The following is a 57671-nucleotide window of genomic DNA, read 5'->3' on the forward strand; positions in this document are numbered from 1 at the left end:
CTGCCCAGCAACGATGACGACGAGTGGGACTTCACCACCCGCACATCTGCCGGCGAGAGCCTGCAAAGCCATTTGCTCTGGCAGCTGAACCTGGCACCGATGTCCGATACCGATCGCCTGATCGCCGTGACCCTGATCGATTGCATCAACAACCAGGGCTACCTGGACGAGACCCTTGAGGAGATCCTCGAGGCGTTCGACCCGGAACTGGACATCGAACTGGACGAAATCGAAGCCGTCCTGCACCGCATCCAGCAATTCGAGCCGGCCGGCATCGGCGCCCGCAACCTCAGCGAGTGCCTGCTGCTGCAACTGCGCCAATTGCCGGCCAAGACGCCTTGGCTGAGCGAAGCGCAGCGCCTGGTCACCGACTACATCGACCTGCTGGGCAGCCGCGACTACAGCCAGCTGATGCGCCGCATGAAGCTCAAGGAAGATGACCTGCGCCAGATCATCGAGCTGGTGCAGAGCCTCAACCCACGCCCGGGCTCGCAGATCGAGTCCAGCGAAGCCGAATATGTCGTGCCCGACGTGATTGTGCGCAAGGACAACGAACGCTGGCTGGTGGAGCTGAACCAGGAATCGGTGCCGCGCCTGCGGGTCAATCCGCAATACGCAGGTTTTGTGCGCCGCGCCGACACCAGCGCTGATAACACCTTCATGCGTAACCAACTGCAGGAAGCCCGCTGGTTCATCAAGAGCCTGCAAAGCCGCAACGAAACCCTGATGAAAGTCGCCACCCAGATCGTCGAGCACCAGCGCGGCTTCCTGGAATACGGCGATGAAGCGATGAAGCCGCTGGTATTGCACGACATCGCCGAGGCGGTGGGCATGCACGAATCAACTATTTCCCGGGTGACCACGCAAAAATTCATGCATACCCCACGGGGTATTTATGAGCTGAAATACTTTTTCTCCAGCCACGTCAGCACCTCCGAAGGCGGCGAATGCTCGTCCACGGCGATCCGCGCGATCATCAAAAAACTGGTTGCCGCGGAAAATCAGAAAAAGCCGTTGAGTGACAGCAAGATCGCTGGTTTACTGGAGGCACAAGGCATTCAGGTCGCCCGTCGAACCGTCGCCAAGTACCGCGAGTCCCTTGGGATCGCGCCTTCCAGCGAGCGTAAACGTTTGATGTGACGGGCGGGCCATAGCGTTCCAGTGGCGGGTATTCCTACCCGCCGCTTTATGCACTGGCAACGAAGGAGAAGCTGTATGCAAGTCAACATCAGTGGACACCATGTAGAAGTCACCCCTCCATTGCGCGAATACGTCGAGCTGAAGCTGAAGAAGCTTGAGGGCCATTTCGACAAGATCACCAACGTGCAGGTCATCATGAAGGTCGACAAGCTTCAGCAGAAAATCGAAGCGACACTTCAGATACCCGGTGGCGAAGTGGTCGCCAATGCCGAACATGAAGACATGTATGCATCAATCGACTTGCTCACAGACAAGCTTGACCGCCAACTTAAAAAGCATAAGGAAAAGCAGCAGAGCCTTCTTCAAGGCACTGGCCGCTAACACTCCCCACCCATGATCCGACTTGAAACCATCCTGACCCCCGGCCGTTCCCTCGTGAACGTGCCGGGCGGCAGTAAAAAGCGCGCCCTCGAACAAATTGCCAACCTGATCGGCCGCGAAGTGCCCGAACTGGATACGCAAGCTGTGTACGAGGCCCTGATCGCCCGTGAAAAGCTCGGCTCCACCGGCTTTGGCAACGGCATCGCCATTCCTCACTGCCGCCTGCAAGGCTGTGAGTCTCCAGTCAGCGCCCTGCTGCACCTGGACGCCCCTATCGATTTCGACGCCATCGACGGCGCGCCGGTCGACCTGCTGTTCGTACTGCTGGTCCCGCAAGCTGCCACCGATGCGCACCTGGAGCTGCTTCGGCAGATCGCCAGCATGCTCGACCGCAAGGACGTACGCGACAAACTGCGTAGTGCCTCAAGCAATGAGGCGCTCTACCAGGTTGTCCTGGATGAACAAAACGGGCATTAATCATGCGTTTGATCATCGTCAGCGGCCGTTCCGGCTCAGGTAAAAGCACGGCCCTCAATGTTCTTGAGGACAACGGCTTCTATTGCATCGACAACCTGCCCGCCGGCCTGCTACCGGAACTGGCGGAACGCGCGCTGATTCATACCGAGCTGGCGCAACCGCTGGTCGCCGTGTCGATCGACGCCCGCAACCTGCCCAGCCACCTCACACGCTTTCCTGAACTGCTCGAAGAAGTGCGGGCCAAGCATATCCATTGCGATGTGCTGTACCTGGACGCCGACGAAGAGACCCTGCTCAAGCGCTTCTCCGAAACCCGTCGCCGCCACCCGTTGAGTAGCCCTCATCGTTCCCTGGCCGAAGCCATCGAGGACGAGACCAAACTGCTGGGGCCGATCATTGACCTGGCCGACCTCAAGATCAACACCACCAGCCTGAACCTGTATCAACTGCGGGATGCGATCAAGCTGCGCCTGCTGAACCAGCCGGAGCCAGGCACGGCGTTCCTTGTCGAGTCGTTCGGTTTCAAGCGCGGCATGCCGGTAGATGCCGACCTGGTGTTCGATGTGCGCTGCCTGCCCAACCCGTACTGGAAGCCGGAACTGCGGGATCAGTCGGGGCTGGACCAACCTGTGGCCGAGTACCTGGCGGCGCAACCGGATGTCGAGGAAATGTACCAGGACATCTCCAGCTACCTGCTCAAATGGCTGCCGCGTTTTGCGGCCAGCAATCGGGCTTATGTCACCATCGCCATTGGCTGCACCGGCGGCCACCACCGATCCGTCTACCTGACCGAACGCCTGGGCAAGGTGCTGCAACAAACCCTCAAGAACGTCCAGGTTCGCCACCGCGACCTCAGCTGAAAGGAACACCCCCGCGATGCCCGCTCTGGAAATTGAAATCATCAACAAGCTGGGCCTGCACGCCCGGGCCTCGGCCAAGTTCGTCGGCGTCGCCGGGCAGTTCCCTTGCCAGATCCGCGCCGGGCGTACCCCGGAATCCATGGTCGACGGCAAAAGCATCATGGCCATGATGATGCTGGCTGCGGGCAAGGGCACGAAGATTCATTTGAAGACCGAAGGCGAGCAAGAGCAGGAAGCGATGGATGCCCTGGTAGCGTTGATCAATAATTTCTTTGATGAGGGCGAGTAGGTAATCGCCCCTCCCCTGCGTCAGTTGGACAGCAGTTTGCCGTTGAACAGAATCTTCAACGTCTTGACCGTCAGTACGGCCAGGGCGATCGTCAGGAAAGCCAGGATCAGATAGGCAATCGCTTCCAGGATCACGCCTCCTTTGGCATCGGCATATTTCAACGCAGCGTTGCTCAATGCCGCAATCGGAAAGCTGATTGCCCACCAGGCAGGAGAAAAAGGCGCGGCCTGACGGAATACTTTGAATGCCAGCACCCCAAACAGGAACAGGCCAAAGTAGAAGAGCACGCTGGCAAAGTAGTCGACGCTGCCAAAGAAGTTGGTGTAAGCCAGAAAGCCGACTTCAAAGGGGGCGATAAGTATCATCAGCGAAGGTGTCATACCTTTGGCCATCACCGGCTCGTGAACCAGACGTGAAAAAATTCGCGTGAAGAACACCAGCGCAATCACACTCCCTACCGCCATCGCGAACAGATTGAACTCGTATGCCCACGCCATGGGCATGTGGGCACCTGTCACCGCGATGTCGAGCGCCGCCACCCCCGGGATCAGCCAGGCAGGCACCGCATATTGCGACTCCTGATTACCGGACAACAGTCGCGAGAGCACAATTGCCGCCAGGATCATGGTCAGCAGGCTACCCAACATCCAAAGCCCCTGGCTGATCAGGGTGCTAGCTGAACCTACGACTGCCGACAGCAGCAGCAACGCGATCGTCACCGTGCCAAAGAAATTTCCTGATATCGGGTGATTGAACTCGGCTTTGACCGCCGCAGGGTATTTAACCCATTTGGTGAGATACCCCGCCACCAGTGCGATAAACACCAGAATGGCAAACCCACCAATGACCGCTCCGATCATTTGCGCGTAAGCCACATATTCACTGGCGGACTGCCAGGCCAGGCTCAGGCCGGCCAACCCCATCACGGCGCCAAACAAATTGATGGGAAGATTCTTGATGGACCCCGACCGCTCGCTCGATTCAACAGCGAAGGGGGGAAGTGGCGCGTTACAGATGCTCATGCGGGTCTCCGGTTGACGATAAAGCACGTAACGGACAGTGTCGCCTACCTCCCCTCTGTCCTATAGTGTCGCTTAACGACGATTTCAGCCATTTCCACTACGGAGACCGACACCATGCGAATTGCCCTCCTGGCGTTTCCCCGTGTGCAAATGCTGGATGTCGTGGGCCCTGCCGATGTGTTCGCTGAAGCGGCCAGGCAATTGGGTAATTCCCGTGCATACAGGATCTCGGTCATCGGTACCGTCGCCGGGCAGATCAAGGGAACCAATGGGCTTCGCCTGGCCACGGATGACTCCATCGAGACGTTCAAGGGGGCTATCGATACGCTGCTGATCGCTGGAAGCCCCAGCGTGAATGACGTGGCACACGACGCCCACCTGCGGGACTGGGTGTGCTACCAGGCCACGCGCGTGCGGCGGATAGGCTCGGTTTGCAGTGGCGCTTTTGTGCTGGGGGCTGCTGGCTTGCTGGTCGGGCGACGCGTCACCACGCACTGGAATTCCAGTGCATTGCTGGCCAGGCAATACCCCGATGCCGTGGTCGAACCGGACAGCATTTTTATCCGCGACGGTAACCTGTACACCTCCGCCGGTGTGACGGCCGGTATGGATCTGGCGCTCGCGTTAGTCGAGGAGGACCACGGCCGGGATTTGGCGCTCAGTGTGGCCAGGGAGATGGTGATGTACTTCAAACGGCCGGGCGGCCAGTCACAGTTCAGCGCCCAACTGGCGGCACAGACCGCAGAGCGCACGAACATTCGCCAGATACAGACCTATATCGTCGACAACCTGGCCGCAGACCTGAGCGTGGCATTGCTGGCCCAACGCGCTGACATGAGCGAACGCAACTTTGCCCGGGTATTCAAGGCCGAGGGTGGATTCACCCCTGCCGAGTTCGTGGAGCTGGCACGTATCGACCAGGCACGGCGGCTGATCGAAGGCTCGAATGTCTCGCTCAAACGCCTGGCCGATCAGGTCGGCTATGCCAATGTTGATGGGTTCCGGCGCGCCTTCGTTCGCCGCCTGGGCGTTACCCCCAGCGACTACCGCAAGCGCTTCTTGTAGAAGCGCGACAGCCTCAGCCCAACGCCGTATCCATCACCATCATCAAGCAAAACCCGATACACAGCCCCAGGCTGGCGAGCTTGTCATGGCCATTGCGCCGCGACTCGGGAATGACTTCGTGAGTCACCACCAGCAGCATGGCCCCGGCCGCCAGCGCCAGCCCCAGCGGCAACAGCACCTGAGCCAGGCTCACCAGCCAGGCACACAGCACCGCAAACACCGGCTCCACCAGCCCTGACGCCGCGCCGATCAGGAACGCCTTGACCCGCGACATCCCTGCCCCGGCCAGCACCAACGCAATCACCAGTCCCTCCGGCACATCCTGCAAGGCAATACCCATGGCGAGGCTGTCGGCATCCGGCATGCCGCCGCCTGCCGAGACACCCACGGCCATGCCTTCGGGAATGTTGTGGGCAATGATGGCGAACACAAACAGCCAGATACGCGGCGGTATCACCGGATGATCCGGACTGCCCACCAGCATTTCCGGGCTCGCGCCGGAGACCTTGCGATCCACCAGATACAGCCCGAACGCGCCCAGCATGATGCCGAAACTGATCAATCCACTGGCAGCCCATGGCGTCAGCCCCAGGCTTTGGGCAGCCGCAATACCCGGCACGATCAGCGAAAACGCCGTAGCGGCCAACATCACCCCGGCACCGAAGCCGAGCAGCGTGTCGCTCACCGCCAATGGCATCCGGCGGATCACCAGTACCGGCACGGCACCCAGGGCGGTGCCGAGCGCGCAGATGGCCCCGCCCTGCAAGGCACGCAGGATGCGCGGTTCCAGGTCAAGCCAGGCCAGCCCTTGGGCCACCAGCAATGCAGTTCCTGCCAATAGCAGCAGCGAGCCAAACGCATAACGAAACATTCGCACGCTGCTGATCGCCAGTGTTTCAGTGCCCATAGTCGGCCTTAGATCTTGTTATAGAGGAGTTTCAGCCCAGCGCAGCCTGGTAGCGGCCGGCAACTTCCGGCCAGTTGATGACGCTGTAGAACGCATTGATGTATTCCGGACGACGGTTCTGGTACAGCAGGTAATAAGCGTGTTCCCAGACGTCCAGGCCGAGGATTGGCGTATTGCCGTTCATCAACGGGCTGTCCTGGTTGCCGCTGCTTTCCACCACCAGGGTCTTTTGCGGCGTCACGCTCAACCACGCCCAGCCGCTGCCGAAACGGGTCAAGGCAGCTTTGGTGAAGGCCTCTTTGAAGGCGTCGAAACCGCCCAACTGCTCGTCGATGGCGTCACCCAGCGCGCCGTCTGGCTTGCCGCCGCCCTTGGGCGACATGACAGCCCAGAACAACGAGTGGTTGGCGTGGCCGCCGCCCTGGTTGATCACCGCCGCCCGGAGTTTTTCCGGCAGTTGCTGGACGCTGGACACCAGTTTCTCCACCGGCCAAGCGGCAAACTCGGTGCCTTCGACGGCTGCGTTGAGGTTGTTGATGTAGGTCTGGTGGTGCTTGGTGTAATGGATCTCCATGGTTTGTGCGTCGATATGCGGTTCAAGGGCATCGTAGGCGTAAGGCAAGGCCGGCAAGGTGTAGGACATATCAATGAGCTCCATAAAAAGGGCTGTTGCGGGTCGACGCATCCGATGGCGCCACGTTGCTGCCCAGCAGGCGGTGGGTACGTGGGTACTCACCGTGATCGCTGATGAAATTCAGCAGTTCGACGTAGGTCTTGCTGCTCTGACGCAGGGCCGCTTCCCGCAATAGCGGGTTAAGACGGGTGTCTTGCATGGTCTGCAACAGGCGCTGGTGAATGGCGCAGAGGTATTCCGCGCTTTCTTCCGGCTGGTTCAGGCGCAAGTGCAGGTCGGCCAGGTTGTGATGGGAAATGACGCAAGCCGCCACCGCTTCGTCGGCATCCGCCCAGCGCTCAAACAACACTTGAGCCAGGGCCAGGGCTTGCAGGTAGGCCTCGCGGGCATCTACCAGCTCGCCCGCCATAAAGCAGCGATTGGCCCGTTCGATCGTGCGTTTCCAGTGCTCCATGGTGAGCCTCCAAAGCAGGGTCGGTGATTACACGCCGCCGGCCGTGAGCTTTTCCGGATCCAGCAGGATTTCCAGTTGGCTGCGGGGCAAGTCGGTATGTTCGAGCGCCACATCAATCACCGGACGGCCTTGTTGATAGGCCTTCTTGGCGATTTCGGCGGCCTTTTGGTAACCGATGATCGGGTTGAGTGCGGTCACCAGGATCGGATTGCGCGACAGCGCTTCCTTGAGCTTGGCTTCGTTGACCTTGAAGCTGGCGATGGCCTTGTCGGCCAGCAGTCGGCTGGAGTTGGCCAGCAACTCCAGGCTGCCGAGCAGGTTCTGGGCAATGATCGGCAGCATCACGTTGAGTTCGAAGTTGCCGGACTGGCCGGCGATGGTAATCACCGTGTCGTTGCCGATGACTTGTGCGGCAACCATGGCGGTGGCTTCCGGGATCACCGGGTTGACCTTGCCGGGCATGATCGAAGAGCCCGGCTGCAGGCCTTCCAGCTCGATTTCACCAAGGCCCGCCAATGGGCCGGAGTTCATCCAGCGCAGGTCGTTGGCGATTTTCATCAGGGACACGGCGGTGGTCTTGAGCTGCCCGGAGACCGCGACGGCCGTGTCCTGGGAGCCGATCAGCGCGAACAGGTTCTTGCCTGGGGTGAACTGGACGTGGGTCAGGCTGCTCAGTTGCTGGCTGAAGCGCGCTGCAAACTCCGGATGCGCATTGATCCCGGTGCCGACTGCAGTGCCACCCTGGGCCAGCGCCTGCAAACTCGGCAGCAGGTCTTGCAGATGACCGATATTGGCCTTGAGCTGCTGCGCCCAGCCATTGAGCACCTGGCTCATGCGCACCGGCATGGCGTCCATCAGATGCGTCCGACCGGTCTTGACGAAACGGTGCACCTCCTCGGCCTTGTGCTCGATCACCTGGACCAGGTGCAGCAGCGCCGGCAGGGTCTGTTCGTGCAGCACCAGTGCCGCGCTGACGTGAATGGTGGTGGGGATGATGTCATTGCTGCTCTGGCCGCAGTTGACGTGATCGTTAGGGTTGACCGGCTCGCCCAGCAAGCGGCTGGCGAGGGTCGCAATCACTTCGTTGGCGTTCATGTTGGAGCTGGTGCCGGAACCGGTCTGGAAGATATCCACCGGGAAATGCTGCATGAAATCGCCTTCCAGCAAGCCTTGGGCGGCATCAACGATGGCCTTGCCCTGGGCTTCGCTCAGTTGTTTCAGCTCGACGTTGGCTTTAGCGGCGGCAGCCTTGGCCAGGATCAACGCACGAATGAACTGCGCCGGCATGCGCTGGTGGCTGATGGGAAAGTTGTTCACCGCACGCTGGGTTTGTGCGCCATACAGAGCCTCGGCGGGCACTTGCAGTTCGCCCATGCTGTCGCGTTCGATACGGGTGTTACTCATCGGAAGATCCTTGCACCAGGTCAGAAACAGAAATGGAAGGCAGCAATTCGCAGGTCGCCAATTGCCAGGCAAAGGTCTGCCAGCGCTTGAGGCGGCAGGCACAGTGGGAAAGTTTTTCCAGGTCGCGCAACGGGCGCCAGGCCTGGTCCAGGCACATGGACCGCCAGTGCCAGGGCAAGGCGATGTCGGAGGCGGTGTCCAGCAGCAGGCGGAATGAGGTTTCGCCGATGGTCCACGGGTGGGTCGCAGTGCAACAGGCGAGGTACCGGCCTTCGGCCAGATAATGTTCGATCAGGCGGGGCTCGTCGGGAGCAAGGCCGCAACGAATCTGACGACTCATCCAACGCCAGCTTTCCAGGTAGGGATCCTCATGCAGGACAGAACTCATGATCCACACTCATTCGGTAATGATATTTATTATTAAATGATATTGAGAATCAAAACAAGAGCCTGAGGAAATCACTCGGAATTCCAGGCACAAAAAAAGGCGCGCCACCCAATGGGTGGCGCGCCTTCTTTATGGCGCCTGTCGGCGGGTTAGCTGCCGGCGACGGTCATCTTTTCGATCAACACCGAACCGGTGCGGATGTTGCTGCGCAGTTCCAGGTCATTACCCACCGCGACAATCTGCTTGAACATGTCACGCATGTTGCCCGCGATGGTCACTTCCTGCACGGCGAACTGGATTTCGCCGTTTTCCACCCAGAAACCCGCCGCACCACGGGAGTAATCACCCGTGACCATATTCAGGCCATGGCCCATCAACTCGGTGACCAGCAAGCCACGGCCCATGCGCCGCAACAGCGCCGCCTGGTCTTCATCGCCATGGGTGATGAACAGGTTGTGTACGCCACCGGAGTTGGCGGTGCTTGGCAGGCCGAGTTTGCGACCGGCGTAGGTGCCCAGCACATAGGACACCAGCTCACCGTTCTCGACGAACGGCTTGGCATAGGTGGCCAGGCCATCACCGTCAAACGACGAACTGCCCATGGCGCGCATCAGGTGCGGGCGCTCATCGATGGTCAGCCATTCCGGGAACAGCTTCTGGCCAATCGCGCCTTCCAGGAACGACGACTTGCGGTACAGGTTGCCGCCGGAAATCGCCCCAAGGAAACTGCCGAACAAACCACCGGCCAGTTCCGCCGAGAACAACACCGGCACTTCACAGGTAGGCACCGGGCGCGCGCCCAGGCGGCTGGCAGCACGCTGCGCGGCACGCTGGCCGATGAGTACCGGGTCCATCAGCAATTCGCCCTGGCGGTTCACGTCGTACCAGTAATCACGCTGCATCTGGCCGTTGGCTTCGGCGATCATCACGCAGCTCAGGCTGTGACGCGTCGAGGCATAACCGCCGATAAAACCGTGGCTGTTGCCGTATACGCGGCAACCCTGATGAGTACTCAAGGTGGTGCCATCGGCGTTCTTGATCCGGCTGTCGGCATCGAATGCCGCCGCTTCACAGGTCAGTGCCTGTTCAATAGCCTGTTCCGGGGTGATGTCCCAGGCATGGAACAGGTCAAAATCCTTCAAGTCCCGAGCCATCAGGGCTGCATCAGCCAGGCCGGAGCTTTCATCTTCGGAGGTGTGCTTGGCAATCGCCAGCGCTGCAGCAACGGTTTCGCGAATCGCTTCCGGGCCGCTGGCAGAAGTGCTGGCCGAGCCCTTGCGCTGGCCCACGTACAAGGTGATGCCAAACCCCTGGTCGCGGTTGAATTCGACGGTTTCCACTTCCCGCTGGCGCACCGATGTCGACAACCCCTGCTCCAGGGACACCGCCACTTCACAGGCACTGGCCCCCTGGCGCTTGGCCTCGGCAATGATCTGCTCGACTTGTTCCTGCAGTGCCGGTAACGCTTGCGGACCGACGCTTTGGGCTGCACTCATGGTTTTCTCCACTCAAATTCTGCTTTCGGTTAAGGCCTTCTAGCGACCGGGCCGGACAAGCGGCCCCCGACTGGTTATCATGGCGGCGTTTCTTTGCGGACTGCCACCATGGTTGATTCTTACGACGACTCCCTCGATGGGGAGAAAAGCAAATCTCAGGTCAAACGCGAGCTGCATGCTCTGGTTGACCTCGGCGAGCGCCTTACAACACTCAAGCCTGACTTGTGTGCAAAACTGCCATTGACCGACGCCCTGCGCCGGGCTCTGAACGATGCGCCCAAGCACACCGCGAATATCGCGCGTAAACGGCACCTCATGTTCATCGGCAAACTGATGCGCGACCAGGACACTGACGCCATTCTGACGTTGCTCGATCAACTCGATGCCTCCACTCGCCAGTACAACGAGCGCTTCCATAACCTGGAACGCTGGCGTGATCGCCTGATCGCTGGCGATGACGCGGTACTGGAGAAGTTCGTCATCGAGTACCCGGATGCCGATCGCCAACAATTGCGCTCCCTGATCCGTCAGGCCCAGCACGAACTGGCGCAAAGCAAGCCACCGGCCTCCAGCCGAAAAATCTTCAAATACATCCGTGAGCTGGACGATAGTCAACGCGGCCTGCGCTGACCCTCTTCCCCGGGTGGCGGCCTTCGCCACCCGAAGCTCCCGTTCTTACGACCCCGTGCCTCCCACGGTGATCGCATCGATTTTCAAGGTTGGCTGGCCGACACCCACCGGCACCGACTGACCATCCTTGCCGCACGTCCCCACACCGCTGTCCAGCGACAGGTCGTTACCGACCATCGACACCTTGCTCATGGCTTCCGGGCCGTTGCCAATCAACGTTGCACCCTTGACCGGCGCGGTGATCTTGCCGTCTTCGATCAAATACGCCTCGCTGGTGGAGAACACGAACTTGCCGCTGGTGATGTCCACCTGCCCACCACCGAGGTTGGCGCAGTAGATGCCGCGTTTCACCGAGGCGATGATTTCGGCCGGATCGCTTTCGCCGCCGAGCATGTAGGTGTTGGTCATGCGCGGCATCGGCAGGTGCGCGTAGGACTCGCGACGACCGTTACCGGTGCGGGCCACGCCCATCAGGCGCGCGTTGAGCTTGTCTTGCATGTAGCCCTTGAGCACACCGTTTTCGATCAGCGTGGTGCACTCGGTCGGGGTGCCTTCGTCATCGACGCTCAACGAACCGCGACGCCCGGCCAGGGTACCGTCATCGACGATGGTGCAGAGCCTGGACGCAACCATCTCGCCCATGCGCCCGCTGTAGGCGGAACTGCCCTTGCGGTTGAAATCACCTTCCAGGCCGTGGCCCACCGCTTCATGCAGCAGCACGCCGGACCAGCCAGAGCCCAATACCACCGGCAACGTACCTGCCGGGGCCGGAATTGCTTCCAGATTGACCAGGGCCTGGCGCAACGCTTCACGGGCATACCCCATGGCGCGGTCTTCGGTGAGGAAATAACGGTAGTCGGTACGCCCACCGCCGCCATGGCCACCGCGCTCGCGACGGCCATTCTGTTCGACGATCACGCTGACATTGAAGCGCACCAGCGGCCGCACATCCGCCGCCAGGCCGCCATCGGTGGAGGCCACGAGGATGCGTTCCCACACCCCGGCCATGCTTACGGTGACTTGCTGGATACGCGGATCCAGGGCGCGGGTCGCCGCGTCCACACGCTTGAGCAGCTCGACCTTTTCGGCGCGGCTGATCACTTCCAATGGGTTATCCGGGGCATACAGCTGGGCCACGTCCTGGGTGCTGAACGCCTGCACCGTGCCGTTTTGCCCGGCACGGGAGATCGAACGCGCTGCGCGAGCCGCCAGCCCCAGGGCTTCCAGGGTGATGGCGTTGCTGTAGGCAAAGCCGGTTTTTTCACCGGACTGCGCACGCACACCCACGCCTTGGTCGAGGTTGAAGCTGCCTTCCTTGACGATCCCGTCTTCCAGGGCCCAGGACTCGGAAATCTGCCCCTGGAAATACAGGTCGGCCGCGTCGATGCCTGGCCCGGCCAGATCGCCGAGGACCGTTTGTAAGCTTTCGATGGTCACGCCACCAGGCGCCAGGAGGTGTTCACTGACTGAGGACAACAACTCGCTCATAGGTTTGGCCTTAAATTCATCGTTCTGAAGCAGGTCGCTGTGCGCCCTGCGAGAAAAAGCGCCGGTGGCCCGCCACCGGCATACGCGTCCGTATCGACGCCTGTTCGCTGCTATCGCGTTCGGCCAACAACACCGCCTCGCCTTGATCCTGTTGTGCCAGCACGCGCCCCCATGGGTCGATGATCGCTGCATGCCCGAAGGTTTCCCTGGGCCCCGGATGCACGCCACCCTGGGCGGCCGCCAGCAGGTAGCACTGGGTCTCGATGGCACGCGCACGGATCAGCACATCCCAGTGCGCGGCGCCGGTTACCGCTGTAAAGGCCGAGGGCGCGGTGATCAACTCGGCACCCGCAGCGCGCAATTCGCTGTATAGCTCCGGGAAGCGCAAGTCGTAACACACCGTCAGCCCCAGGCGGCCGACCGGCGTATCCGCGACGACCACCTGGCTACCATGAGCATAGTCATCGGATTCACGATAACGACCCCGGGCATCGGCCACATCGACATCGAACAGGTGCAGCTTGTCGTAGCGGGCAACGATTTCGCCCTGATCATCGATCAGCAGCGAGCAGGCATTGGACTTGGCGTTCGGCTGATCCTTTGGGGGCAGCGGCAAAGTGCCGGCCACTATCCATAAGGTGAGGTCGCGGGCGGTCTGTTTCAACCATGGCAGGATCGGACCTTCGCCCAAGGCCTCGGCGCGACCGATATCGGCCACATCGCGACGGCCCATGGCGGCGAAGTTTTCCGGGAGTACCGCAAGCCTTGCACCGCCCGCCGCCGCTTGCTCCAGCAGGCGCCGGGCCTGGGCCAGGTTGGCCAGCACATCGCTTTGGCTGACCATTTGAATTACCGCAAAGGACATGGGCCCACACTCCAGAAAAGGCATGCGGCCATGCTACTCCACAGGTACTCAGTTTGGCTTTTCAAATGGCTTGTCGAAGGTGATTTTCGGGTCCTTCCACGGGCCTTCTACCTTGTACTGCACGCTGGCGAAACGCGAAACACGGTCGCCAATCAGCTTGTCGATCAGGAACAGCGCCCCGCCAATGGCCGGGGCGCCGACGATCAAAGCAGCAATCGGCAGGTTGTTGGTGACCGGCAGCGTCACCAGCAACTTGGCATCGACGCGGTCTGCCACCAGGTCCAGGGTGCCGTTGATCTCCAGGTTACTCGACGGGCCGGTCATGGTGATCGGCTCACGGGTTACAAACACGCCGTTACTGGCGGCCAGCAAGCCCTTGACCCGGTCATAACTCAAGCCCTTGCCAAGCAAGTCCGAGAAGTCCAGGCGCAGCCGGCGACCGATGGAGTTGAAGTTCAGCAAGCCAAACACCCGCAGGGCCTGCGCACCGCCGTCCACTTCAACAAACTGGCCTTTGCGGAAACTGGCGTCCAGGCTGCCGGAGAAACGCTTGGGACCTACCCAGGCCGGCGAACCCGGCCAGCGGCCGTCCACGTCCACGTGAAAATCTTCGCTGGTCACGCTCGGCGCAAATCCCCAGCCCTTGAGCACGTCGCCAATGTTCTTGCCATCGAGGCGGCCCTTGTACCAACTGCTGCTGGCACCGGGTGCACCTTCCCAACCGCCGGCGCCCTGGAGCAGCATGCCCTTGAGCCCCAGGTTCAGGCTGTTGAACGCCATGCCCCTGGTGGTCGGGCGAACTTTCAGAGACCAGGCACCTACCAGGTCCGGGCCCTGGAACAACTGGGCAATCGAGATATCCAGCGCGGGAATATCCTTGGGATCAACATCAGCCAATGGGTCCGGCGCATTTTCATCCGCCTGCACGGTCGGATCCACCGCAGGCAGCTTCACGTACTGCAGGTTGACTGCAATCGGCGCGCCCTTGGCGTCCGGCAACCCCACGGTACCCTTGGCCTGCTGGCTGTCGAACTGCAAGCCCCAGGCAGCGGGTTTGCGGTCCAGCTGCAAGCTGACCTGGTCGAACTGGGTGCCGAAACCGGTCAGCTTGCCGACCTTGAAATCGGCCCCGCTCAACAACTGCTTGGCACTGCCACCCGGGTCGTTGCCGGCGTAGCGGTCCACGAGCTTTTTCCAGGGGTCGATATCCAGCTCCGACAACACGCCGCGGATTCGCAAGCCCTTGCCGGCCGGCAACACCGCATCGCCATCTCCCAGGAACAGCTCACCCCGGCCGTCGGCGAAATTGTCCGCCGGGGCGGCGAAGGTGAAGCTGCCCAACTCGCCATAATCGAACCAGTAACGGCGCTCCTTACCCTGCAAGGTCATGCGGAACACACTGTCGCGGCCCTGACTCGCCGGCATGCCGAACGGCGCCGGCAGGTCCACGGCCACGCCCTTGAGGTTGGAGCTGACCATCAACTGGCTGTCGGCGCCATCGAGGTTGAGCTGCAATTGGTAGGGGATATCGCCGGACACCGGCAACGGCTGGCTGACCTTCAGCCAGTCAGTCAGCCGCTTGACGGTCACCTGCCCTTTCGCGGTGACGCGGGTGTTGAGGTCGCCTGGCTTGCCATCGGCGAAAATCTGCGCGGTGATCGGTCGGTCGAAGGCCTGGGCGCTGATGTTCTGGCCACTCAGACCCTTGGCGCTGTCGAAGCGGAAATCACCCTTGAGCTGGCTCAGGTCCAGCGTAGGCTCGGCCAGTTGCAGGCGGGACTTGTCGGTCTTGAAATCCACCACGATCTTGGGATCGGCGCCCTTGGCCAAGGGAATATCCAGGTCCAGCTTGCCTTGCAGGTCGCCCTCGCCTTTCCAGCCGGCGAAGGTCGAGGCGGTGCCGATCGGCGCTTCCTGAAGGATTTTCAGGCCATCGCCCAGGCCACCGGCAAAGTTGCCGGTGAGCAGCAGGTGGCTGTCCTTGCCTTCGGGGGCGTGGGGAATGTTGACGTAGATATCATTGACCTTGGTGTCGAGCAGCTGGCCCTTGCTGGCCAGGATGCGCACGCCGCTTTCCTCGACAAACACTTCACCCTTGACCTTGCTCACGTGCGGCCAGCCCGGCTGGAATGCCAGCTCGGCATCATGCACCTTGAAGAACAGGCTGATATTGCGCGAGGCAGGCAGTGCGTCGTGGTTCAGCGAGCCTTGGTACTGGAAGAAGCCCTCGTCCACTGCACCCTTGAGAATCGCAGTGCGCAGCCACTCATCGAGTGCCGGGCTCAACACCGCCGGCAGGTATTTGGGGGTGAAGCGGCCATCGCCGTCGACCATACCGACCCGCAGGTCCATGTAGTCTTCCTGGCTATGGTCGAAATGCAGGCGAATCAGGAAGTCGGCGGCGACCTTGCCCTCCTCGCCCAGCACCTTGATATACGGCGCGATCAGGGTGAAGCCTTGCTTGTCGAGCTTCCACGTCAGGCGGGCGTTGGCCTGGATGTACTGCCAGGGCTTGGCGAAGATCGGAAACAGGTGCAAGGAGAAATCCTTGCTGTCCATGCGCAGCTCACCCTTGCCCAGGTCACCGCTGATGCTGCCGCTGACATTGCGGGCTGCCGGCGCGCCGAAGTAAGCGTCGAAACCAATACGGTCGAGGTTGGCCGCGAAGCTCACGCGCTGGTCGGTGGTGTCTTGAGGCCGATAATCCAGCAACACGTTCCGCAGCGTACCAGTGGCCTTCAGATGATCCAGGGTGGTGGCCACGGCTTCCGGCAAGGGTGCCAAGGCGTGCAGCAATGGCGTGATCGGCGTCAGGTCGAGGCGATCGGCCTGCAGGTTCCAGACTTCCTGGGCCTTGTCGGTGGCCAGGGTTTGTTGCAGTTGCAGGCGCGATTCCCAGCGAGTGTCGCCGAGGTTCATTGCGAGCGAGTCAAACAGCACCTTGAGGCCGCTGTCACTGCGTTGCAGGTACGCAGTGAGGGCCAGGTTCTCAATATGAGTCGGCTTGCGATCGGCATAGCTGCCCTTGAGCTGCGGGGCGTTGAGGCGCACGGCGGCGCTTTGCACGGTGCCCTTGGCCCAGGTCAGCCAGAATTCGCCGCCGGCCTTGAGTTCGGTAAGTTTCCATTGCTGGGTCAGTTTTGCCGGGATCCATTTTGCCCAGTCACTCTGGGGCAAGCTCAGGTAAGCCTCGGCTTCGCCGTCTTTCCACTGGCTGGCGCGGATTCGGGTGCGCAGGTTCAACGCCAAGGGCTGGCCGTCGGGCAGGGTCAGGCGCGCGTCCAGGCGCTGGCGGTTGGCGCCGGTCTGCAGGCTCACGCCGACATAGGTCAAGGTCAGCGGTGCCTGGTCGAACGGCTGCAGCGTAACCTGGCTGTCGAGCAATGAAACCTGCCCGACCATTTGCAGGCGCGTCAGCAGTTGTTCGGGATCCAGCGGCTGGTCATCCTGCACCGGCAGGCCTTGCAGCGCCCAGTGGCCGTCCTGGTCTTCCTTCACGCTGACTTGCAGGCCGCTGACTTCCAGGTGGGCAATGCGCACTTCACGCGCCAGCAGGCTGGCCCAGATATCCGGCACCACCTGCACCTGGTCCAGGCGCAGGGCGCTGCTGCCCTCGCCGACCATCACGTCGTGAGCCAACAATACCGGCGCGAAGCCACTCCAGCGCCCTTCCAGGCTGCCGATGTTCACGGGCATATCCAGCGCAGTACGCGCCTTGGCCTCGATTTCGCCACGGTATTCCGCCACCAACGGCGTCAATTCACGGCCCAGGCTCACGTACACCGCCGCCAATACCAGCAGCAAGGCGCACAGGCCGAGGCCCCAGCGGGTCAATGCGGCAAAAAAGCGTATCAGACGCTCCATGTCAGGCGACCCTCAAAGGCAATAGTCGGACGGCAGATCAAGGCCTGCCCGTCTCGTTGATAAGAACTAACGCGAATCAGAGCAGCACCACGTCATATTGTTCCTGGGAATACATGGTTTCGACCTGGAAGCGAATGGTGCGCCCGATAAAACCCTCCAGCTCGGCTACGTTGCCGGATTCTTCATCCAGCAAACGGTCGACCACCTTCTGGTTAGCCAGGACTCTATAGCCCTCGGCCTGGTAGGCGCGTGCCTCCCGTAAGATTTCCCGGAAAATCTCGTAGCAAACCGTTTCCGGGGTCTTCAACTTTCCGCGCCCCTGGCAACTGCTGCACGGCTCGCACAGCACTTGCTCCAGGCTTTCGCGGGTGCGCTTGCGGGTCATCTGCACCAGGCCCAGCTCGGTGATGCCGATGATGTTGGTCTTGGCGTGATCGCGCTCCAGTTGCTTCTCCAGGGTACGCAGCACCTGGCGCTGGTGCTCTTCGTCTTCCATGTCGATGAAGTCGATGATGATGATCCCGCCCAGGTTGCGCAGGCGCAATTGGCGGGCGATCGCGGTGGCCGCTTCGAGGTTGGTCTTGAAGATGGTTTCTTCGAGATTGCGATGGCCCACAAAGGCACCGGTATTCACGTCGATAGTGCTCATGGCCTCCGCCGGGTCCACCACCAGGTAACCGCCGGACTTGAGCGGCACTTTGCGCTCAAGGGCTTTCTGGATTTCGTCTTCGACGCCATACAGGTCGAAAATCGGCCGCTCGCCCGGGTAATGCTCCAGGCGATCGGCGATTTCCGGCATCAGCTCGGCAACAAATTGCGTAGTGCGCTGGAAGGTTTCCCGCGAGTCGATGCGAATTTTCTCGATCTTCGGGCTGACCAGGTCGCGCAAGGTGCGCAGGGCCAGGCCGAGGTCTTCGTAGATCACGCTGGGGGCGCCAATGGTCTTGATCTGCGCTCCGATCTGGTCCCAGAGGCGGCGCAGGTAGCGGATGTCCATGAGGATTTCATCGGCACCGGCACCTTCTGCGGCAGTACGCAGGATAAAGCCGCCGGCCTCCTTGATACCTTCCAGCGCCACGCAGTCACTGACCACCTTTTTCAGGCGCTCGCGCTCGGCTTCATCTTCGATTTTCAGGGAAATACCGACGTGGGCCGTGCGCGGCATGTACACCAGGTAGCGCGAAGGAATCGACAGTTGCGTGGTCAGCCTTGCGCCCTTTGAGCCAATCGGATCCTTGGTGACTTGCACCACCAGGCTCTGCCCTTCGTGCACCAGGGCGCTGATGCTTTCGACCGCCGGGCCTTCGCGCAGGGAGATTTCCGAAGCATGGATAAACGCAGCGCGGTCCAGGCCGATGTCGACGAACGCCGCTTGCATCCCCGGTAACACACGCACGACCTTGCCTTTATAAATATTGCCGACGATCCCGCGCTTTTGGGTGCGCTCGACGTGCACTTCTTGCAGAACACCGTTCTCTACCACCGCCACGCGCGATTCCATCGGCGTGATATTGATCAGAATCTCTTCACTCATGGCTGGGTCTCGTTCAGGCGTTTTCACAATAGTGACCGATCGCTTAAGGCTTGGCGCTGGAATACGGCGTTTAGCGCACGGTAAGGTTTTGCCAACAGGGTATGCCGAATTGGCCCAGCAGTTCTGCGGTTTCGCAGACCGGCAGGCCAACGACGGCAGAGTAGCTGCCATTGAGTCCGGCGACGAACACCGCCGCCAAGCCTTGGATAGCATAGCCGCCCGCTTTGTCCTGGGGCTCGCCGCTGTGCCAATAAGTGGTGGCTTCGTCCGCTGAAATCCTGCGAAAGCGCACACGACTGCTGACCAGCCGCGTTTCGCAACGCTGGCCGTCAATCAGCGCAATGGCCGTCAACACTTCGTGTTCACGCTCGGAAAGGGCCAGCAACATGGCCAGGGCGTCGGCTTGATCCACGGGCTTACCGAGGATCCGGCCGTCGAGGATGACGGCTGTGTCCGCGCCCAGCACACAGGCGCCGGTGGCATCGGCCAAGGTCGCTCGACCGGCCGCAGCCTTGCCGCGCGCCAGGCGTTCTACGTAGGACGCGGGCGATTCATTTGTAAGGGGAGTTTCATCAATGGCGGCGCTGACGACGGTGAACGGCACGCCGATCTGTGTCAGCAGCTCACGCCGCCTCGGGGAGCCCGAGGCCAGATAAAGCGAATTCATGCAGACTCTCCCTGTAGGGTTCGATAACCAGGCAGAGCCTCGCGATCCATTCAATTGATTTTATAGCGACGACGCAATCCACGCAGGCCAAAACTGACCCAGGGCCACAACAGCGCGCTGACCAGCGCGGGCAACACCAGCGCCAGGGTCGGTTGGCGGTTGCCGGTCAAGGCGCTGAGCCACAGCTGTACCAACTGCGCCAGGCCGAAGATCACCAGGATCACCAGGCACTGTTGCCACATCGGGAACATCCGCAGGCGCTGCTGCAATGACAGCACCAGGAAGGTAATCAGGGTCAGGATCAACGCGTTCTGCCCGAGCAGGGTGCCGTAGAGCACATCCTCCATCAGCCCCAGGCACATGGCCGTGACCATCCCGACCTTGTGCGGCAGCGCCAGGGCCCAGAACGCCAGCAGCAAGGCGAGCCACAGCGGGCGCAGGATCTCCATGAATTGCGGCAGCGGCGAAACGCTGAGCAGCAAGCCGATGGCAAAGGTCAGCCAGACGATCCAGCCGTTACGCGAATGAGTACCGGCCATTATTCTTCCCTCTGCCGAGTGGTTGCCGGGGCCGCAGCCGGTGGTTTGGCGGCGGCGGGCGGTTTGGCAGCGGCAGGTGTTGCAGCCGCAGGCTTGGCCGGACGCGCGCTATGGGCCACAGGCTTGACCGGTGTCGCAACCGGCGCGGCTGGCGTTGCCGGAGCGGCTGCCGGGGCAGCAGGTGCCGCCGGTTTTGGCACGGTGGCCGGAATGATCGGCGCGGTGCCGTTTTGCTTGTCTTCCGCTTCCTGGGCCTGGGCGGCTTCGTTGGCACGCTCTTCCGGGGTGCGGTTGTCACTGAACACCAGCAACAGGTAACGGCTGCGGTTCAATGCGGCGGTCGGCACGGCGCGCACAATGGCGAACGGCTGGCCGGAATCGTGGATCACTTCCTTGACCGTCGCGACCGGGTAGCCTGCCGGGAACCGCTGACCCAGGCCGGAGCTGACCAGCAGGTCGCCTTCCTTGATGTCGGCGGTGTCTGCGACGTGACGCAACTCCAGGCGTTCCGGGTTACCGGTACCGCTGGCAATCGCCCGCAGGCCGTTGCGGTTGACTTGCACCGGAATGCTGTGGGTGGTGTCGGTCAGCAACAGCACGCGAGAGGTATAAGGCATCAACTCCACCACCTGGCCCATCAAGCCACGGGCATCGAGCACCGGTTGGCCAAGGACTACGCCGTCGCGCTCACCCTTGTTGATGATGATGCGATGGGTGAAGGGGTTCGGATCCATACCGATCAACTCGGCCACTTCGACCTTCTCATTGACCAGCGCAGAGGAATTGAGCAACTCGCGCAGCCGAACGTTCTGCTCGGTGAGGGCCGCGAGCTTTTGCATGCGCCCCTGCAGCAGCAGGTTTTCGGTCTTGAGTTTTTCGTTCTCCGCCACCAGTTCGGTGCGGCTGCCAAATTGACTGGCGACCCCCTGATAGAGACGCTGCGGCAGGTCAGTGATCCAGTACGTCTGCATCAGGACCAGCGACATCTGGCTACGCACTGGCTTGAGCAGTGTGAAGCGGGCATCGACCACCATCAGCGCAACCGATAGCACGACCAGCACCAACAGGCGCACGCCCAATGAGGGGCCTTTGGAAAAAAGCGGTTTAATAAGCCGCTCCTCCCAGGCAAATGTTTTCTTTATTCATACGGCATCAAACCGGCCTGGATGCAGATTGAAGAAGATAAACGCCAACAGGCAGCACTGCAAAGTGCTGCCTGTGAGCGAAACATGGGCAAACCAGCAAATTCTTATTCGCTGGAGAGCAGGTCCATGGTGTGTTTATCCATCATTTCCAGTGCACGGCCACCGCCGCGGGCGACGCAGGTCAACGGGTCTTCAGCGACGATCACTGGCAAACCGGTTTCCTGGGCCAGCAACTTGTCGAGGTCGCGCAGCAAGGCGCCACCACCGGTCAGTACCAGGCCACGCTCGGCGATATCGGAAGCCAGTTCCGGAGGCGATTGCTCCAGGGCGCTCTTCACCGCCTGAACGATGGTGGCCAGGGACTCTTGCAGAGCTTCCAGCACTTCATTGGAGTTCAGGGTGAAGGCACGTGGAACGCCTTCGGCCAGGTTGCGACCGCGAACATCGACTTCGCGAACTTCGCCGCCCGGGTAAGCGGTACCGATTTCCTGCTTGATGCGCTCGGCGGTGGATTCGCCGATCAGGCTGCCGTAGTTGCGACGCACGTAGGTGATGATCGCTTCGTCGAAGCGGTCGCCGCCAACCCGTACGGATTCGGCATACACCACACCATTGAGGGAGATCAGGGCGATTTCAGTGGTACCACCACCGATATCCACCACCATCGAACCGCGGGCTTCTTCAACCGGCAGGCCGGCACCGATCGCAGCGGCCATTGGCTCTTCAATCAGGAACACTTCACGGGCACCGGCGCCAAGGGCCGATTCACGGATGGCACGACGTTCCACCTGGGTGGACTTGCACGGAACGCAGATCAGCACACGAGGGCTGGGCTGCAGGAAACTGTTTTCGTGAACTTTGTTGATGAAGTACTGCAGCATCTTTTCGCAGACACTGAAGTCAGCAATCACGCCATCCTTCATCGGACGAATGGCAGCAATGTTGCCCGGTGTTCGGCCCAACATGCGCTTGGCCTCGGTGCCAACGGCAACGACACTTTTCTGATTACCATGGGTCCGAATGGCCACAACCGATGGCTCATTCAGGACGATACCGCGCTCGCGCACGTAAATAAGGGTGTTGGCAGTGCCCAGGTCGATGGAAAGATCGCTGGAAAACATGCCACGCAGTTTCTTGAACATGGGAAAGGGACCCTAGGCAACGCGTGGGTAAAAAAGTGCGGCAAACTCTAACAACGACAGGGATTTTGGGCAAGGCGCCAATGTGCTAAATTGGCCGACTTTCTGTGCACCAACCCCCACAATCGCGGCCATATGACCGTAGAAATGCGGTAGTGTTCCTACAATCTAACACACGGATAGCTTCCGTTCTGTTTTCCACTGGAGAATCCCATGGCGCTTGAACGCTCCGACGTGGAAAAAATCGCTCATTTGGCCTGCCTGGGCCTCAATGAAGCCGATCTTCCACAGACCACCGCAGCCCTGAACAGCATTCTCGGGCTGGTCGACCAAATGCAAGCCGTGAATACCGACGGCATCGAGCCCCTGGCTCACCCGCTGGAAGCCAGCCAGCGCCTGCGCGCCGACGTCGTGACCGAGCGCAATAATCGCGAGGCTTACCAGTCCATCGCGCCAGCGGTCGAAAACGGCCTGTACCTGGTTCCGAAAGTCATCGACTAAAGGGAAAGAGCCTGCAATGCATCAATTGACTCTGGCCGAGATCGCCCGCGGTCTCGCCGACAAAAAGTTTTCTTCCGAAGAGCTGACCACGACCCTGCTGGCGCGTATCGCCGAGCTGGACCCTAAGGTCAACAGCTTCATCAGCATCACCGAAGAGCTGGCCCTGAGCCAGGCCAAGGCCGCCGACACACGTCGCGCCAACGGTGAGAACGGCGCCCTGTTGGGTGCGCCGATTGCCCACAAGGACCTGTTCTGCACCCAGGGCATTCGCACCAGCTGCGGCTCGAAGATGCTCGACAATTTCAAGGCGCCCTACGACGCCACTGTGGTCGCCAAGCTGGCCGCTGCCGGGGCCGTGACCCTGGGCAAGACCAACATGGACGAATTCGCCATGGGCTCGGCCAACGAGTCGAGCCACTACGGCGCGGTGAAAAACCCGTGGAACCTCGAGCACGTGCCCGGCGGTTCGTCCGGTGGTTCGGCAGCCGCGGTTGCCGCTCGTCTGTTACCTGTCGCCACGGCCACCGACACTGGCGGCTCGATCCGCCAACCGGCCGCTTTCACCAACCTCACCGGTCTGAAACCGACCTACGGTCGCGTTTCCCGCTGGGGCATGATTGCCTACGCCTCCAGTCTCGACCAGGGCGGCCCCCTGGCACGCACCGCTGAAGACTGCGCAATTTTGTTACAAGGCATGGCAGGCTTCGATCCGCAGGACTCCACCAGCATTGATGAACCCGTGCCGGACTACAGCGCCAGCCTGAATACCTCGATCAAAGGCCTGCGCATCGGCGTGCCGAAAGAGTATTTCAGCGCCGGCCTCGACCCGCGCATCGCCGAACTGGTGCACAACAGCGTCAAGGAGCTGGAAAAGCTCGGCGCCGTGATCAAGGAAATCAGCCTGCCGAACAACCAGCACGCGATTCCGGCCTACTACGTGATCGCCCCGGCAGAAGCGTCCTCCAACCTGTCGCGGTTCGACGGCGTGCGCTTCGGCTACCGCTGCGAAAACCCGAAAGACCTCACCGACCTATACAAGCGCTCCCGTGGCGAAGGTTTCGGCGCGGAAGTACAACGCCGGATCATGGTCGGTGCCTACGCCCTGTCGGCCGGCTACTACGACGCGTACTACCTCAAGGCGCAAAAGATCCGTCGCCTGATCAAGAACGACTTCATGGCTGCCTTTAATGAAGTCGACGTGATCCTCGGCCCAACCACGCCGAACCCGGCCTGGAAGATCGGCGCCAAGACCGGCGACCCGATCGCCGAGTACCTGGAAGACCTGTACACCATCACCGCCAACCTCGCCGGTCTGCCGGGCTTGTCCATGCCTGCAGGTTTCGTCGATGGCTTGCCGGTGGGCGTGCAACTGCTCGCCCCGTATTTCCAGGAAGGCCGCCTGCTCAATGTGGCGCACCAGTACCAGTTGAACACTGACTGGCACACTCGCACCCCTACCGGCTTCTGAGGAGAACACTATGCAATGGGAAGTCGTGATCGGGCTGGAGATTCATACCCAGCTCGCCACCCAATCGAAGATTTTCTCCGGTAGCGCCACCACGTTCGGCGCAGAACCCAACACCCAGGCCAGCCTGGTAGACCTGGGCATGCCCGGCGTGCTGCCGGTGCTGAACCAGGAAGCGGTGCGCATGGCGGTGATGTTCGGCCTCGCCATCGATGCCGAGATCGGCCAGCACAACGTGTTCGCCCGCAAGAACTACTTCTACCCGGACCTGCCCAAGGGCTACCAGATCAGCCAGATGGAATTGCCGATCGTCGGCAAGGGCTACCTGGACATCCCGCTGGAAGACGGCACCATCAAACGTGTCGGCGTGACCCGTGCGCACCTGGAAGAAGATGCCGGCAAGAGCCTGCATGAAGAATTCAACGGCGCCACCGGCATCGACCTGAACCGCGCCGGCACCCCGCTGCTGGAGATCGTTTCCGAGCCGGACATGCGCAGCGCCAAGGAAGCCGTGGCCTACGTCAAGACGATCCACGCGCTGGTGCGTTACCTCGGGATCTGCGACGGCAACATGGCCGAAGGCTCCCTGCGTTGCGACTGCAACGTGTCGGTGCGGCCAAAAGGCCAGGCCGAGTACGGCACCCGCTGCGAGATCAAGAACGTCAACTCGTTCCGTTTCATCGAGAAGGCGATCAACACCGAAGTACGTCGCCAGATCGAGCTGATCGAAGACGGCGGCAAGGTGATCCAGCAGACCCGCCTGTACGACCCGAACAAAGACGAAACCCGCGCCATGCGCAGCAAGGAGGAAGCCAACGACTACCGTTACTTCCCCGATCCGGACCTGTTGCCGGTGGTCATCGAGGACTCGTTCCTGGCTGACGTGCGCGCCACGCTGCCGGAACTGCCACCGCAGAAACGCGAGCGTTTCCAGGCGCAGTTCGGTCTTTCGGTGTATGACGCAAGCGTGCTGGCGTCGAGCCGCGAGCAAGCCAACTACTTCGAAAAAGTCGTGAGCATTGCCGGCGACGCCAAACTGGCGGCCAACTGGGTGATGGTTGAGCTGGGCAGCCTGTTGAACAAACAGGGCCTGGAAATCGACGAAGCACCGGTGTCGGCAGAACAGTTGGGCGGCATGTTGCTGCGGATCAAGGACAACACCATCTCCGGCAAAATCGCCAAGACCGTGTTTGAAGCCATGGCCGCCGGCGAAGGCAACGCTGACGAGATCATCGAAAAGCGCGGCCTGAAGCAAGTCACCGACAGCGGCGCGATTTCGGCCGTGCTCGACGAGATGCTGGCAGCCAATGCCGAACAGGTTGAACAATACCGTGCGGCGGATGAAGCCAAGCGCGGCAAGATGTTCGGCTTCTTTGTCGGCCAGGCGATGAAAGCCTCCAAAGGCAAGGCCAACCCGCAACAGGTCAACGAACTGCTGAAAAGCAAACTCGAAGGCTAAACGCGGTGAAATGGTCGGAGCAGGACCTCACGTCCAACTCTGACCCCTTGTGGGAGCGGGCTTGTGTGGGAGCGGGCTTGCTCGCGAAAGCGGTGGATCAGTCAGCCTATTCGTTGCCTGACACACTGTATTCGCGAGCAAGCCCGCTCCCACCCAAGCCCGCTCCCACATCTGTAAGGGGGAAACCTTGAAAATGAAGCGTCTACTCGGCCTGTTGGCCCTGTTCTCTCTGCTCGCCGGCTGCGCCAGCGGCCTCATCGACCCCAACGGCTATGACGAAACCGGCTCCGCGTCCTACTACGGCGCCAAACACCACGGCAACCGCACTGCCAGCGGTGAACCGTTCAACCAGAATGCCCTGACCGCCGCCCATCGTCGCCTGCCCTTCGGCACGCAGGTGAAGGTCACCAATCTCGACAACAACAAAAGCGTCGTTGTCCGCATCAATGATCGCGGCCCGCATACCCGTGGGCGCCTGATCGACCTTTCACGCAAGGCCGCCGAACAGATCGGTATGATCGGCAGCGGCACCGCGCGCGTTCGCGTGCAAGCCCTCAGCAACTGACCGACGGAGCCCAGGCCATTTCCGCATTAACCGCCCTCTCGCCCTTTAGCCTGATCGAACTGATCAGCGGCCTGCTGCTGTTGATCTTCGGCGCAGAAGTATTAGTACGCGCCGCCGTGCGCCTGGCGGCCAGCCTCAAGGTGCGCCCGCTGATCATCGGCCTGAGCATCGTCGCCTTCGGCAGCAGCGCGCCGCAGATGGCGATCAGCTTGCAAGCGACCCTGGCGGACAACACCGACATCGCCGTGGGCAGTGTGATCGGCAGCAGCATCTTCAACACCCTCGTGACCCTTGGCCTGGCAGCCCTGATCATTCCGCTGCGGGTCTCCCGGCAACTGGTACGCCTGGATATCCCGATGATGATCATCGCCAGCCTGCTGGTGTTTGTGCTAGCCGCCAATGAAGAACTCACGCCGATCGATGGCCTGTTACTGCTGGTGGCCCTGGTGGCCTACCTCGGCGTGCTGCTCTACCAGACCCGCCACTCCCGCCGCCCGCGCACCCGGGACACTGTGGTGCAGGCGCCGTGGCTGAGCAGCGTGCTGCTGATGCTCGGTGGACTGTTGATCCTCGTACTGGCCGGGCACCTGCTGCTGGGCGCGGCGGTGGACGTGGCCTCTGACCTGGGCCTGTCGGAACGCATCATCGGTCTGACGCTGATTGGCGTCGGCACTTCCCTGCCCTGCCTGGCCACCTCGCTGATCGCCGCCCTGCGCGGCCAGCGGGAAATTGCCGTGGGCAACGTGATCGGCAGCAACCTGTTCAACCTGCTTGGGGTGCTGGGCTTTACCGCCCTGGTGGCGCCCTCGCCGTTGTCGGTGTCGCCCAATGCCCTGGATTTCGACCTGCCGGTAATGCTCGGCGTGGTCGCCCTGTGCCTGCCGGTGTTTTATTCGGGCTACCGCGTCACCCGGGCCGAAGGCCTGGTATTCCTGGGCCTGTACCTGGTGTACGGGCTGCACGTGGTGTCGTTCACCTTCGGCATGCCGCTGGCCAACAAGCTTGAACAACTGATGCTGTATTACGTCCTGCCAGCGCTGGTGGCTTTCCTGTTGTTCACCTCGCTGCAAGCCTGGCGCCGCCAACACAAGAGGGAATCGCAATGACCGAACAGAAAAAGCCCGGCGTTGAAATGCGCCGCCAGGTGATGGGTGATGTGTTTGTCGATCGGGCGCTGGGCAATGCCACGGAGTTCAGCCAGCCGCTGCAGGATTTCGTCAACGAGCATGCCTGGGGCAGCGTGTGGAATCGCGAAGGGTTGCCGCTGAAAACCCGCAGCCTGATCACCCTCGCCGCGTTGACCGCCCTCAAGTGCCCGCAGGAACTCAAGGGCCACGTGCGCGGCGCGCTGAACAACGGTTGCACCGTGGAGGAGATTCGCGAGGCGCTGCTGCATTGTGCGGTGTATGCCGGTGTGCCGGCGGCGATTGACGCCTTCCGCGCCGCGCAGGAAGTGATCGACAGCTACCAGAAAGACGCCTAGATCCAGCCACCCGCCTGCAACACGAAAATCCCGATATTCGTGGTCACCGCCGCCATCAGGGTGGTGATCACGATAATCGCGGCCGCCAGTTCATGATTGCCCTCCGCCGCCCGCGCCATCACAAAACTGGCCGCCGCCGTGGGCGCGCCGAAGTACAGGAACAGAATCCCCAACTCCGGCCCACGGAACCCCAGCAGCCACGCCCCCAGGGTCGCGATCACCGGCAGCCAGACCATCTTCATCAGGCTGGCGCTCAGGGCCATGTCGCCGCTTTTGCGCAGCGCCGCCAACGACAACGTGCCACCGATACAGATCAACGCCAATGGCAACGTCATGTCCGCCAGGTACTGCCCGGAGGATTCCAGCCAGCCAGGCAAGCCAATCTGGAAGTACGCGAAGGGCGCCGCCGCGATCACGCTGATGATCAACGGGTTGGCCAGCACGCTTTTGAAAATGCTCCACGGGTCGGACTTGATCACCGGGCTGTACACCGCCAGCACAATGGTCGACAGGGTGTTGTAGAACAGGATCACCAGCGCCGCGAGCACCGCGCCAAGGGAAATCCCGTAGTCGCCGTACATACTGGCGGCCAGGGCCAGGCCGATCACCCCGTTGTTACCGCGAAACGCGCCTTGGGCATAGATGCCGCGATCTTCCCGCGGGCACCGAAAGATCGCCCAGCCCCAGGCCAGGGCGAAGCTCAGCAGCGTGGCGACGGCGAAATAGATCAGCAGGCCGGGCTTGAGGGCTGAATGCAGGTCGGCATGGAGAATCCCGAGGAACAGCAACGCCGGCATGGTGACGTTGAACACCAGGGCCGAAGCGATGTGGATAAAGTTGTCGTTGATCCAGTTGATGCGCTTGAGCAGGACGCCCAGGAACAGCATGGCAAACACCGGCGCGGTGATGTTCAGGGTTTGTAGGAAGATTGCCAGCATGCCGGGGAGAACCTTGGGTGGGCGTCGGTAGGTGGCTAATGATAAGCCAGCATGGCCAGCTTCGTCTGGACTACCGCTTTCGCGAGCAAGCCCGCTCCCACATTTGACCGAGTTCTACCTTTGGAATGCAGTCAAATGTGGGAGCGGGCTTGCTCGCGAAGCAGGCGACTCGGTCTTAAGTAATCGGCGCGGGATTGAACAACGTAATGTCGTTATGCAGCTTGTGCTGCTCCGCCCATGTCTGCTTCTTGCCGCTGGCCACATCCAGGTAGAAGTGGAACAACTCCCAACCCAGCTCCTCAATCGTCGCCCGACCGGTGGCGATCCGCCCGGCGTCGATATCAATCAGGTCAGGCCAACGCTGCGCCAGCTCCGTCCGGGTAGAGACCTTCACCACCGGCGCCATCGCCAGCCCATAGGGCGTGCCACGCCCGGTGGTGAACACATGCAAATTCATCCCCGCCGCCAACTGCAACGTGCCGCACACAAAATCACTCGCCGGCGTGGCGCAAAAGATCAGGCCCTTGCGATTGAACCGCTCGCCCGGGCCAAGCACGCCATTGATCGCACTGCTGCCCGACTTGACGATCGACCCCAACGACTTCTCGACAATATTCGACAACCCACCCTTCTTGTTCCCGGGCGTAGTGTTGGCGCTGCGATCCGCCTCGCCCTTGGCCAGGTAGCGGTCGTACCAGTCCATTTCCCGCACCAGTTCCCGGGCCACGTCCTGGTTCTCGGCACGGGAAGTCAGCAGGTAGATCGCATCGCGGACTTCGGTCACTTCGGAAAACATCACCGTCGCGCCCGCCCGCAGCAGCAAATCCGAGGCATAACCCAGCGCCGGGTTGGCGGTAATCCCCGAGAACGCATCACTGCCGCCACACTGCATACCGAGGATCAACTCCGACGCCGGTACGGTTTCCCGCCGGCGCAGGTCGAGTTTCTTCAGGCGGGTTTCGGCCAGTTCCATGATCTGTTCGATCATTTCGGTAAAGCCGTGGCTGGAGTCCTGCAACCGATACAGCCATGGCTCGCTCAGGTCTACCGAGCTGTCGTTTTCATGCATCACCTGCCCGGCCTGCAACTTCTCGCAACCCAGGCTGATCACCAGGGCTTCACCGCCCAGGTTCGGATTGCGCGCCAGGTTACGCACGGTGCGGATCGGGATGTAGGCGTCGGTGGCCGTGATCGCCACGCCGCAGCCGTAGCTGTGGGTCAGCGCCACCACGTCATCGACGTTCGGGTACTTGGGCAGCAACTCGTCCTTGATGCGCTTCACCGCATGGTCCAGCACGCCCGTGACGCACTGCACCGTGGTGGTAATCCCGAGGATATTGCGTGTGCCCACGGTGCCGTCGGCATTGCGATAACCCTCGAAGGTAAAACCCTCCAGGGGCGCCTGGGCGTCGGGCACTTCGGTGGACAGCGGCAAGCTGTCCAGCGGCGGCGCCGTGGGCATGCGCAGTTGATCTTCCTGCACCCAACTGCCGCGGGGAATCGGGCGCAGGGCATAACCGATGGTCTGGCCGTAGCGAATGATGCGGCCGCCTTCGGGGATGTCTTCCAGCGTCACCTTGTGGCTTTGGGGAATGAAATCCACCGTCACCAGGCCGTCGGGAAACTCGGTCCCCGCCGGTACGCCCTGGTCGTTGACCACAATCACCACGTTATCCAGTGCGTGCAAACGGATGGAGCGTGGCGAATCGGCATGTTCAATCAACTGCATGACGCGGGCCCCTTCAGGAATGCGCTTGGGAAAGTTTAGTCAGCTCGGGGCCTTTGGCCGGCGGCTCCTTGAGCACTACACGCTTGATCGGGCCAACGATCACCACGTAACTGAACACAGCGACCAGCGCGTTGGCGCCAACGAACACCAGGGCCCACTTGAACGAGCCGGTGGTGCTGATGATGTAGCCGATCACAATCGGGGTGGTGATCGACGCGATGTTGCCGAACATGTTGAACAGACCACCGCTCAAACCGGCGATTTGCTTTGGCGAGGTGTCGGAGACTACCGCCCAACCCAGTGCGCCAACGCCTTTACCGAAGAAGGCCAGGGCCATGAAGCCCACCACCATCCATTCGATGTCTACGTAGTTGCAGGCCACGATACTGCAGGAAATCAGCAATCCACCAATGATCGGCGCCTTGCGGGCGAACGTCAGCGAATGGCCTTTGCGCAGCAGATAGTCGGAAATGATCCCGCCCAACACGCCACCGATAAAACCACAGACCGCAGGCAGGGAAGCAATAAAGCCGGCCTTGAGGATCGTCATGCCGCGCTCCTGGACCAGGTACACCGGGAACCAGGTCAGGAAGAAGTAGGTGATGCCGTTGATGCAGTACTGGCCCAGATACACGCCGAGCATCATGCGATTGGTCAGCAATTGACGAATGTAATCCCACTTCGGCCCGTCGACTTTCTTGCCTTTGCCCTTGTCCTGATCCATATCGACCATGCCGCCGTTCTGGGCGATGTGCTGCAGTTCGGCGTCGTTGATCATCGGGTGTTGGCGCGGGCTGTGGATAAGTTTCAGCCAGATCAACGAGAACAGAATGCCGATGCCGCCCATCACGATAAACACGTGCTGCCAGCCGAAGGTGTAGACGATCCAGCCCATCAACGGCGCGAACAACACAGTCGCGAAGTACTGCGCCGAGTTGAAGATCGCCGAGGCGGTGCCGCGTTCAGCCGTAGGAAACCACGCCGCCACGATGCGCGCATTTCCGGGGAAGGATGGCGCTTCAGCCAGGCCCACCAGGAAGCGCAACATGAACAGCGCAACGATGGCCGTGGAAACACCGAACTCACCGACATAGCCTTGCAGCACGGTGAACAGTGACCAGGTGAAGATGCTCAGGGCGTAGACTTTTTTCGAACCGAATCGGTCCAGCAGCCAGCCGCCGGGAATTTGCCCGGCCACGTAGGCCCAACCGAATGCGGAGAAGATATAGCCAAGGGTGACCGCGTCGATGCCGAGGTCTTTTTGCAGGCTGGAGCCGGCAATGGCGATGGTGGCCCGGTCGGCGTAGTTGATCGTGGTCACCAGGAACAGCATGAGCAGGATCAAATAGCGGACATGGGTCGGCTTGGTCGCTTGCATGAAGATGTACTCCCACTAATTATTTTTTTTGCGGGTAATCAAATTGTAAGCCTGTGGCGGGCACGGACCCGCCACAGGGTGCAGCCGTTACGAACCGATGTAGCTGGTTTTCACCACGGTGTAGAACTCTTGCGCATAGCGACCCTGCTCACGCGAACCGTAGGATGAACCCTTACGGCCGCCGAATGGAACGTGGTAATCCACACCGGCAGTCGGCAGATTGACCATCACCATCCCGGCCTGGGAATGACGCTTGAAGTGGTTGGCGTATTTCAGCGAGGTGGTGGCGATACCGGCCGAGAGGCCGAACTCGGTGTCGTTGGCCATCGCCAGCGCCGCCTCGTAATCCGCCACGCGCACCACGTTGGCCACCGGGCCGAAGATCTCTTCACGGCTGATGCGCATCGCGGCTTCGCTGTCGGCAAACAGCGTCGGCGCGAGGAAGTAGCCTTCGGTGTCGCAGGTCACCAGCTCACCGCCGCTGACCAGCCGGGCGCCTTCGCTCTGGCCGATGTCGATGTACTTCAAGTCCTGGTCCAGCTGGGCCTGGGAAACCACCGGGCCGATGTCGGTGCCGGTTTTCAGGGCGTGGCCGACCTTGATCGACTTCATCCGCTCGGCCATGGCCGCGACGAACTGGTCGTGAATCCCGGCGGTGACGATAAAGCGGCTGGACGCGGTGCAACGCTGGCCGGTGGAGTAGAACGCGCTCTGCACCGACAGCTCGACGGCTTGCTTGAGGTCGGCGTCGTCGAGAATGATCTGCGGGTTCTTGCCGCCCATTTCCAACTGCACCTTGGCCTGGCGCGACACGCAGCTGACGGCGATCTGACGACCCACGCCCACCGAGCCGGTGAAGCTGATGCCGTCGACTTTCGGGCTGTTGACCATGGCATCGCCGACCACACGGCCGCTGCCCATCACCAGGTTGAACACACCGGCAGGGAAGCCGGCGCGGGAGATGATTTCGGCCAGGGCCCAGGCGCAGCCCGGTACCAGTTCAGCCGGTTTGAGCACCACGCAGTTGCCGTAGGCCAGGGCCGGGGCGATCTTCCAGGCCGGGATGGCAATCGGGAAGTTCCACGGCGTGATCAGGCCAACCACGCCCAACGCCTCACGGGTCACTTCAACGTTGACGCCCGGACGCACCGACGGCAGGTAGTCGCCGGACAGGCGCAGGCATTCACCGGCGAAGAATTTGAAGATGTTACCGGCGCGGGTCACTTCGCCGATGGCTTCCGGCAGGGTCTTGCCCTCTTCCCGGGCCAGCAGGGTGCCGAGTTCTTCGCGACGGGCGAGGATTTCGGTACCGACTTTATCCAGCGAATCATGACGCGCCTGGATCCCGGAAGTGGACCACGCCGGAAAAGCAGCGCGCGCAGCGTCGATGGCCGCGTGGACCTGGGCGAGGTCAGCCTTGGCGTATTCGCCAATGACATCAGACAACTCCGACGGATTGATGTTGGCCGAGTAGTCGGCGCCGGCAACCCACTGGCCACCGATGTAGTTTTCAAAACGCTTGGCTTGGGACACGAATTCTCTCCTGACGCAAAAAGCCGCTGATTACTCAGCGGCCTTGGTGATGGGTTATTGCGCGCCTTGCTTGTCGATCAACGCGGCCAGGGCTTCGTATTCTTCCGGCAGCAGATCAGTCAGCGGCGTACGCACGGGGCCTGCGTCGTAACCGACGATTTTCGCCCCGGCCTTGACGATGCTCACCGCGTAACCGGCCTTGCGGTTACGGATGTCGAGGTACGGCAGGAAGAAGTCGTCGATGATCTTGCCGACGGTGGCGTGATCTTCCCGGGCAATGGCGTGGTAGAAATCCATCGCGGTTTTTGGAATGAAGTTGAACACCGCCGAGGAGTACACCGGCACGCCCAGGGCCTTGTAGGCAGCGGCGTAAACCTCTGCAGTCGGCAAGCCGCCCAGGTAGCTGAAACGGTCACCGAGGCGACGACGGATCGACACCATCAATTCAATGTCACCCAGGCCGTCCTTGTAACCGATCAGGTTCGGGCAGCGCTCGGCCAGGCGTTCCAGCAGCGGCGCGGTCAGGCGGCAGACGTTGCGGTTGTAGACCACTACACCGATCTTGACCGACTTGCACACCGCTTCAACGTGGGCGGCAACCCCGTCCTGGCTGGCTTCGGTCAGGTAGTGCGGCAGCAGCAACAGGCCTTTGGCGCCCAGACGCTCGGCTTCCTGGGCGTACTCGATAGCCTGGCGGGTGGCACCGCCGACGCCGGCAAGAATCGGCACGCTGGTGGCGCAGGTATCAACGGCGGTTTTCACTACTTGCGAATATTCGCTGGCCGCCAGGGAGAAAAACTCACCGGTGCCGCCAGCGGCGAACAAGGCGGTAGCGCCGTAAGGGGCCAGCCATTCCAGACGCTTGATGTAGCCCGCCTGGTGGAAATCACCCTGGGCATTGAAATCGGTCACCGGGAAAGACAGCAGACCGTGAGAGAGGATGGACTTCAGTTCTTGTGGATTCATTATTCGAACACCCTGGGCGAAGACTTTCTGTTGTGAGATTACGGATGGTTATCTTGATGTCGTACGTCATCGTACAACTATAAAAATATTCGTCAACTGCAATTCATCGCCGCCCTTCTCGATTGCTGCTTTCTTGACGTAGGAAGTTTTTCCTCTATGCTCGGGATAACTGTATATACGTACAGTTATTACGGAAGATTCCTACGACGTAGCAAGGAGCTAACATGTCAGATCTTGAACTCGCCACACCTGTGAAAACCCCACCAACCCTGCGTTTTGAAGGCGGCGAACACACCGCCATCGGCGACGACACCCTGTTGCGTTTCGTCAAGGACGCCCCGCCGATTCCCGCGCGGCAGGTCGAATTGCACCTGCCCAATGGCCTGGCCCTGAGCTACGGCCAGATCATCGCCCTGGGCGGTGATTTCTATGGCATCCCCGGGCGCCCCATCAACGAAGGCACATCGCCCGCTGATCGTGTGCAGCGCTTTACCGATGCATTCAACTCGCTGGCGGTATTGCCAGCATCACGGGAAGAAGCGGGCAAGATCCTGGCGGTGATGCAAAAGGAGATCAATGCGGTCAACCAGGCGATCAAGGACGGCAAGCAACCCCATGAAGCCTATGACGCGCTGGGTGACACCTTGTCCGAGGAATGGAACCACATCACCGGCGGCGGCAGTGCCGTCTCGGCGCTGATTCCACTGGGTCGCTACCTCAAACTGGCGGCAGACAATGCCGACCACTTTGGCGAATGGGCTTTGGCGGCCTATCTGGCGGGGCATACGGCAGCCTTGCAACAAGCCGTCGTGGCGTATCAGACCGGCACCGACCAGGCGCTGGAACTGGCCTATGCCATGAACAGCTTTGCTGATCACTTTTTGACCGATCTATTTTCCGCCGGGCACCTGCGGGTACCGCGCAAGCAACTGGCGGCGGTGGTGACACCGGGTGAACTGGGCTCGCTGATCAGCCGCTTCATGCACGATGAAGACAGCAAGTTCGGGCTCAATGTGCGCAACGCCCTGGGCGAGCAGTGGCATGCCTACGGTGATAAACGCTATTTCGACAGCAACGATGCGGCCAACCGCGCCATGGTCAAACGCGCCGTGCAGGCCTCGGCCGATGAGATCTTCGAAACGTTTATCAGCGGCATGGCGCCCTCCCCGGCCAACTTCAAGGCACCGCTGTATGTGCCGGACCTGAACGCCGCGCAGAACCCGGCGAACAACTTCTCACCGCTGTTCAAGGCTGAAGGCGACAAGGTGCTGCGACGCAAGGACGTCAACAACCTGAACGACAAGCAGTGGACCAATGACTGGTGGGGTTGGAGCACGTATCTGCTGCTCAAGGACTACAAGCCGAATCAGCCGGCCTGAAAGACGTGAGTTAAGCCTCGCGCACTAACCTGTGGCGAGGGAGCTTGCTCCCGTTGGGCTGCGAAGCAGCCCCGGCAAGAACACGGGGTTCTTTCAGACAGAACTCGGGGCAATGGATTTGGGGCCGCTGCGCGGCCCAACGGGAGCAAGCTCCCTCGCCACAATGAGCTTTCAAGCCACACGCTTACGTCCAGCCTGGAATCAACCGCGCTGCGCTTCCGCCTCTTCATGGGCATGGCGCAGCCGCTCACGGCTGTTGGTCAGGTGCAACCGCATGGCCGCCCGCGCCGCATCCGAATCCTGGCGCGCGATCGCCTCATAGATCTCTTCGTGTTCGCGGCTCAGGCGGCTCATGTAGTGCTGCTGGTCATCATGGGCCAGGCGTGCCGAGTTCAGCCGCGTGCGCGGAATGATGCTGGTGCCCAGGTGGGTCATGATGTCGGTGAAGTAGCGGTTGCCGGTGGACAGGGCAATCTGCAGGTGGAACTGGAAGTCCGACGCCACCGCATCACCGGCGTGGGCCGCGCTTTCGTTCAGCGCATCGAGGGCAGCACGCATGCCGGCCAATTGCTCGTCGCTACGGCGCTGGGCAGCAAGCCCGGCAGACTCCACTTCCAGGCTGATCCGCAGTTCAAGGATGGCCAGCACATCACGCAGGGTGACGACAGTGGCCGGATCAATCCGGAAACCGCTGGGGCTTGGCGTATCCAGCACAAAGGTACCGATGCCATGGCGGGTTTCTACCTGCCCGGCGGCCTGCAATCGCGAGATGGCTTCACGCACCACGGTGCGGCTGACCCCGTGGGCGTCCATGATCGCCGACTCGGTGGGCAGTTTGTCGCCACGTTTGAGTTGGCCGTCGCGGATCTGCTCGGACAACACCGTGACCAATTCCTGGGCAAGGCTGCGGCGCTTGCGGGGAAGACGAGGGGCGGCGCTGGAGTTTTCCATGATGAATCATCTATCTCGGCGATCTGAAGCACGCATGATAGCCCATGGCGGTTGTACGATCACCGTCCTGTCATGACTTTCATCTATAACCGCCGGGGTTTTCGCCAGGCAAAAAAATGCCCCGGCATCGCCGAGGCATTTTCAACGCTGGCCCGAGGGCCCGCGCCTTGTTACTTCACCACTTTCAGACTCGGCCGACCGCTTGGACGCGGTGGCTCGGAATCCGGCGGCGGCACATCATCTTCGCCTCCGAGCTCGATCGCTTCGTCATCCTCAAGGGAAGACTCCAGATCAAACACCATGCCCTGGCCATTTTCCCGGGCGTAGATCCCGAGGATGGCACCGATGGGCACGAACAGCGTATGCGGCACACCGCCGAAACGCCCTTCAAAGCTGACCGCTTCATTGTCCATGTGCAGGTGTCGCACGGCACTGGGTGAAACGTTCAGGACGATTTGTCCGTCACTGGCAAAACCTTGCGGTACCTGAACCGCGGGAAACTCGGAATTGACCAGCATGTGCGGGGTGCAATCGTTGTCCACTATCCACTCATAGAGCGCGCGGACCAGGTAAGGTCGACTGGAGTTCATCAACGGCTCCTTAAGCCTTAGCGCATATCGCGTTCGACACCAGACAGACTCGCCTGGAAAGCCTCACGCGCAAACTGGCGCTCCATGTAGTCAAGCAGCGGCTTGGCAGGCCGCGGCAGTTCTATGCCCAAAATCGGCAAGCGCCAGAGTATGGGTAATAGGCAGCAATCCACCAGACTTTGTTCCTCGCTGAGGAAAAAAGGTTTGTCGGCAAACAACGGCGAAACACCGGTCAGGCTCTCGCGCAATTCCTTGCGCGCCTGAACCCGGGCCGCTTCCTTGCTGCGTGAATCCAGAATCAGGTCCACCAGGCCACACCAGTCACGCTGGATCCGATGGATCAGCAGGCGGCTGTTGGCACGCGCCACCGGATACACCGGCAGCAACGGTGGATGGGGATAACGCTCATCCAGGTATTCCATCACCACGGTTGACTCCCACAACGCCAGGTCACGATCGACCAGGGTGGGCAAGCTGCCGTAAGGGTTCACTTCGATCAGTTTCGGCGGGTGACGTCCCACCTCCACACTGATGATCTCTGCGCTGACACCCTTCTCTGCGAGCACGATGCGTACTCGGTGGGAATAGTGGTCGGCGGGGTCGGAGTAACAGGCCAACCGATTGGTCACGCCCATGGCGGTCCTCCTCGCTTGTTGAAATTATCGGAAGCTCAAAAACGAGCGCGCCCAGTGAGCATCTCCGTGATGCCTGGATAAACCAGACTTACCTTCAGAGATGCCGCTGGGCGCGCAAGATTAACAGCAATTACTTACGGTTGGATCAATGCACATCCTTCCAGTATTCGCGTTTCAGCAGATAGGCGAACACGAAGAAGAAGGCCAGGTACAGCAACACATAGGTACCAATGCGCTGATGCTGCAGCTTCACTGGGTTGGCCGAGTAGGCCAGGAAGGTCACCAGATTCTTGACCTTCTCGTCGAACTGCTCTTCGTTCAGCGTGCCGGTCTTCGGCACTATGGTCAGCTGATCGCACGCTTCATGAGTCAGAGGCGTACCGGTGAGCGGATCATACTGCTTCTTGCCGTCTTCGACGATTTGTACTTGCTTGCATCCTACCACTTGGCGACCTTGCAGGCCGACCAGAACGTTAGGCATACCGACGTTCGGGAACACTTTGTTGTTCACGCCGTAGGGACGCGTCGGGTCTTCATAGAAGGATTTCAGGTAGCCATAGAGCCAATCGGTGCCACGCACACGGGCCACCAGGGTCAGGTCGGGCGGTGCAGCCCCGAACCAGGTCTTGGCGTCGGCCGGTTGCATGCCGATGGTCATGTGGTCGCCGATCTTCGCCCCGGTGAACACCGAGTGGCTCAGCATCACGTCATGGGGAATGCCCAGGTCGTCGGCCACTCGCTCGTAACGCTGGAACTTGGCGCTGTGGCAGCCCATGCAGTAGTTGGTGAACGTACGCAGCCCGTCCTGCATTGCGGCTTTGTCCGACACGTCGATGTCGACTTTTTCCAGCTCTGGGCCGTGTTCAGCGGCGAAAGACAGCAGCGGCAGGGCCGCAAGAATGAATGCAACGAATAATTTTTTCATCAGCCAGTCACCCTTTCCGGTACCGGTTTGGTCTTCTCGAGCCGGGTATAGAGCGGCATCAGAATGAAGTAGGCGAAGTACAGGAAGGTGCAGACCTGCGACAGCAACGTACGCTCCGGGGTCGGCGCCAATACGCCCAGCACACCCAGGATCACGAACGCAATGCAGAACACCCACAGCCAGATCTTGCTCAGCCAGCCCTTGTAGCGCATGGACTTGACCGGGCTACGGTCGAGCCACGGCAGCACGAACAGCACCGCAATCGCTGCGCCCATGGCGATAACGCCCATGAGTTTGTCGGGAATCGCCCGCAAGATCGCGTAGAACGGAGTGAAGTACCAGACCGGGGCAATGTGTTCCGGGGTCTTGAAGGCGTTCGCCTGTTCGAAGTTCGGTTTCTCGAGGAAATAACCGCCCATCTCCGGGAAAAAGAACACGATCGAGCAGAAGATGAACAGGAACACCACCACACCGACGATATCTTTCACGGTGTAGTACGGGTGGAACGGAATGCCGTCCAGTGGTACGCCGTTTTCGTCCTTGTGCTTCTTGATATCCACGCCGTCGGGGTTGTTCGAACCCACTTCGTGCAACGCCAGGATGTGCAGCACTACCAGGCCCAGGATCACGATCGGCAAGGCCACCACGTGCAAGGCGAAGAAGCGGTTCAGGGTGATCCCGGAGATCAGGTAGTCACCGCGAATCCACTGGGTCAGGTCGTTGCCGATGACCGGGATCGCACCGAACAGCGAGATGATCACCTGGGCGCCCCAATAGGACATCTGGCCCCACGGCAGCAGGTAGCCCATGAAGGCCTCGGCCATCAGCGCCAGGTAGATCAGCATGCCGAACACCCACACCAGCTCGCGAGGCTTCTGGTACGAGCCGTAGAGCAGGCCACGGAACATGTGCATGTAGACGACGATGAAGAACGCCGAGGCGCCGGTGGAGTGCAGCAGACGCAGGATCGAGCCGTACTCGACGTCGCGCATGATGTATTCGACGGAGGCGAAGGCTTCTTCGGCCGACGGCGTGTAGCTCATCGTCAGCCAGACACCGGTAACGATCTGATTGACCAGTACCAGAAGTGCCAGGGAGCCAAAGAAATAGAAGAAGTTGAAATTCTTCGGTGCGTAGTACTTGCTGAGGTGGTCTTCCCACATCTTGGTCGCGGGGAAGCGCGCATCCACCCAATCCATGAACTTGCTCATCAGGCTTTCTCCCCCTCGTCGACGCCAATGACAATGACACTGTCAGTCTCGTAGTGATGTGGCGGAACTGGCAGGTTCAGTGGTGCAGGTTGTGACTTGTAGACGCGGCCAGCGAGGTCGTAGTGAGAACCGTGGCACGGGCAGAAATAGCCCCCGACCCAGTCCTTGCCCAGGTCCGCAGGCGCCACTTCCGGGCGGAAGGTGGGAGAGCAACCCAAGTGGGTGCAGATACCGATCAGCAGCAGAATTTCCGGCTTGATCGAGCGAATTTCCTTATCGACGTAAGCGGGTTGGTCGGAATTCTTCGAGTCGGGGTCGGACAGCTGGCCCTCGATCTTCTTCAGATTTCCCAGGATTTCCTCGGTACGACGAACGATGAACACTGGCTGACCGCGCCATTCAGCAATCATTTGCTGGCCTGGATCGATCTTGCTGACATTCACCTTCACCGGTGCACCTGCGGCTTTCGCCTTGGCACTGGGAAACCATGACCCCACGAACGGGACCGCAGCCCCCACCGCTCCTGCAGCACCCACCACGGATGTGGCTGCTACCAAGAAGCGACGCCGGCCTGCATTCACGCCGTCATTGCTCATTCAGTCCTCTCCCATCAGCTTTGTGGCCTGTTAAATCAGGCGTCTACTAAGTGTTAAATCTGAACTTATAAAAATTTTGCCGAATGGTAATGAAAAGCCCCACGTCTGACAAGGTAATTACCCCCGGCACTGGCTCCAAGCCTTTGAGTATAGGGGCTCTACGGATGTGGCAAGTTGTCACACAGATTTTTTTACATAAATAGCAGGCAATAAAAAACGCCCAGCTCCGTGAGGAGGCTGGGCGTTTTCTGGAACGTAAAAGCGAATTAACGCTTCGAGTACTGCGGACGCTTACGCGCTTTACGCAGACCAACTTTCTTACGTTCAACTTCACGAGCATCGCGAGTCACGAAGCCAGCTTTGCGCAGAGCGCCACGCAGGGTTTCGTCGTACTGCATCAGAGCGCGAGTGATACCGTGGCGGATTGCGCCAGCCTGACCACTTACACCGCCACCGATAACGGTGACGTAGATGTCGAACTTTTCAACGGTCTCGGTCAATTCCAGCGGCTGACGAACTACCATGCGGGCAGTTTCGCGACCGAAGAAATTTTCCAGAGTGCGGTTGTTGATCGAGATGTTACCAGTACCCGGACGCAGGAAAACGCGAGCGGTAGCGGTTTTGCGACGGCCAGTGCCGTAATTTTGAGTCGCCGACATAATGAACTATTCCGTTAAAACTTCAGTTCTTGGGGCTGCTGAGCAGCATGAGGGTGAGCAGCGCCCGCATAGACTTTCAGCTTGCGATACATGTCGCGACCCAGTGGGCCCTTCGGCAGCATACCTTTGACCGCGATTTCAATCGGGGCTTCAGGCTTTTTGGAGATCAGGCCTTCGAAGTTCGAAGACTTGATACCGCCTGGGAAACCGGAGTGACGGTAGTACATTTTGTCTTGCGCTTTGTTGCCGGTAACACGTACCTGCTCGGCGTTGATGATGACAATGTAGTCACCGGTATCAACGTGAGGGGTGTACTCAGGCTTGTGCTTGCCACGCAGACGGCTGGCGACTTCAGTGGCCAGACGACCCAGGGTCTGACCAGCGGCGTCGACGACAAACCAGTCGCGCTGAACTGTTTCTGGTTTTGCAGTAAAAGTTGTCATTCTTTAATAGCCTCAGGGGCCGCCCTGTAAATTAGACGGCGGATCTTACTGAATAGTGCGTACTTTGACAAGTCAAAGGCAGCCGGATACAGACGCTATCGGGGGCTCGGGTCGGCGCGTCCGTTCAACGGCAAGATTCTTCGGCAGGCGGCGCATCACTTCCACTGCAGAAAGAGGTGGGCAATTATGCAGATTGCCAAAAAAATTTCAACCTGCTTTTATGATTGTTTTCCCCGAAGGAGTACCCGATGGACTATCGACAGCTGGGCCGAACCGATCTGAACGTGAGCGCGATAGCCTTGGGCACCATGACCTGGGGCGAGCAGAACAGCGAGGCAGAGGCCTTCGCACAGATCGAACGGGCCAAGGCCGCGGGGATCAACTTCCTCGACACCGCGGAAATGTACCCGGTGCCGCCCAAGGCCGACACCTACGCCACCACCGAGCGCTACATCGGTAATTACTTCAAAAGCCGCGGCGACCGTGCCGACTGGATCCTCGCCAGCAAGATCGCCGGCCCCGGCAACACCATCGACTACATCCGCGATGGCAGCCTCAAGCACAACCGCAAGCACATCGCCGAAGCCCTGGACGCGAGCCTCAAGCGCCTGCAAACCGACTGGATCGACCTCTACCAGCTGCACTGGCCGGAACGCAGCACCAACTTTTTCGGCCAACTGGGCTACAAGCACAAGGCCGAAGAAGACCTGACGCCGCTGGAAGAAACCCTCGAAGCCCTGGATGAGCAGGTCAAGGCCGGCAAGATCCGCCACATCGGCCTGTCCAACGAAACCCCGTGGGGCACCATGAAGTTCCTGGCCCTGGCCGAAGCCCGTGGCTGGACCCGCGCGGTGTCGATCCAGAACCCCTACAACCTGCTCAACCGCAGCTTTGAAGTGGGCCTGGCGGAAATCGCCATCCGTGAACAGTGCGGTTTGCTGGCGTATTCACCGCTGGCGTTCGGCATGCTCAGCGGCAAGTACGAAGGTGGCGCACGCCCGGCCAAGGGCCGCCTGAGCCTCTATAGCCGCTTCAGCCGCTACTTCAACCCGCAGTCGGAAGCTGCATGCAGCCGTTACGTGGCACTGGCCCGTGAGCACGGCCTGGACCCGGCGCAGATGGCATTGGCGTTTGTAACCCAACAACCGTTCGTGACCAGCAACATCATTGGCGCCACGACCCTGGACCAGCTGGACAGCAACATCGCCAGTGCCGACCTGAAACTGTCGGATGAGGTGCTGGCAGGGATTGAGGCGATTCAGAAGGATCATCCGAATCCTGCGCCTTGATTGATCTCTAGACCGCCTTCGCGAGCAAGCCCGCTCCCACATTCGACCGAGTTCCACCTTTGGAATGCAGTCGAATGTGGGAGCGGGCTTGCTCGCGAAGAGGCCCTCAAAAACACCAAGAATTCAAAGCGCCCGCGCAATAATCTCCTTCATGATCTCATTCGTCCCCGCATAAATCCGCTGCACCCGCGCATCTGCCCACGCCCGCGCAATCGGGTATTCCCACATAAACCCATACCCGCCGTGCAGTTGCACACACTCATCCAGCACCTTGCACTGCAGGTCTGTGGCCCAGTATTTGGCCATCGCGGCCGTGGGCACATCGAGCTTGCCTTCCAGGTGCAACTCCATGCACTTGTCGACAAACACCCGGCCGATCTGGGTTTCAGTGGCAATCTCCGCCAGCTTGAATCGGGTGTTCTGGAAGTCGATGATCGCCTTGCCGAACGCCTTGCGGTCGCGGGTGTATTCCAGCGTCCATTGCAGCGCCGCCTCGGCTGACGACAACGCGCCAATCGCCACCGTCAAACGCTCCTGCGGCAACTCCTGCATCAGGTAGGCAAAGCCCATCCCCGCCTGGCCCAGCAGATTCTCCTTGGGCACCCGCACATCCTGGAAGAACAGCTCCGATGTATCCTGGGCCTTCATCCCGACCTTCTCCAGGCGCTTGCCCTTGTCGAAACCCGGCGTGTTGGCCTCCACCAGGAACAGGCTGGTGCCCTTGGCGCCGGCCTTGGGATCGGTCTTGGCCACGACGATCACCAGATCAGCCAGGAAGCCATTGGTGATGAACGTCTTGGAGCCGTTGATCACGTATTCATCGCCATCCAGCACCGCCGTAGTCTTGACCCCTTGCAGGTCGGACCCGGCCCCCGGCTCGGTCATGGCAATCGCCGTGACCATTTCCCCGGAGATCAGCTTGGGCAGGTACTTGTGCTTCAGCGCCTCACTGCCGTAATGCAGGATGTAGGGCGCAACAATGTCCGAATGCAGGGAGAAACCAATCCCGGTCAATCCCAGGCGACTGATCTCCTCGATCACCACCGCGCTGTAGAGAAAGTCCGCCCCGAGGCCGCCGTACTCTTCCGGCAAATGCGAGCAGAGCATCCCCGCCTCCCCCGCCTTGTTCCACAGGTTGCGGTCGATGTAGCCCTGCTTTTCCCATTGCCCGTGGAACGGCGCCGCGTCTTTTTCGAGGAAGGTGCGCACGCTCTGGCGGAAGAGTTCGTGCTCCGAGCTGAACAAGGTTCTGGGAATCATGGGTCACCTGTGTGAATTGTCGGACAAGACCGGGATCACAGAGCCTAAGCCGCGAAGGCGTCACGGGACACTGGACACATGCGACAAAAAATAAGACGATCCAGCCGTCTGGTGACCACTTTCCCCTATAAGAATAAATGAAATTATGTCTAACCAAATCTCCACGCCCTTGCGGCGCGTCAGCATTTTGGCCATTGATCGGGTATTCGCTTCAACCCTCATGCAAGCCAAGGATTTCTTCCACCTCGCGAGCCTACGCTACGGCAGACAGCTGGGCCAGGGCCTCACTCCCGCCTTCGAAACCCGCCTGGTCAGCCCCGACGGGCAGTCGGTGCGCAGCTTCAGCGATGTGATCATGCCGGTGGACGGCGGCCTCGAAAACGCCGACATCATCGTGCTCCCGGCCTTCTGGGACGATTTCGACTCGTTGTGCCAACGCTACCCCCAAGTGCTGCCCTGGCTGCGTGAACAACACGCCCGTGGCGCGGTGCTGTGCGGCGAAGCCACCGGGGTGTTCTGGCTCGCCGAAGCCGGCCTGCTGGATGGCAAGGAAGCGACCACCTATTGGCGCTTCTTCAACGCTTTCACCGAACGCTTTCCCAAGGTGCAGCTGAACCAGGACAAGCACCTGACCGACGCCGACAACCTCTACTGCGCCGGCGGCACCACCTCGGCCTGCGACCTCTACATCTACCTGATCGAACGCTTCTGCGGCGCCAACATCGCCCAGGCCGTCGCCCGCGACATCCTCTACGAAGTGCAACGCAGCTACGCCCCCGGGCGCATCGGTTTTGGCGGGCAGAAGCTGCACCAGGACGTGATCATCCTGCAGATCCAGCATTGGCTCGAAGAGCACTTCGCCGACAAGTTCCGCTTCGAAGACGTGGCCCGGGAACACGGCATGAGCATCCGCAACTTCATGCGCCGCTTCCAGACCGCCACCGGTGACAAGCCGCTGCACTACCTACAACGGTTGCGCATCGAGACAGCCAAGGGCCTGCTGTCCGGCAGCCGCAAAAGCATCAAGACCATCAGTTACGAGGTGGGCTACGACGACGCGAGCTTCTTTGCGAGGCTGTTCCGCCAGCATACCGAGCTGTCGCCCAACCAGTATCGCCAGCAGTTCCAGCAGGCCGCGTAACCAAAGGGTATACACAGTAAAAATGTGGGAGCTGGCTTGCCTGCGATGGCGGCGTGCCAGGCACCAGAGGCATCAACCGACAGACCGCTATCGCGGGCAAGCCCGGCTCCCACAGTTGCGTTCTGTTGACCTGGAAATTTTGCATAAAAAAAGGCCCGCATCGCTGCGGGCCTTTTTCATTTCAAGCACATCGCTTACGGCTTGTGCGCCCGCGACAGGAACTCGTGGGACTGCATTTCCAGCAAGCGGCTCAAGGTGCGCTGGAATTCGAAGTTCAAGCGGCCGCCGGTGTAGAGGTCCTTGAGCTCGACTTCCGCCGAGATGATCAGCTTGACGTTGCGGTCGTAGAATTCGTCGACCATGTTGATAAAGCGCCGCGCGATGTCGTCGGTGGTGACGCTCATCTGCTCGACACCGCTCAGGATCACCGCGTGGAAGATCTTGCCCAGTTCGATGTAGTCGTTCTGGCTGCGAGGGCCGTCGCACAGTTCGCGGAATTCGAACCAGGCCACGTCATCGCAGGTGCGCAGCGCGATGATTTCGCGGTTTTCGATGATCAGCTTGTCGTTTTCAATCGCCTGGGTGCATTCCGGCGTCAGCGCGCGGAAGCTCTTGCGCAGGCTTTCCTGGGCCACTTCATTGAGCGGGTAGTGGAACAGTTCGGCTTGTTCAAGGTGACGCAGGCGGTAGTCGACGCCGCTGTCGACGTTGACGATGTCGGTGTTCTGCTTGATCAGGGCGATGGCCGGCAGGAAACGCGCGCGTTGCAGGCCGTCCTTGTACAGGCCGTCGGGCACGATGTTCGAGGTGGCGACAAGGGTCACGCCGTTCTTGAACAGCTCTTCCATCAGGGTGCCGAGGATCATCGCGTCGGTGATGTCGGACACGAAGAACTCATCGAAACAGATCACCCGGGCTTCTTCCGAGAAGCGCTTGGCGATGATGGTCAGCGGGTTCTTTTCGCCCGGCAGGGTCTTCATCTCTTCATGCACGCGCTTCATGAAGCGGTGGAAGTGGGTGCGGACCTTTTCCTTGAACGGCAGCGCTTCGAAGAAGGTGTCCACCAGGTAAGTCTTGCCCCGGCCAACACCACCCCAGAAATACAGGCCCTTGACCGGCGTATGGTCTTTCTTGCCAAACAGCTTGCTGAACATGCCCGGCTTGTTCTGCGAGGCCTGGACCAGGTCGTCGTACAGGCGCTGCAAATGGCGCACCGCAGTTTCCTGGGCAGCGTCATGGAAGAATTCAGGGCGTTTCAGATCAGCTTGATATCGTTCTAGGGGCGTCATAATTCGTTAGCAAGGCAACAAAAACGGGCCGCCACTGTAACGACGGCCCTGAAGAATGGCAATCAACCCTTGGTCGGGTCAATCCTCGATTGGGGTCAACGCAACGCGCAAGGCTTCGATCGCCGCATCCCGCGAGGCGCTGTCGGCGAACGCCGGGCTATCGGCGACGACTTCACCGTCCAGCCACACGCTGAAGCTCGAGGCTTCACTGCGTACATCCAGCGCCTGACCCGATTGCAGCTGCTTGGTTACGGCGCCTGCGGTTTTACCGTCGGCAAAGTTGCGCGACAGCAGCAGTTGCTCGCCTTCGGCCGCCAGCAAACGGAAGCGGAAGCTGCCGTCGTCTTCGCGGAAGCTGACAAAGCGTGCGGCTTTCGCAGCTTTCTTCTTGGTGGTGGCAGCCACGGCGACCGGATTGACGAACGAGCGCAGGCCCACCGCTTCACGCAGTTCGGCCAGGAACGGTGCAGCCACGGCGCGGGCTTTGCGGGCGCCGACCAGCAGCAGGTCTTCCATGTCCGACGGGCGCGACATCAGTTGGTGATAACGCTCGCGCGCTTCACCCAACTGGCCGTCCAGCAGTTGGAACAGACGGTTCTTCGCCTCGCCCCAGCCCAGGCCTTGCAGCAGTTCACCGCGGAACTCTTCTTCCTGGGCCTGGGTGGCAAACGCCTGGTACAGGGTGAACAGGTGCGAGTTGTCCGGATCCTTGGCTTCGCCCGGCGCGCGGGAGTCGGTGACGATCCGCGAGATCGCGTCCTTCATGTCCTTGGCGCTGGTGAACAACGGGATGGTGTTGTCGTAGCTCTTCGACATCTTGCGGCCATCCAGGCCCGGCAAGGTGGCGACGCTTTCTTCGATCAGCGCTTCGGGCATGGTGAAGAATTCTTTACCCTTGCCGAACAGGTGGTTGAAGCGCTGGCCGATGTCGCGAGCCATTTCCACGTGCTGGATCTGGTCACGACCGACCGGCACCTTGTGGGCGTTGAACATCAGGATGTCCGCGGCCATCAGCACCGGGTAGCTGTACAGGCCCATGGTGATCCCCGCATCCGGGTCTTCGCCGTTCTCCAGGTTCTTGTCCACCGAGGCCTTGTAGGCGTGCGCACGGTTGAGCAGGCCCTTGGCCGCCACGCAGGTCAGCAACCAGGTCAGCTCGGGGATTTCCGGGATATCGGACTGACGGTAGAAGGTTACCCGGTTCACATCCAGGCCACCGGCCAGCCAGGTCGCGGCGATTTCCATGCGCGAGCGCTGGATGCGCTGCGGGTCATCGCACTTGATCAGGGCGTGGTAGTCGGCCAGGAAGTAGAAGGAGTCGGCGTTGGCGTCCTGGCTGGCAAGGATCGCCGGGCGGATCGCGCCGGCGTAGTTGCCCAGGTGCGGCGTGCCGGTGGTGGTGATGCCGGTGAGGATGCGGGTACGGGTCGTCATGGGTGATCGCTTGTCATCAATTCGAAAGACGTGGCAGCACAAGATCCTTGAGATCGGTCAGCTTGCCATGAAAAAAGTGTCCGCATTCTGCCACTTTCAGCAGCTCATGGGGGCGATTCAGGGCCGCGGACCAGTCGTAGACGAGTTGCGGGTCAACCACTTCGTCGGTTTCCGGCTGGATCACGGTCAATGGGCAGCCTTGTGGCAACACGTCGTTATCCCGCAGGCGCATCACGGCCGCGGCCACCATGAACAGGTGCGCGAGTTTTTCGCCCTTGGCTTCCAGGCGGCCGCCGAGGGTGGCCGCGACAAACCCGCCGAAGGAAAAACCCAGCAGGGTGATCGGCAGGTCGGGATGCTTTTCACGCAGCCAGGTGGCTGCCGCTTCGGCGTCGTCGACTTCACCGGTGCCCATATCGTGCGTACCGGCACTGGTGCCGACACCGCGATAATTGAAACGTAACGTGATCAAGCCGGCATCGCGCGCGGTGCGTTGCAGGGTCGATACGACTTTGTTGAGCATGGTGCCGCCCTGCACCGGGTTCGGGTGACAGATCAGCGCCAGGCCACGTGGCTCGGGGTGATCCAGATACAGGGCTTCCAGTTGGCCTACCGGGCCATCGATCAAAACGGGGGTTTCACGCATCAGCAAGGAAGGAACTCCGTGACCTCTCAAGGGGTCGACTCGTCTAGCTAAAAGTCTGTGCATGGCATCATTGCGAGCTTAATCGCGGTATACAGCGCAGGTCCGAGCCGTTAACGTAAAGCAAAGCCGTTTATAGAGGAAGGACTCGTGGAACACTCGCTCTTAGTTTGGTTGTTGCCGACTCTCGCCTTGGTTGCCGGTGTCGCCATTGGATTCCTGGTTGCCCGCCTGCTGCCGAATGCCGCGCCTAACCGCACGCAGCGTCAGCTGGATGACATTCAGGAACGTTTTGACAGTTATCAGAACGAGGTTGTTACCCACTTCAACAGCACCGCGACCCTGGTGAAAAAGCTCACTCAGAGCTATCAGGAAGTACAGGATCATCTCGCCGAGGGTGCCAACCGCCTGGCCCTGGACGACATCACCCGCCAGCGCCTGCTGGCCGCGCTGCATTCCGATGCACCGCACGCTCCACGGGAACGCCTGACCCCTCCGCGGGAAAACCAGGAACCGCCACGGGATTACGCGCCAAAAACGCCAAATGCCCCGGGGATGCTGGATGAGCATTACGGCTTGAAGAAGTAATAGCTTTTCAAGCGGCATAAAAAAGCCCGGCTGATCGATGATCAGCCGGGCTTTTTTGTTGGAACCAGGTCGACCAGACGACACTGATCCAATGTGGGAGCGGGCTTGCTCGCGAATGCGGTCTATCAGTCACCCGATGTATTAACTGACCCACCGTATTCGCGAGCAAGCCCGCTCCCACATTGACCGAGTCCAACTTCAGGACACTGGCTGTTCTTGTAGCTGCCCGTCCTGTATCCGCACATGCCGCCCATGGAAACGCTTGAGGCTGCTGCGGTGCCCGACGCTGACGATGCTCAACCCCGGCAATTCATCGATCAACGCCTGATACAGCGCCGCCTCATCTTCCTCGTCCATCGCCGAGGTGGCCTCGTCCATGTACAGCCATTGCGGTTCAAACAACAACGCCCGCGCAAACGCCAGGCGCTGTTGCTCACCCGGCGACAGCATGCGCTGCCAGTGATTGGCTTCGTCCAAGCGTGGAATCAGGTGCGCCAGGCGGCAGGTTTCCAGGACCTGTGCATAACGTTGCGCCGGGTACGCGCCCTCCTCCTGTGGATAACTCAACACACCCCGCAAGGTACCAATCGGCAGGTACGGCTTTTGCGGCAGGAACAGGTAACGCTCGGCCGGCAAGCGGATGTTGCCGTGGCCGTTTGGCCAGAGATTGCCCATGGCCCGCAGCAAGGTTGACTTGCCGCTGCCGGAACGCCCGCTGAGCATCAATCGCTCACCCTCGGCAACCGTCAGGTTGGCGCCATCCAGCAGGTGACGACCATCCGCCAGATCGAGGCTGAGGTTGCTCATCTGCAAATTGCCGCCCTGGCGTTGCAACTCGATGCCCGTGTTGCGGCCTTCGTTTTCTTCCATCGCCTCGCCAAAGCTCAGCAGACGATCACAGGTCGCACGCCAACTGGCCAACACGGTGTACGCGTCGACAAACCAGCTCAGGCTGCCCTGCACGCTGCCAAACGCGCTGGCCACTTGCATCAGCACGCCCAGCTCTATCTGGCCGGAAAAGTAACGCGGCGCTGCCACCACAAACGGGAAGATGATCGCAATCTGCGAGTAACCACTGGTGAAAAAGTTCAGGCGCTTCTTGAGCTGCATGATGCTCCAGAAGTTGCTCCACACCCGCCCGAAACGTGCACTCAGTTGCTGGTGTTCATTCGGCTCGCCATTGAACAGCGCGATGCTTTCCGCGTTCTCGCGCACTCGCACCAGGCTGAAACGCAAGTCGGCCTCGAAGCGTTGCTGGCGGTTGCTCAAGCCGATCAGTTTTCGACCAATCAAGTGGGTCAACCAACTGCCCAGCACGGCATATACCAGTGCCGCCCAGAACATATAGCCGGGAATCGTGATGCCCCAAACCTCGATACTGCCGGACACGCCCCACAGGATCACCGAGAACGACACCAGGCTCACCAGGTTACTGATAAACCCCAGGCCCAGGCTCAGGGTGCTGCTGGTAAAGGCGTTGAGGTCTTCGGAAATACGTTGGTCGGGGTTATCGGTGTAGCCGCCATATTCCAGGTGGTAGTAGTTCTTCTCGCTCAGCCACTTGGCGAAGTAGGTTTCAGTCAGCCAGCGCCGCCAGCGGATGGTGAGCATTTGCTGCAAATAGGAAGTGAACACCCCGGTGACGATCGCCACCACGGCGATCACGCTGAAATACATCAGCAGGTGGGTGAAGGCGTCGTAGTCCTTCTTTTCCAGGGCGTTATAGAAGTCGCGGTTCCAGCTGTTGAACCACACCGACACGGCCACACTGAACAGCGAAAGCCCCAGCACCACCAGCAACAACAGCCAGGCCTTGAACTTCTCCTCACTGCGCCAGTAGGGGGTGATCAGCGCCCAGACTTTCCTTAAAAATTGCCCACGCACCGCGTCATTGACCGCGGAATACTCAGCGTTCTGATTCATTGTTCAGGCTCGGTAGGAAAAAAATAACAGGCGTTTGAACCGATCATAGACGATCGGTTCAGGGCTCCGTGCGGCCTGAAGCAGATTGTTCAGTCGCCGTTCAACGTCGAACCGGGCGTTTCTGCAACTTGCGCTGCAACGTTCGACGATGCATGCCCAGGGCGCGGGCCGTGGCGGAGATGTTGCCTTCGTGCTCGGTCAACACCCGCTGGATGTGTTCCCACTGCAGGCGGTCCACCGACATCGGGTTTTCCGGCACCAGGGTGTCGAGGTCGGCGTGCTCGGAGAGCAAGGCGGCCAGCACGTCGTCGGCATCTGCCGGCTTGCACAGGTAGTTGCAGGCGCCACGCTTGATCGCCTCGACGGCGGTGGCAATGCTGGAATAGCCGGTGAGGATCACCACGCGCATTTCCGGGTCCAGCTCCAGCAGCTTGGGCAGCAGCACCAGGCCGGAGTCGCCGTCCATTTTCAGGTCCAGGGCCGCGTATTCCGGCAGGTCGGCCGTGGCGATGGCCAGGCCTTCCTCGGCGGAACCTGCGGTGCTGACGCGAAAGCCACGACGGCTCATGGCGCGGGCCATCACGCGGGTAAAGGTGGCGTCGTCATCTACCAGCAGCAGGTGCGGCAGTTCTTCGCCTTCGACTTGGATCTCGTCACTCATCGATGTCTCCTCGTGCGACACGGGGCAGGCGCAGCTCGGTGAGCGTACCGCCTTCCTCATGACTATAGAGTTTCACTGAGCCGCCCGCGCGGGTCACGCTGGCCTTGCTCAAAAACAGGCCCAGGCCGAAGCCTTTGCCCTTGGTGGTAAAGAAGGGCTTGCCGATCTGCTCGGCAATCGCCAGCGGCACACCGGCGCCGTGGTCGCGAATGCTGATGGTGAAGTCTTCCGCATCCCAGTCCAGGGTCACTTCCAACCCTTCCGGGCAGGCATCGGCGGCGTTGTTCAGCAGGTTCAGCAGCGCCTGGGTCAGGTCCGGCGGCGGTGCCATGCGCGGCACCGTGCCCTGGCCCAGCAGGTGGAACCGGTAACTGGCTTCGGGACGCATCAGGTGCCAGCGGTTCAGGGCTTCGTCCAGCCACTGGGTGACGTCTTGCATCTCCACCGCCAGGCGGCGATTGGCCTCGGCGGCGCGCACCAGCTGCTGCAAGGTCAGCTTGCACTGCTTGACCTGTTCCTGCAGCACGCTCAGGTCGTCTTGCAGGGCCGGGTCGTGATGGTCCTGGGTCATTTCCTTGAGCAGTACGCTCATGGTCGCCAGCGGCGTGCCCAATTCGTGGGCCGCGCCGGCGGCCTGGGTGGCAACGGCCAGCAGCTGCTGGTCACGCAGGCCTTCTTCGCGGCGAATGGCGCGCAGCTCTTCCTGGCGGCGCAGCTCTTCCGCCATTCGTGCGGCAAAAAAGGTGATGACCGCCGCCGACAGGGCAAAGCTCAGCCACATGCCGTAGATCTGCAGGTTTTCCCGGGCGATGGGGAAGGTCTGCAACGGGTAGAACTGTGCCAGCAGCAGGGTGTACAGGGTCAGGGCAATACCCGACAGCACCACCGAATAACGCCACGGCAAGGTCACCGCCGCGATGGTCAGTGGCACCAGGTAATAGGACACGAACGGGTTGGTGGAGCCGCCGGAGAAGTACAGCAACACGCTGTGGATAAACAGGTCGCAGGCCAGTTGCAGGGCGTATTCCAGCTCGGTCACAGGCCACGTGGTGCGCAGCCGGATGACGGTAAATACACACAGCACCGTGGAGAAGCCGAGGGTCACGGCCAACTGCAACCAGGGCAGCGGCAGCAGTTTGAACCAATAGGCGAGCCCCACCGAACCGGCCTGTGCGGCCAGCACCAGGGTGCGGATGAACGTCAGGCGCCAAAGGTTCTGGCGGGTGGCGGAAGTCAGTTTTACGGCGGCGAGCATGAGCTCTCCCGATGAGCGCTGCAGGCGGATCGCACGGAGTATAAACGAAGCGACAGCGCTGGCACGGCGTGTGTGGCTCTTTGACGCAGGGGTCAGGATCATGACCGTTCGTCGGCATCCGCCAACTTGTAGCGAATGTGTAAACCCGAAGAACTGAAACCTTGCGTCTACAGTCTTACCGAACACGAACATCTCAAGGAGCTTACATGTCTCGTTTCATTCGCAGTGCAGCCACCCTCACCCTCGGCGCCGCTACCCTCGCCAGCCTGCCGGCCATGGCCGCTGACGAACTGCATTACAACCAGATTTCCCTGCGTGCCGAAGTCAGCCAGGAAGTGGCGCGCGACCAGATGATCGTCACCCTGTACACCGAGTCGCAGAACACCGACCCGGCCAAGCTTGCCGCCGAAATCACCACCACCATGAACAAGGCGCTGGCCCAGGCCCGCGAAGTCAAAGGCGTGACCCTGCGCCAGGATAGCCGCAACAGCTACCCGATCTACGACAACAAGAACCAGAAAATCACCGGCTGGCGTGAACGCGCTGAGCTGCGCATGGAAAGTGCCGACTTCGCCGCCCTGTCCAAGCTCACCGGCGACATGCTGACCAACCTGAAAATGGACAGCATGGACTTCGCCATCGCCAACCCGACCCGCAAGGCCAGCGAAGATGCCCTGCTTAAAGAAGCGGTCACCGCATTCAAGGCCCGTGCCCAACTGGCCACCGATGCGCTGGGCGGCAAGGGCTACAAGATCGTCAACCTGAACTTCAACACCAACGGTTATCCACAGCCGTATGCACGTGGCGGGATGATGATGAAAGCCGCAGCGATGGATTCGGCACCGACGCCGGAAGTCGAAGCCGGCACCAGCCAGGTCAACATGACCGCAGATGGCGTGATCGAAGTCCAGATGCCTTGATCGAGCGGTACCCCAGTTGCAATGACGCTGCCTACGGGCAGCGTTTTTTTTGCCGCTGCAAAGGCGCTTCGCCCACCGCGGCGAAACCTCAGGGCGTCGCCGCGTTGCAGGCAGACGACAACAAATCCTGAAACGCACTTCTGAATTCACTTCGGAATCGGTACTCCGGTTTTCGACACTCATGTATACCCCACACGTTGACAGGGATTGCTCTGCGGGTATGTGTCCAAACCACTATCGAGTACCGCATCCATGTCCATTCATTTGTCCCCTTCCATGCTGAGCACAAATACCCTTTCCCAGCAGCCGGCAGCTTCAATGACGGCGCAGCCCAATCCACAACCCGGCGCTAACGACACCCCCACTTCTAGCCCCGCGCAACCGCGGCAAGTTGAAGCGCCGGCGCCGGGAGACCCGGCCCTGGTCGAGGCCTACAGCGGGGCGATACAGCGCAGGGTCGAAGGCCACCAGCCCGGCCTGGTCAACGTCCCTACCCAGACGGTGCTGGGCCAATGGCTTGAGCTGCATCGTTCGCAGTTGGAACACCCGATTATTCAGGGCTGGATGCGCGAGCAGAACATAGACCCGTCCACCCTGTCGGTCATGCCCTCCACCGGCGCCATGTCCGCCAAGGTCAACGGCGTGATGAAAGACTTTACGCTGACCGACGGTTCAGGCTGGGCGCAGGTTTGCGGGCCTCTTGTGGCGTCCGCCCAGGTTATCGCCCCCGGCCCCGGCCAGGCATTACGCATACGCTCAGGCGAGAATACGGTGGAGGTCAGTGCGAAAGTGGTCGCGAACTTCTACGGGATACCGCTCCCTACCAACCTCGCGGAAGGCAGAACGCAGCTAAGGCAACTGGAACGCAACCAATCATTCGGCACCATAGCTGCCGATGACCGCCTGCGGCCCGCCCATCTGCGCTCGGCCGAGGCGCTGGAAGCCCAGAAGGCCAATACCGAAGCATTCAATAGCGTTGCACCGCAGAAACTGGCCTATTCAAACCTGGCAAACGGCGTGGCGAACGACTTCCCCAGTGTGCACAACGAAGCCAAACAGTGGGCGAAGGAGCTGATCGAAAAAGCGACCGGGCAAACCAACGTCGACCCCGACAGCCTGTATCTGAACCGCTTCCGCCATGGCCAGAGCGCCTCGCCCGGTACCGCGACCGGCGCGATGCACATGAATGAGGAACCGTTCTATTCCAAACGCCTGCCGGACGCATTGCTGGATAACTTTTCCGAGCATGACTGGAACCCCGGCCAAATTGACGCTGAAGCCGGCATATATACGGCGGGCCCCGGAGAAAGTGCCAAGGGCGGCTATGGTGCCCACAACCAGTTCCCCCTTGCCCCTTCGACGCTGATGCACGAAAGCTGGAAAACCGACTTCCAGGGCCGCATGACCAGCAAAATAAATAACTTCTGGAACACCCACGGGGATGCCTATCGCACCACTCTCAAGGGACAATTCGTCCAACAGGCACGCCAGCAACTGAGCGCCTATGAGGCAAAGGCCCCCGCCGAAAAGAAACTGATGCCGCCCGAACACCAGTTCACCCGGGATGACTATCGCCTGGTCATGAAGGCAGCGTCCAACCTTCCCCAGGCCGAAAACGCGCCACTGACCGTCGACCAACTGAAGGCTGAAGCACCGGCCAAAGACCAGTTGCGCGCCTACCCTTTCGATATCAACGGCTGGGGTTCCAGCGACATCATCCGGTTCGCCGTCCTTGATGACGGCCAGGACAACTACCAGAACAATCGGCGCGACGGCCTGCAGATTCTCTACATTCCCGGTGCCACGCCAGCATTCCTGAGGTTCGCCTCCCTGGACAAAATGGATGAGTGGGTGGTCGAGCAGGCCAAGGACCCGAAAAAGCGCGAGGCCCTGGCTTCGCACTTCTCCAAGCTCGACCGCCAGGACGGCGGCCCACTGGGCAAATCCGGGGTCGACACCTCATTGGCGCATTTGGCCAACGGCGATTGGTCGAAGATGGAGGGCGAGACCATTGATCGCAACCCCGTGCACATCGAGGGTGACGTCTTCAGTCAGATGCGCGACCAGGCCAAGGCGCGGATGACCAGCGATGCGGACATCTCGATCAAATCCAACAGCGAAGTGACCCGGGATACCTGGCTGAATGACGTCTCCACTGCCCTGAAGATATTCGCCCCCATGGCGCCTGGCGGAGCGGCCGCTGCCGCCACCATCGGGGCCTTGGGCGTCACGGAACTGGCGCTAGGCGCGGAAAAAGCCGCATCGGGCGACACCCCGGCAGAACGCAGCGATGGCGCCTGGAAAACCTTCGATGGTGCGCTCAACACCTTGTTTTCGGTGGGTGCGGGCGGGAAGGTCGAAGATCCGTTTGCAGCACCCGGCGAAAACGTGACACGGCTGCCCGGCCAGGGCGGCACACCCAATAGCCTGGGTCGGGACTTGCCTGACCGACTACAGCCTTCCCAGGCGGGCAACATCAGTGGCCATGCCGTAGCGGACGGTGATCAGCTGATTGCCAATAGCACCCCCAACAGCAAGGGTATTTATCAGGTCAAGGACGGTAACGGGGTCGACCAGTGGCTAATCCGGCATACCGACGACACAGGCATCAGCAAGGTGTACGAGATCAAGTCGGACTTCAAACTCAGTGACAACTACGTACAGATCATTGACCCCCTCACCCGCAAGCCGGTGATGACGGTGAACCTTACCGACAGTGGTGAATGGATCCGGGCGGGTGGCCAGGGCGGATGGCCATGGAGCCGAAATTCGTCTTCGTCGTCCTCCATCGACCAAGCTTCTCCTTCTCCTTCTCCTTCTCCTTCTCCTTCTCCTTCTTCGTCTTCGTCGTCCTCCTTCGACCAGACGCCTCCTGCTTCACCCATTGCGAAAAAATTCGAGGTACCAGGCCTGGAAACCAGCGGAGCCGAAACGATTGATCAATATTTGATATTTGATAACAACGTCAAATATGACACCTCCTTTCAAAACACCCGGCAAGTGGACGGTGTGGTCACCGAAAAAAGATTCCAGGTAACCTGGTCCCTGGAAGAGGATAACTTCAGCGTTCTGAACAGCGAAAAAGCCAGGCCCACGCCGCTGGGCGAAGGCGATTACTCCGATAGTTTTGTAAAAGACATACATCGCCTCGAATACTCGGTTACCAATAAACAAAGCCCTGAGCTCAACAGGGTACTCAGTGGTGATGCGGCAACCGAGGAGGGACTCAAAGCGCAAATGCTGCGGCAATTCGAGGAGATTGTTCCCGACCCGATGATGCGCGCACGCATTTCCGAAGTGGCGCACCAAGGCTCAATGGCACCCACTACCCTGTACATGAACAACCCGGAGTCCGGGTTACAAAAGGGGTATTTCCTCAGCGGAGGCACGACTCAGTTCACTATCGACTACGACCCAGGCAATGCCACCGCGAAGGTCACCGTTATTTCTAAAAACCCCATCTCGAACCCGGAT

At 60.6% G+C, this 57671-nt stretch carries 54 protein-coding genes (2 of these 54 running past the window's edge); 19 read left to right on the forward strand and 35 right to left on the reverse strand.

Features of this window, described 5'->3' with window-relative positions; translation table 11 throughout:
- The 5 genes from HX821_RS18895 to HX821_RS18915 all read left to right on the forward strand — a co-directional run.
- Positions 1-1140: the 3' portion of an RNA polymerase factor sigma-54 gene (locus HX821_RS18895; protein ID WP_003216117.1), read on the forward strand. It extends 354 nt beyond the left edge of the window; 1140 of the gene's 1494 nt are visible here — the last part of the coding sequence; the start codon falls outside the window, past its left edge; its stop codon occupies positions 1138-1140.
- Positions 1141-1215: 75 nt separating this feature from the next.
- Positions 1216-1521 (forward strand): ribosome hibernation-promoting factor, HPF/YfiA family, encoded by a 306-nt coding sequence (gene hpf, locus HX821_RS18900; RefSeq protein WP_003216115.1) that lies wholly within the window; start codon positions 1216-1218, stop codon positions 1519-1521.
- A 12-nt stretch (positions 1522-1533) separates the two neighbouring features.
- On the forward strand, positions 1534-1998 hold the full coding sequence (gene ptsN, locus HX821_RS18905; RefSeq protein WP_003216114.1) for a PTS IIA-like nitrogen regulatory protein PtsN: 465 nt from the start codon (positions 1534-1536) through the stop codon (positions 1996-1998).
- A 2-nt stretch (positions 1999-2000) separates the two neighbouring features.
- On the forward strand, positions 2001-2858 hold the full coding sequence (rapZ, locus tag HX821_RS18910) for an RNase adapter RapZ (protein ID WP_003216111.1): 858 nt from the start codon (positions 2001-2003) through the stop codon (positions 2856-2858).
- 16 nt (positions 2859-2874) lie between these two features.
- Positions 2875-3147, forward strand: coding sequence for an HPr family phosphocarrier protein (locus HX821_RS18915; RefSeq protein ID WP_003216108.1), 273 nt, complete (start codon positions 2875-2877; stop codon positions 3145-3147).
- Between the two features lie 20 nt (positions 3148-3167).
- On the opposite strand, the gene HX821_RS18920 is transcribed toward HX821_RS18915, so the two are convergent.
- Positions 3168-4169, reverse strand: a complete 1002-nt coding sequence (locus HX821_RS18920; protein WP_102369902.1) for an SLAC1 anion channel family protein — start codon at positions 4167-4169, stop codon at positions 3168-3170.
- A gap of 114 nt (positions 4170-4283) precedes the next feature.
- On the opposite strand from HX821_RS18920, the gene HX821_RS18925 reads away from it, so the two are divergent.
- On the forward strand, positions 4284-5234 hold the full coding sequence (locus HX821_RS18925) for a GlxA family transcriptional regulator (RefSeq protein ID WP_102369903.1): 951 nt from the start codon (positions 4284-4286) through the stop codon (positions 5232-5234).
- Positions 5235-5247: 13 nt separating this feature from the next.
- Here the strand turns inward: HX821_RS18925 and HX821_RS18930 are convergent, their stop codons facing one another.
- From HX821_RS18930 to pmbA, 6 genes are all read right to left on the reverse strand, one after another.
- A complete protein-coding gene (locus HX821_RS18930) occupies positions 5248-6141 on the reverse strand; it encodes a ZIP family metal transporter (protein ID WP_134327315.1) in 894 nt (297 codons plus the stop codon).
- 31 nt (positions 6142-6172) lie between these two features.
- Complete coding sequence (locus HX821_RS18935; RefSeq protein ID WP_008434313.1) at positions 6173-6784, reverse strand: superoxide dismutase; 612 nt, start codon at positions 6782-6784, stop codon at positions 6173-6175.
- Position 6785: 1 nt separating this feature from the next.
- Positions 6786-7229, reverse strand: a complete 444-nt coding sequence (locus HX821_RS18940; protein WP_003216099.1) for a hypothetical protein — start codon at positions 7227-7229, stop codon at positions 6786-6788.
- A 27-nt stretch (positions 7230-7256) separates the two neighbouring features.
- Complete coding sequence (locus HX821_RS18945) at positions 7257-8633, reverse strand: aspartate ammonia-lyase (protein WP_008434316.1); 1377 nt, start codon at positions 8631-8633, stop codon at positions 7257-7259.
- Positions 8626-9021, reverse strand: coding sequence for a FagA protein (locus HX821_RS18950; RefSeq protein ID WP_102369905.1), 396 nt, complete (start codon positions 9019-9021; stop codon positions 8626-8628). The genes HX821_RS18945 and HX821_RS18950 overlap by 8 nt, the downstream gene beginning before the upstream one ends.
- 149 nt (positions 9022-9170) lie before the next feature.
- A complete protein-coding gene (gene pmbA, locus HX821_RS18955; protein WP_003216094.1) occupies positions 9171-10517 on the reverse strand; it encodes a metalloprotease PmbA in 1347 nt (448 codons plus the stop codon).
- A gap of 108 nt (positions 10518-10625) precedes the next feature.
- Between pmbA and yjgA the strand changes: the two genes are divergently transcribed.
- A complete protein-coding gene (yjgA, locus tag HX821_RS18960; protein WP_003216092.1) occupies positions 10626-11147 on the forward strand; it encodes a ribosome biogenesis factor YjgA in 522 nt (173 codons plus the stop codon).
- Positions 11148-11192: 45 nt separating this feature from the next.
- On the opposite strand, the gene tldD is transcribed toward yjgA, so the two are convergent.
- The 8 genes from tldD to mreB form a co-directional block, all read right to left on the reverse strand.
- Entirely contained in the window at positions 11193-12635 is a 1443-nt protein-coding gene (tldD, locus tag HX821_RS18965) for a metalloprotease TldD (RefSeq protein ID WP_003216090.1), read from the reverse strand.
- 16 nt (positions 12636-12651) lie between these two features.
- On the reverse strand, positions 12652-13500 hold the full coding sequence (locus HX821_RS18970; RefSeq protein WP_008437218.1) for a carbon-nitrogen hydrolase family protein: 849 nt from the start codon (positions 13498-13500) through the stop codon (positions 12652-12654).
- Between the two features lie 48 nt (positions 13501-13548).
- Positions 13549-17364, reverse strand: coding sequence for a YhdP family protein (locus tag HX821_RS18975; protein ID WP_177036220.1), 3816 nt, complete (start codon positions 17362-17364; stop codon positions 13549-13551).
- A 76-nt stretch (positions 17365-17440) separates the two neighbouring features.
- Positions 17441-18898 carry a ribonuclease G gene (rng, locus tag HX821_RS18980; RefSeq protein ID WP_003216085.1) on the reverse strand — a complete coding sequence of 486 codons (1458 nt, stop codon included), beginning with the start codon at positions 18896-18898 and terminating at the stop codon, positions 17441-17443.
- 70 nt (positions 18899-18968) lie between these two features.
- A complete protein-coding gene (locus HX821_RS18985; RefSeq protein WP_087692871.1) occupies positions 18969-19565 on the reverse strand; it encodes a nucleoside triphosphate pyrophosphatase in 597 nt (198 codons plus the stop codon).
- 50 nt (positions 19566-19615) lie between these two features.
- Positions 19616-20104 (reverse strand): rod shape-determining protein MreD, encoded by a 489-nt coding sequence (gene mreD / locus HX821_RS18990; protein WP_003216081.1) that lies wholly within the window; start codon positions 20102-20104, stop codon positions 19616-19618.
- Complete coding sequence (gene mreC, locus HX821_RS18995; RefSeq protein ID WP_080673268.1) at positions 20104-21213, reverse strand: rod shape-determining protein MreC; 1110 nt, start codon at positions 21211-21213, stop codon at positions 20104-20106. The genes mreD and mreC overlap by 1 nt, the downstream gene beginning before the upstream one ends.
- Positions 21214-21353: 140 nt before the next feature.
- Entirely contained in the window at positions 21354-22391 is a 1038-nt protein-coding gene (mreB, locus tag HX821_RS19000) for a rod shape-determining protein MreB (RefSeq protein ID WP_002555108.1), read from the reverse strand.
- 210 nt (positions 22392-22601) lie between these two features.
- Between mreB and gatC the strand changes: the two genes are divergently transcribed.
- From gatC to HX821_RS19030, 6 genes are all read left to right on the forward strand, one after another.
- A complete protein-coding gene (gene gatC, locus HX821_RS19005; RefSeq protein WP_003216077.1) occupies positions 22602-22889 on the forward strand; it encodes an Asp-tRNA(Asn)/Glu-tRNA(Gln) amidotransferase subunit GatC in 288 nt (95 codons plus the stop codon).
- 16 nt (positions 22890-22905) lie between these two features.
- Positions 22906-24357 carry an Asp-tRNA(Asn)/Glu-tRNA(Gln) amidotransferase subunit GatA gene (gene gatA, locus HX821_RS19010; RefSeq protein WP_177036221.1) on the forward strand — a complete coding sequence of 484 codons (1452 nt, stop codon included), beginning with the start codon at positions 22906-22908 and terminating at the stop codon, positions 24355-24357.
- Positions 24358-24367: 10 nt separating this feature from the next.
- A complete protein-coding gene (gatB, locus tag HX821_RS19015; protein ID WP_003216073.1) occupies positions 24368-25813 on the forward strand; it encodes an Asp-tRNA(Asn)/Glu-tRNA(Gln) amidotransferase subunit GatB in 1446 nt (481 codons plus the stop codon).
- 193 nt (positions 25814-26006) lie between these two features.
- Complete coding sequence (locus tag HX821_RS19020; protein ID WP_003216071.1) at positions 26007-26378, forward strand: septal ring lytic transglycosylase RlpA family protein; 372 nt, start codon at positions 26007-26009, stop codon at positions 26376-26378.
- Between the two features lie 59 nt (positions 26379-26437).
- Entirely contained in the window at positions 26438-27484 is a 1047-nt protein-coding gene (locus HX821_RS19025; RefSeq protein ID WP_032899620.1) for a calcium/sodium antiporter, read from the forward strand.
- A complete protein-coding gene (locus HX821_RS19030; RefSeq protein ID WP_003216068.1) occupies positions 27481-27861 on the forward strand; it encodes a carboxymuconolactone decarboxylase family protein in 381 nt (126 codons plus the stop codon). The genes HX821_RS19025 and HX821_RS19030 overlap by 4 nt, the downstream gene beginning before the upstream one ends.
- On the opposite strand, the gene HX821_RS19035 is transcribed toward HX821_RS19030, so the two are convergent.
- From HX821_RS19035 to kdgD, 5 genes are all read right to left on the reverse strand, one after another.
- Complete coding sequence (locus HX821_RS19035; RefSeq protein ID WP_003216066.1) at positions 27858-28799, reverse strand: AEC family transporter; 942 nt, start codon at positions 28797-28799, stop codon at positions 27858-27860. The two genes, HX821_RS19030 and HX821_RS19035, sit on opposite strands and share 4 nt — an antisense overlap.
- Positions 28800-28974: 175 nt before the next feature.
- Positions 28975-30528, reverse strand: coding sequence for a galactarate dehydratase (garD, locus tag HX821_RS19040; protein ID WP_008437248.1), 1554 nt, complete (start codon positions 30526-30528; stop codon positions 28975-28977).
- Between the two features lie 13 nt (positions 30529-30541).
- Positions 30542-31906, reverse strand: a complete 1365-nt coding sequence (locus HX821_RS19045) for an MFS transporter (protein ID WP_003216062.1) — start codon at positions 31904-31906, stop codon at positions 30542-30544.
- 87 nt (positions 31907-31993) lie between these two features.
- On the reverse strand, positions 31994-33439 hold the full coding sequence (locus tag HX821_RS19050; protein WP_003216060.1) for an aldehyde dehydrogenase family protein: 1446 nt from the start codon (positions 33437-33439) through the stop codon (positions 31994-31996).
- A 54-nt stretch (positions 33440-33493) separates the two neighbouring features.
- Positions 33494-34405, reverse strand: coding sequence for a 5-dehydro-4-deoxyglucarate dehydratase (gene kdgD, locus HX821_RS19055; RefSeq protein ID WP_003216058.1), 912 nt, complete (start codon positions 34403-34405; stop codon positions 33494-33496).
- 224 nt (positions 34406-34629) lie between these two features.
- Here kdgD and HX821_RS19060 point away from each other — a divergent pair, with 224 nt between their 5' ends.
- On the forward strand, positions 34630-35784 hold the full coding sequence (locus HX821_RS19060; RefSeq protein ID WP_177036222.1) for a phospholipase: 1155 nt from the start codon (positions 34630-34632) through the stop codon (positions 35782-35784).
- Positions 35785-35985: 201 nt separating this feature from the next.
- Here the strand turns inward: HX821_RS19060 and HX821_RS19065 are convergent, their stop codons facing one another.
- The 8 genes from HX821_RS19065 to rplM all read right to left on the reverse strand — a co-directional run bounded on the left by HX821_RS19065 (position 35986) and on the right by rplM (position 41794).
- The gene (locus HX821_RS19065; protein ID WP_008437251.1) at positions 35986-36735 is read right to left on the reverse strand and encodes a FadR/GntR family transcriptional regulator; all 750 of its coding nucleotides are present in this window, start codon (positions 36733-36735) and stop codon (positions 35986-35988) included.
- Positions 36736-36905: 170 nt separating this feature from the next.
- Entirely contained in the window at positions 36906-37325 is a 420-nt protein-coding gene (locus HX821_RS19070; protein ID WP_177036223.1) for a ClpXP protease specificity-enhancing factor, read from the reverse strand.
- A gap of 17 nt (positions 37326-37342) precedes the next feature.
- Positions 37343-37960 carry a glutathione S-transferase N-terminal domain-containing protein gene (locus tag HX821_RS19075; protein ID WP_003216049.1) on the reverse strand — a complete coding sequence of 206 codons (618 nt, stop codon included), beginning with the start codon at positions 37958-37960 and terminating at the stop codon, positions 37343-37345.
- A 145-nt stretch (positions 37961-38105) separates the two neighbouring features.
- Positions 38106-38885 carry a cytochrome c1 gene (locus HX821_RS19080; protein WP_003216044.1) on the reverse strand — a complete coding sequence of 260 codons (780 nt, stop codon included), beginning with the start codon at positions 38883-38885 and terminating at the stop codon, positions 38106-38108.
- A complete protein-coding gene (locus HX821_RS19085; protein WP_177036224.1) occupies positions 38885-40096 on the reverse strand; it encodes a cytochrome bc complex cytochrome b subunit in 1212 nt (403 codons plus the stop codon). Before HX821_RS19085 ends, HX821_RS19080 begins: the two co-directional genes overlap by 1 nt.
- Positions 40096-40692 (reverse strand): ubiquinol-cytochrome c reductase iron-sulfur subunit, encoded by a 597-nt coding sequence (gene petA, locus HX821_RS19090; protein ID WP_003216040.1) that lies wholly within the window; start codon positions 40690-40692, stop codon positions 40096-40098. Before petA ends, HX821_RS19085 begins: the two co-directional genes overlap by 1 nt.
- A 266-nt stretch (positions 40693-40958) precedes the next feature.
- Positions 40959-41351 (reverse strand): 30S ribosomal protein S9, encoded by a 393-nt coding sequence (gene rpsI / locus HX821_RS19095; protein WP_003216038.1) that lies wholly within the window; start codon positions 41349-41351, stop codon positions 40959-40961.
- A 14-nt stretch (positions 41352-41365) separates the two neighbouring features.
- The gene (rplM, locus tag HX821_RS19100) at positions 41366-41794 is read right to left on the reverse strand and encodes a 50S ribosomal protein L13 (protein ID WP_003216032.1); all 429 of its coding nucleotides are present in this window, start codon (positions 41792-41794) and stop codon (positions 41366-41368) included.
- 248 nt (positions 41795-42042) lie between these two features.
- Between rplM and HX821_RS19105 the strand changes: the two genes are divergently transcribed.
- Complete coding sequence (locus HX821_RS19105) at positions 42043-43083, forward strand: NADP(H)-dependent aldo-keto reductase (RefSeq protein ID WP_003216030.1); 1041 nt, start codon at positions 42043-42045, stop codon at positions 43081-43083.
- A 123-nt stretch (positions 43084-43206) separates the two neighbouring features.
- Here the strand turns inward: HX821_RS19105 and HX821_RS19110 are convergent, their stop codons facing one another.
- Positions 43207-44343 (reverse strand): acyl-CoA dehydrogenase family protein, encoded by a 1137-nt coding sequence (locus tag HX821_RS19110; RefSeq protein WP_003216028.1) that lies wholly within the window; start codon positions 44341-44343, stop codon positions 43207-43209.
- Between the two features lie 220 nt (positions 44344-44563).
- Here HX821_RS19110 and HX821_RS19115 point away from each other — a divergent pair, with 220 nt between their 5' ends.
- The gene (locus HX821_RS19115; protein ID WP_177036248.1) at positions 44564-45484 is read left to right on the forward strand and encodes a GlxA family transcriptional regulator; all 921 of its coding nucleotides are present in this window, start codon (positions 44564-44566) and stop codon (positions 45482-45484) included.
- A 194-nt stretch (positions 45485-45678) separates the two neighbouring features.
- Here HX821_RS19115 and zapE read toward each other — a convergent pair whose 3' ends face one another.
- The 3 genes from zapE to HX821_RS19130 all read right to left on the reverse strand — a co-directional run bounded on the left by zapE (position 45679) and on the right by HX821_RS19130 (position 48853).
- Positions 45679-46773 (reverse strand): cell division protein ZapE, encoded by a 1095-nt coding sequence (zapE, locus tag HX821_RS19120; protein WP_003216025.1) that lies wholly within the window; start codon positions 46771-46773, stop codon positions 45679-45681.
- A gap of 78 nt (positions 46774-46851) precedes the next feature.
- On the reverse strand, positions 46852-48207 hold the full coding sequence (locus HX821_RS19125) for a tryptophan--tRNA ligase (protein ID WP_008437254.1): 1356 nt from the start codon (positions 48205-48207) through the stop codon (positions 46852-46854).
- A 16-nt stretch (positions 48208-48223) separates the two neighbouring features.
- The gene (locus tag HX821_RS19130) at positions 48224-48853 is read right to left on the reverse strand and encodes an alpha/beta hydrolase (protein WP_023659190.1); all 630 of its coding nucleotides are present in this window, start codon (positions 48851-48853) and stop codon (positions 48224-48226) included.
- 147 nt (positions 48854-49000) lie between these two features.
- Here HX821_RS19130 and HX821_RS19135 point away from each other — a divergent pair, with 147 nt between their 5' ends.
- Entirely contained in the window at positions 49001-49438 is a 438-nt protein-coding gene (locus HX821_RS19135; RefSeq protein WP_003216019.1) for a YhcB family protein, read from the forward strand.
- 198 nt (positions 49439-49636) lie between these two features.
- On the opposite strand, the gene HX821_RS19140 is transcribed toward HX821_RS19135, so the two are convergent.
- From HX821_RS19140 to HX821_RS19150, 3 genes are all read right to left on the reverse strand, one after another.
- On the reverse strand, positions 49637-51361 hold the full coding sequence (locus tag HX821_RS19140) for an ABC transporter ATP-binding protein/permease (protein ID WP_008437256.1): 1725 nt from the start codon (positions 51359-51361) through the stop codon (positions 49637-49639).
- Between the two features lie 100 nt (positions 51362-51461).
- Positions 51462-52022, reverse strand: a complete 561-nt coding sequence (locus tag HX821_RS19145) for a response regulator transcription factor (RefSeq protein WP_003216016.1) — start codon at positions 52020-52022, stop codon at positions 51462-51464.
- Positions 52015-53277 carry an ATP-binding protein gene (locus tag HX821_RS19150; RefSeq protein ID WP_003216013.1) on the reverse strand — a complete coding sequence of 421 codons (1263 nt, stop codon included), beginning with the start codon at positions 53275-53277 and terminating at the stop codon, positions 52015-52017. The genes HX821_RS19145 and HX821_RS19150 overlap by 8 nt, the downstream gene beginning before the upstream one ends.
- A 206-nt stretch (positions 53278-53483) precedes the next feature.
- Between HX821_RS19150 and HX821_RS19155 the strand changes: the two genes are divergently transcribed.
- Both HX821_RS19155 and HX821_RS19160 read left to right on the forward strand, forming a co-directional pair.
- Positions 53484-54197, forward strand: a complete 714-nt coding sequence (locus HX821_RS19155) for an SIMPL domain-containing protein (RefSeq protein WP_177036225.1) — start codon at positions 53484-53486, stop codon at positions 54195-54197.
- Between the two features lie 252 nt (positions 54198-54449).
- On the forward strand, positions 54450-57671 hold the 5' portion of the coding sequence (locus HX821_RS19160; RefSeq protein WP_177036226.1) for a dermonecrotic toxin domain-containing protein. The gene runs 180 nt beyond the window's last position; 3222 of the gene's 3402 nt are visible here — the first part of the coding sequence; its start codon is at positions 54450-54452; the stop codon falls past the right edge of the window.

Source organism: Pseudomonas sp. B6001, from assembly GCF_013386015.1.
Lineage (GTDB): Bacteria > Pseudomonadota > Gammaproteobacteria > Pseudomonadales > Pseudomonadaceae > Aquipseudomonas.

Coding starts and splice junctions, on each gene's coding strand:
- hpf (WP_003216115.1), top strand. CDS start 1,216: ATGCAAGTCAACATCAGTGGACACCATGTAGAAGTCACCCCTCCATTG.
- ptsN (WP_003216114.1), top strand. CDS start 1,534: ATGATCCGACTTGAAACCATCCTGACCCCCGGCCGTTCCCTCGTGAAC.
- rapZ (WP_003216111.1), top strand. CDS start 2,001: ATGCGTTTGATCATCGTCAGCGGCCGTTCCGGCTCAGGTAAAAGCACG.
- HX821_RS18915 (WP_003216108.1), top strand. CDS start 2,875: ATGCCCGCTCTGGAAATTGAAATCATCAACAAGCTGGGCCTGCACGCC.
- HX821_RS18920 (WP_102369902.1), bottom strand. CDS start 4,169: ATGAGCATCTGTAACGCGCCACTTCCCCCCTTCGCTGTTGAATCGAGC.
- HX821_RS18925 (WP_102369903.1), top strand. CDS start 4,284: ATGCGAATTGCCCTCCTGGCGTTTCCCCGTGTGCAAATGCTGGATGTC.
- HX821_RS18930 (WP_134327315.1), bottom strand. CDS start 6,141: ATGGGCACTGAAACACTGGCGATCAGCAGCGTGCGAATGTTTCGTTAT.
- HX821_RS18935 (WP_008434313.1), bottom strand. CDS start 6,784: ATGTCCTACACCTTGCCGGCCTTGCCTTACGCCTACGATGCCCTTGAA.
- HX821_RS18940 (WP_003216099.1), bottom strand. CDS start 7,229: ATGGAGCACTGGAAACGCACGATCGAACGGGCCAATCGCTGCTTTATG.
- HX821_RS18945 (WP_008434316.1), bottom strand. CDS start 8,633: ATGAGTAACACCCGTATCGAACGCGACAGCATGGGCGAACTGCAAGTG.
- HX821_RS18950 (WP_102369905.1), bottom strand. CDS start 9,021: ATGAGTTCTGTCCTGCATGAGGATCCCTACCTGGAAAGCTGGCGTTGG.
- pmbA (WP_003216094.1), bottom strand. CDS start 10,517: ATGAGTGCAGCCCAAAGCGTCGGTCCGCAAGCGTTACCGGCACTGCAG.
- yjgA (WP_003216092.1), top strand. CDS start 10,626: ATGGTTGATTCTTACGACGACTCCCTCGATGGGGAGAAAAGCAAATCT.
- tldD (WP_003216090.1), bottom strand. CDS start 12,635: ATGAGCGAGTTGTTGTCCTCAGTCAGTGAACACCTCCTGGCGCCTGGT.
- HX821_RS18970 (WP_008437218.1), bottom strand. CDS start 13,500: ATGTCCTTTGCGGTAATTCAAATGGTCAGCCAAAGCGATGTGCTGGCC.
- HX821_RS18975 (WP_177036220.1), bottom strand. CDS start 17,364: ATGGAGCGTCTGATACGCTTTTTTGCCGCATTGACCCGCTGGGGCCTC.
- rng (WP_003216085.1), bottom strand. CDS start 18,898: ATGAGTGAAGAGATTCTGATCAATATCACGCCGATGGAATCGCGCGTG.
- HX821_RS18985 (WP_087692871.1), bottom strand. CDS start 19,565: ATGAATTCGCTTTATCTGGCCTCGGGCTCCCCGAGGCGGCGTGAGCTG.
- mreD (WP_003216081.1), bottom strand. CDS start 20,104: ATGGCCGGTACTCATTCGCGTAACGGCTGGATCGTCTGGCTGACCTTT.
- mreB (WP_002555108.1), bottom strand. CDS start 22,391: ATGTTCAAGAAACTGCGTGGCATGTTTTCCAGCGATCTTTCCATCGAC.
- gatC (WP_003216077.1), top strand. CDS start 22,602: ATGGCGCTTGAACGCTCCGACGTGGAAAAAATCGCTCATTTGGCCTGC.
- gatA (WP_177036221.1), top strand. CDS start 22,906: ATGCATCAATTGACTCTGGCCGAGATCGCCCGCGGTCTCGCCGACAAA.
- gatB (WP_003216073.1), top strand. CDS start 24,368: ATGCAATGGGAAGTCGTGATCGGGCTGGAGATTCATACCCAGCTCGCC.
- HX821_RS19020 (WP_003216071.1), top strand. CDS start 26,007: ATGAAGCGTCTACTCGGCCTGTTGGCCCTGTTCTCTCTGCTCGCCGGC.
- HX821_RS19030 (WP_003216068.1), top strand. CDS start 27,481: ATGACCGAACAGAAAAAGCCCGGCGTTGAAATGCGCCGCCAGGTGATG.
- HX821_RS19035 (WP_003216066.1), bottom strand. CDS start 28,799: ATGCTGGCAATCTTCCTACAAACCCTGAACATCACCGCGCCGGTGTTT.
- garD (WP_008437248.1), bottom strand. CDS start 30,528: ATGCAGTTGATTGAACATGCCGATTCGCCACGCTCCATCCGTTTGCAC.
- HX821_RS19045 (WP_003216062.1), bottom strand. CDS start 31,906: ATGCAAGCGACCAAGCCGACCCATGTCCGCTATTTGATCCTGCTCATG.
- kdgD (WP_003216058.1), bottom strand. CDS start 34,405: ATGAATCCACAAGAACTGAAGTCCATCCTCTCTCACGGTCTGCTGTCT.
- HX821_RS19060 (WP_177036222.1), top strand. CDS start 34,630: ATGTCAGATCTTGAACTCGCCACACCTGTGAAAACCCCACCAACCCTG.
- HX821_RS19065 (WP_008437251.1), bottom strand. CDS start 36,735: ATGGAAAACTCCAGCGCCGCCCCTCGTCTTCCCCGCAAGCGCCGCAGC.
- HX821_RS19070 (WP_177036223.1), bottom strand. CDS start 37,325: ATGAACTCCAGTCGACCTTACCTGGTCCGCGCGCTCTATGAGTGGATA.
- HX821_RS19075 (WP_003216049.1), bottom strand. CDS start 37,960: ATGGGCGTGACCAATCGGTTGGCCTGTTACTCCGACCCCGCCGACCAC.
- HX821_RS19080 (WP_003216044.1), bottom strand. CDS start 38,885: ATGAAAAAATTATTCGTTGCATTCATTCTTGCGGCCCTGCCGCTGCTG.
- HX821_RS19085 (WP_177036224.1), bottom strand. CDS start 40,096: ATGAGCAAGTTCATGGATTGGGTGGATGCGCGCTTCCCCGCGACCAAG.
- petA (WP_003216040.1), bottom strand. CDS start 40,692: ATGAGCAATGACGGCGTGAATGCAGGCCGGCGTCGCTTCTTGGTAGCA.
- rpsI (WP_003216038.1), bottom strand. CDS start 41,351: ATGTCGGCGACTCAAAATTACGGCACTGGCCGTCGCAAAACCGCTACC.
- rplM (WP_003216032.1), bottom strand. CDS start 41,794: ATGACAACTTTTACTGCAAAACCAGAAACAGTTCAGCGCGACTGGTTT.
- HX821_RS19105 (WP_003216030.1), top strand. CDS start 42,043: ATGGACTATCGACAGCTGGGCCGAACCGATCTGAACGTGAGCGCGATA.
- HX821_RS19110 (WP_003216028.1), bottom strand. CDS start 44,343: ATGATTCCCAGAACCTTGTTCAGCTCGGAGCACGAACTCTTCCGCCAG.
- HX821_RS19115 (WP_177036248.1), top strand. CDS start 44,564: ATGCAAGCCAAGGATTTCTTCCACCTCGCGAGCCTACGCTACGGCAGA.
- zapE (WP_003216025.1), bottom strand. CDS start 46,773: ATGACGCCCCTAGAACGATATCAAGCTGATCTGAAACGCCCTGAATTC.
- HX821_RS19125 (WP_008437254.1), bottom strand. CDS start 48,207: ATGACGACCCGTACCCGCATCCTCACCGGCATCACCACCACCGGCACG.
- HX821_RS19130 (WP_023659190.1), bottom strand. CDS start 48,853: ATGCGTGAAACCCCCGTTTTGATCGATGGCCCGGTAGGCCAACTGGAA.
- HX821_RS19140 (WP_008437256.1), bottom strand. CDS start 51,361: ATGAATCAGAACGCTGAGTATTCCGCGGTCAATGACGCGGTGCGTGGG.
- HX821_RS19145 (WP_003216016.1), bottom strand. CDS start 52,022: ATGAGTGACGAGATCCAAGTCGAAGGCGAAGAACTGCCGCACCTGCTG.
- HX821_RS19150 (WP_003216013.1), bottom strand. CDS start 53,277: ATGCTCGCCGCCGTAAAACTGACTTCCGCCACCCGCCAGAACCTTTGG.
- HX821_RS19155 (WP_177036225.1), top strand. CDS start 53,484: ATGTCTCGTTTCATTCGCAGTGCAGCCACCCTCACCCTCGGCGCCGCT.